Source organism: Butyrivibrio sp. INlla21 (assembly GCF_900116875.1).
GTDB lineage: Bacteria > Bacillota > Clostridia > Lachnospirales > Lachnospiraceae > Butyrivibrio.
The window spans coordinates 57,672-115,342 of sequence record NZ_FPCC01000009.1 but is presented as its reverse complement, the minus strand read 5'-3'; the positions used below and the strand labels follow the sequence as shown (position 1 = coordinate 115,342).

59 protein-coding genes (2 of these 59 cut by a window edge) are annotated in these 57,671 nt (G+C 43.9%); 47 read left to right on the top strand and 12 right to left on the bottom strand.

From position 1 onward, the window contains the following. From BM377_RS07215 to BM377_RS07125, 19 genes are all read left to right on the top strand, one after another. Positions 1-304, top strand: the end of a protein-coding gene (locus tag BM377_RS07215; protein WP_092245954.1) for a tetratricopeptide repeat protein. Its footprint begins 1,055 nt before the window's first position; the window shows 304 of its 1,359 coding nt (coding positions 1,056-1,359); its start codon lies off the left edge, out of view; the stop codon is at positions 302-304. Positions 305-465: 161 nt separating this feature from the next. Beyond that, positions 466-1,698 carry an MBOAT family O-acyltransferase gene (locus BM377_RS07210; protein WP_242948115.1) on the top strand — a complete coding sequence of 411 codons (1,233 nt, stop codon included), beginning with the start codon at positions 466-468 and terminating at the stop codon, positions 1,696-1,698. A gap of 14 nt (positions 1,699-1,712) precedes the next feature. Next, complete coding sequence (locus BM377_RS07205; RefSeq protein WP_092245949.1) at positions 1,713-2,741, top strand: GDSL-type esterase/lipase family protein; 1,029 nt, start codon at positions 1,713-1,715, stop codon at positions 2,739-2,741. Positions 2,742-2,755: 14 nt separating this feature from the next. Next, positions 2,756-2,995, top strand: coding sequence for a hypothetical protein (locus BM377_RS07200; protein WP_177223825.1), 240 nt, complete (start codon positions 2,756-2,758; stop codon positions 2,993-2,995). Between the two features lie 61 nt (positions 2,996-3,056). Further along, on the top strand, positions 3,057-3,434 hold the full coding sequence (locus tag BM377_RS07195) for a RidA family protein (RefSeq protein ID WP_092245946.1): 378 nt from the start codon (positions 3,057-3,059) through the stop codon (positions 3,432-3,434). 12 nt (positions 3,435-3,446) lie between these two features. Then, complete coding sequence (locus BM377_RS07190; RefSeq protein WP_092245943.1) at positions 3,447-4,496, top strand: tetratricopeptide repeat protein; 1,050 nt, start codon at positions 3,447-3,449, stop codon at positions 4,494-4,496. An 8-nt stretch (positions 4,497-4,504) separates the two neighbouring features. Continuing rightward, positions 4,505-5,293: a DUF7402 domain-containing protein gene (locus tag BM377_RS07185; protein WP_092245940.1), complete on the top strand. Its 789-nt coding sequence runs from the start codon at positions 4,505-4,507 to the stop codon at positions 5,291-5,293. Positions 5,294-5,301: 8 nt separating this feature from the next. Beyond that, on the top strand, positions 5,302-7,203 hold the full coding sequence (locus BM377_RS07180) for a heparinase II/III domain-containing protein (RefSeq protein WP_092245934.1): 1,902 nt from the start codon (positions 5,302-5,304) through the stop codon (positions 7,201-7,203). A 57-nt stretch (positions 7,204-7,260) separates the two neighbouring features. Further along, positions 7,261-8,403 carry a glycoside hydrolase family 88 protein gene (locus BM377_RS07175; RefSeq protein ID WP_092245931.1) on the top strand — a complete coding sequence of 381 codons (1,143 nt, stop codon included), beginning with the start codon at positions 7,261-7,263 and terminating at the stop codon, positions 8,401-8,403. Positions 8,404-8,446: 43 nt separating this feature from the next. After that, a complete protein-coding gene (locus BM377_RS07170) occupies positions 8,447-10,510 on the top strand; it encodes a DUF2264 domain-containing protein (RefSeq protein WP_092245928.1) in 2,064 nt (687 codons plus the stop codon). Positions 10,511-10,614: 104 nt separating this feature from the next. Then, complete coding sequence (locus tag BM377_RS07165) at positions 10,615-11,166, top strand: TetR/AcrR family transcriptional regulator (RefSeq protein ID WP_092245925.1); 552 nt, start codon at positions 10,615-10,617, stop codon at positions 11,164-11,166. Next, the gene (locus tag BM377_RS07160) at positions 11,163-12,092 is read left to right on the top strand and encodes a MurR/RpiR family transcriptional regulator (RefSeq protein ID WP_092245923.1); all 930 of its coding nucleotides are present in this window, start codon (positions 11,163-11,165) and stop codon (positions 12,090-12,092) included. The genes BM377_RS07165 and BM377_RS07160 overlap by 4 nt, the downstream gene beginning before the upstream one ends. Continuing rightward, complete coding sequence (locus tag BM377_RS07155; protein WP_092245919.1) at positions 12,092-13,408, top strand: BaiN/RdsA family NAD(P)/FAD-dependent oxidoreductase; 1,317 nt, start codon at positions 12,092-12,094, stop codon at positions 13,406-13,408. Before BM377_RS07160 ends, BM377_RS07155 begins: the two co-directional genes overlap by 1 nt. Before the next feature lie 18 nt (positions 13,409-13,426). Beyond that, positions 13,427-14,086, top strand: coding sequence for a (d)CMP kinase (gene cmk, locus BM377_RS07150; protein WP_092245916.1), 660 nt, complete (start codon positions 13,427-13,429; stop codon positions 14,084-14,086). Positions 14,087-14,120: 34 nt separating this feature from the next. Then, positions 14,121-14,975 (top strand): 4-hydroxy-3-methylbut-2-enyl diphosphate reductase, encoded by an 855-nt coding sequence (gene ispH / locus BM377_RS07145; RefSeq protein ID WP_092245913.1) that lies wholly within the window; start codon positions 14,121-14,123, stop codon positions 14,973-14,975. Then, positions 14,956-16,098 carry a 30S ribosomal protein S1 gene (gene rpsA, locus BM377_RS07140; RefSeq protein ID WP_092245910.1) on the top strand — a complete coding sequence of 381 codons (1,143 nt, stop codon included), beginning with the start codon at positions 14,956-14,958 and terminating at the stop codon, positions 16,096-16,098. The genes ispH and rpsA overlap by 20 nt, the downstream gene beginning before the upstream one ends. 64 nt (positions 16,099-16,162) lie before the next feature. Then, entirely contained in the window at positions 16,163-17,185 is a 1,023-nt protein-coding gene (locus BM377_RS07135) for an acyltransferase family protein (RefSeq protein ID WP_092245907.1), read from the top strand. A gap of 35 nt (positions 17,186-17,220) precedes the next feature. Further along, positions 17,221-18,321, top strand: coding sequence for a PLP-dependent aminotransferase family protein (locus BM377_RS07130; RefSeq protein ID WP_092245904.1), 1,101 nt, complete (start codon positions 17,221-17,223; stop codon positions 18,319-18,321). Between the two features lie 144 nt (positions 18,322-18,465). Then, positions 18,466-19,251, top strand: a complete 786-nt coding sequence (locus BM377_RS07125; protein ID WP_092245901.1) for a CheR family methyltransferase — start codon at positions 18,466-18,468, stop codon at positions 19,249-19,251. Positions 19,252-19,367: 116 nt separating this feature from the next. Here BM377_RS07125 and BM377_RS07120 read toward each other — a convergent pair whose 3' ends face one another. Then, positions 19,368-20,564, bottom strand: a complete 1,197-nt coding sequence (locus BM377_RS07120) for a ribonuclease H-like domain-containing protein (protein ID WP_092245898.1) — start codon at positions 20,562-20,564, stop codon at positions 19,368-19,370. A gap of 177 nt (positions 20,565-20,741) precedes the next feature. On the opposite strand from BM377_RS07120, the gene rsxC reads away from it, so the two are divergent. From rsxC to BM377_RS16325, 7 genes are all read left to right on the top strand, one after another. After that, positions 20,742-22,058, top strand: a complete 1,317-nt coding sequence (gene rsxC / locus BM377_RS07115; RefSeq protein ID WP_092245895.1) for an electron transport complex subunit RsxC — start codon at positions 20,742-20,744, stop codon at positions 22,056-22,058. A gap of 16 nt (positions 22,059-22,074) precedes the next feature. After that, positions 22,075-23,025, top strand: a complete 951-nt coding sequence (locus BM377_RS07110) for an RnfABCDGE type electron transport complex subunit D (protein ID WP_092245892.1) — start codon at positions 22,075-22,077, stop codon at positions 23,023-23,025. Next, entirely contained in the window at positions 23,022-23,630 is a 609-nt protein-coding gene (locus tag BM377_RS07105) for an RnfABCDGE type electron transport complex subunit G (RefSeq protein ID WP_092245889.1), read from the top strand. Before BM377_RS07110 ends, BM377_RS07105 begins: the two co-directional genes overlap by 4 nt. After that, positions 23,630-24,322 (top strand): electron transport complex subunit RsxE, encoded by a 693-nt coding sequence (rsxE, locus tag BM377_RS07100; RefSeq protein WP_242948114.1) that lies wholly within the window; start codon positions 23,630-23,632, stop codon positions 24,320-24,322. Before BM377_RS07105 ends, rsxE begins: the two co-directional genes overlap by 1 nt. 2 nt (positions 24,323-24,324) lie before the next feature. Then, positions 24,325-24,912 carry an electron transport complex subunit RsxA gene (rsxA, locus tag BM377_RS07095; RefSeq protein ID WP_330392959.1) on the top strand — a complete coding sequence of 196 codons (588 nt, stop codon included), beginning with the start codon at positions 24,325-24,327 and terminating at the stop codon, positions 24,910-24,912. A gap of 13 nt (positions 24,913-24,925) precedes the next feature. Then, positions 24,926-25,720, top strand: coding sequence for an RnfABCDGE type electron transport complex subunit B (locus BM377_RS07090; protein WP_092245886.1), 795 nt, complete (start codon positions 24,926-24,928; stop codon positions 25,718-25,720). Between the two features lie 91 nt (positions 25,721-25,811). Continuing rightward, a complete protein-coding gene (locus tag BM377_RS16325; protein WP_158588619.1) occupies positions 25,812-25,973 on the top strand; it encodes a hypothetical protein in 162 nt (53 codons plus the stop codon). A 46-nt stretch (positions 25,974-26,019) separates the two neighbouring features. On the opposite strand, the gene BM377_RS07085 is transcribed toward BM377_RS16325, so the two are convergent. Continuing rightward, the gene (locus BM377_RS07085; RefSeq protein WP_092245883.1) at positions 26,020-27,156 is read right to left on the bottom strand and encodes a DUF4317 domain-containing protein; all 1,137 of its coding nucleotides are present in this window, start codon (positions 27,154-27,156) and stop codon (positions 26,020-26,022) included. Positions 27,157-27,165: 9 nt separating this feature from the next. Next, the gene (gene fliY, locus BM377_RS07080; protein WP_092245880.1) at positions 27,166-27,771 is read right to left on the bottom strand and encodes a flagellar motor switch phosphatase FliY; all 606 of its coding nucleotides are present in this window, start codon (positions 27,769-27,771) and stop codon (positions 27,166-27,168) included. Between the two features lie 272 nt (positions 27,772-28,043). Between fliY and pfkB the strand changes: the two genes are divergently transcribed. From pfkB to BM377_RS06990, 18 genes are all read left to right on the top strand, one after another. Beyond that, positions 28,044-28,949: a 1-phosphofructokinase gene (gene pfkB, locus BM377_RS07075; RefSeq protein ID WP_092245877.1), complete on the top strand. Its 906-nt coding sequence runs from the start codon at positions 28,044-28,046 to the stop codon at positions 28,947-28,949. Between the two features lie 73 nt (positions 28,950-29,022). Then, a complete protein-coding gene (ptsP, locus tag BM377_RS07070) occupies positions 29,023-30,747 on the top strand; it encodes a phosphoenolpyruvate--protein phosphotransferase (protein ID WP_092245874.1) in 1,725 nt (574 codons plus the stop codon). Beyond that, positions 30,698-31,231, top strand: coding sequence for a histidine phosphatase family protein (locus BM377_RS07065; RefSeq protein ID WP_092245871.1), 534 nt, complete (start codon positions 30,698-30,700; stop codon positions 31,229-31,231). The genes ptsP and BM377_RS07065 overlap by 50 nt, the downstream gene beginning before the upstream one ends. Before the next feature lie 269 nt (positions 31,232-31,500). After that, positions 31,501-32,427, top strand: coding sequence for a hypothetical protein (locus BM377_RS07060; protein WP_092245868.1), 927 nt, complete (start codon positions 31,501-31,503; stop codon positions 32,425-32,427). A 23-nt stretch (positions 32,428-32,450) separates the two neighbouring features. Then, positions 32,451-33,653, top strand: a complete 1,203-nt coding sequence (locus BM377_RS07055; protein ID WP_092245865.1) for a dicarboxylate/amino acid:cation symporter — start codon at positions 32,451-32,453, stop codon at positions 33,651-33,653. Between the two features lie 121 nt (positions 33,654-33,774). Further along, positions 33,775-34,326 carry a GNAT family N-acetyltransferase gene (locus tag BM377_RS07050; protein WP_092245861.1) on the top strand — a complete coding sequence of 184 codons (552 nt, stop codon included), beginning with the start codon at positions 33,775-33,777 and terminating at the stop codon, positions 34,324-34,326. Continuing rightward, complete coding sequence (locus BM377_RS07045) at positions 34,326-35,360, top strand: S66 family peptidase (protein WP_092245858.1); 1,035 nt, start codon at positions 34,326-34,328, stop codon at positions 35,358-35,360. The genes BM377_RS07050 and BM377_RS07045 overlap by 1 nt, the downstream gene beginning before the upstream one ends. Before the next feature lie 229 nt (positions 35,361-35,589). Beyond that, complete coding sequence (locus BM377_RS07040; RefSeq protein WP_092245855.1) at positions 35,590-36,579, top strand: helix-turn-helix domain-containing protein; 990 nt, start codon at positions 35,590-35,592, stop codon at positions 36,577-36,579. A gap of 147 nt (positions 36,580-36,726) precedes the next feature. Beyond that, the gene (locus tag BM377_RS07035) at positions 36,727-37,311 is read left to right on the top strand and encodes an ABC transporter ATP-binding protein (RefSeq protein ID WP_092245852.1); all 585 of its coding nucleotides are present in this window, start codon (positions 36,727-36,729) and stop codon (positions 37,309-37,311) included. Positions 37,312-37,712: 401 nt separating this feature from the next. Continuing rightward, positions 37,713-39,179 (top strand): anthranilate synthase component I, encoded by a 1,467-nt coding sequence (gene trpE, locus BM377_RS07030; protein WP_092245848.1) that lies wholly within the window; start codon positions 37,713-37,715, stop codon positions 39,177-39,179. Further along, a complete protein-coding gene (locus BM377_RS07025) occupies positions 39,176-39,745 on the top strand; it encodes an anthranilate synthase component II (protein ID WP_092245845.1) in 570 nt (189 codons plus the stop codon). The genes trpE and BM377_RS07025 overlap by 4 nt, the downstream gene beginning before the upstream one ends. A 4-nt stretch (positions 39,746-39,749) precedes the next feature. After that, on the top strand, positions 39,750-40,766 hold the full coding sequence (gene trpD, locus BM377_RS07020) for an anthranilate phosphoribosyltransferase (RefSeq protein WP_092245841.1): 1,017 nt from the start codon (positions 39,750-39,752) through the stop codon (positions 40,764-40,766). Then, a complete protein-coding gene (gene trpC, locus BM377_RS07015; RefSeq protein ID WP_092245838.1) occupies positions 40,763-41,548 on the top strand; it encodes an indole-3-glycerol phosphate synthase TrpC in 786 nt (261 codons plus the stop codon). The genes trpD and trpC overlap by 4 nt, the downstream gene beginning before the upstream one ends. 15 nt (positions 41,549-41,563) lie before the next feature. Further along, positions 41,564-42,184, top strand: a complete 621-nt coding sequence (locus BM377_RS07010; RefSeq protein WP_330392958.1) for a phosphoribosylanthranilate isomerase — start codon at positions 41,564-41,566, stop codon at positions 42,182-42,184. A 13-nt stretch (positions 42,185-42,197) separates the two neighbouring features. Continuing rightward, a complete protein-coding gene (gene trpB / locus BM377_RS07005) occupies positions 42,198-43,388 on the top strand; it encodes a tryptophan synthase subunit beta (RefSeq protein ID WP_092245835.1) in 1,191 nt (396 codons plus the stop codon). Continuing rightward, positions 43,381-44,148 (top strand): tryptophan synthase subunit alpha, encoded by a 768-nt coding sequence (gene trpA / locus BM377_RS07000; RefSeq protein ID WP_092245832.1) that lies wholly within the window; start codon positions 43,381-43,383, stop codon positions 44,146-44,148. The genes trpB and trpA overlap by 8 nt, the downstream gene beginning before the upstream one ends. Positions 44,149-44,316: 168 nt before the next feature. Continuing rightward, positions 44,317-46,065, top strand: a complete 1,749-nt coding sequence (locus tag BM377_RS06995) for an ABC transporter ATP-binding protein (protein WP_092246012.1) — start codon at positions 44,317-44,319, stop codon at positions 46,063-46,065. 13 nt (positions 46,066-46,078) lie between these two features. Further along, complete coding sequence (locus tag BM377_RS06990; RefSeq protein ID WP_092245830.1) at positions 46,079-48,019, top strand: ABC transporter ATP-binding protein; 1,941 nt, start codon at positions 46,079-46,081, stop codon at positions 48,017-48,019. 133 nt (positions 48,020-48,152) lie between these two features. Here BM377_RS06990 and BM377_RS06985 read toward each other — a convergent pair whose 3' ends face one another. The 9 genes from BM377_RS06985 to BM377_RS06945 all read right to left on the bottom strand — a co-directional run bounded on the left by BM377_RS06985 (position 48,153) and on the right by BM377_RS06945 (position 54,182). Next, positions 48,153-48,515 (bottom strand): response regulator, encoded by a 363-nt coding sequence (locus tag BM377_RS06985; RefSeq protein WP_022764589.1) that lies wholly within the window; start codon positions 48,513-48,515, stop codon positions 48,153-48,155. Positions 48,516-48,694: 179 nt separating this feature from the next. Next, complete coding sequence (locus BM377_RS06980) at positions 48,695-49,099, bottom strand: hypothetical protein (RefSeq protein WP_092245827.1); 405 nt, start codon at positions 49,097-49,099, stop codon at positions 48,695-48,697. Continuing rightward, positions 49,096-49,629, bottom strand: a complete 534-nt coding sequence (locus BM377_RS06975; protein WP_092245824.1) for a hypothetical protein — start codon at positions 49,627-49,629, stop codon at positions 49,096-49,098. The genes BM377_RS06980 and BM377_RS06975 overlap by 4 nt, the downstream gene beginning before the upstream one ends. Positions 49,630-49,632: 3 nt before the next feature. After that, positions 49,633-50,124, bottom strand: a complete 492-nt coding sequence (locus BM377_RS06970; protein WP_092245821.1) for a DUF4860 domain-containing protein — start codon at positions 50,122-50,124, stop codon at positions 49,633-49,635. A gap of 15 nt (positions 50,125-50,139) precedes the next feature. Further along, the gene (locus BM377_RS06965) at positions 50,140-50,484 is read right to left on the bottom strand and encodes a hypothetical protein (RefSeq protein WP_092245818.1); all 345 of its coding nucleotides are present in this window, start codon (positions 50,482-50,484) and stop codon (positions 50,140-50,142) included. Positions 50,485-50,488: 4 nt separating this feature from the next. Then, entirely contained in the window at positions 50,489-51,544 is a 1,056-nt protein-coding gene (locus BM377_RS06960) for a type II secretion system F family protein (protein ID WP_092245815.1), read from the bottom strand. A gap of 26 nt (positions 51,545-51,570) precedes the next feature. Further along, complete coding sequence (locus tag BM377_RS06955; protein WP_092245812.1) at positions 51,571-52,539, bottom strand: transglutaminase family protein; 969 nt, start codon at positions 52,537-52,539, stop codon at positions 51,571-51,573. Beyond that, a complete protein-coding gene (locus BM377_RS06950; protein ID WP_092245808.1) occupies positions 52,536-53,261 on the bottom strand; it encodes a GGDEF domain-containing protein in 726 nt (241 codons plus the stop codon). The genes BM377_RS06955 and BM377_RS06950 overlap by 4 nt, the downstream gene beginning before the upstream one ends. A 99-nt stretch (positions 53,262-53,360) precedes the next feature. After that, complete coding sequence (locus BM377_RS06945) at positions 53,361-54,182, bottom strand: histidinol-phosphatase HisJ family protein (protein ID WP_177223824.1); 822 nt, start codon at positions 54,180-54,182, stop codon at positions 53,361-53,363. A 205-nt stretch (positions 54,183-54,387) separates the two neighbouring features. On the opposite strand from BM377_RS06945, the gene gap reads away from it, so the two are divergent. The 3 genes from gap to tpiA all read left to right on the top strand — a co-directional run. Beyond that, a complete protein-coding gene (gene gap / locus BM377_RS06940) occupies positions 54,388-55,413 on the top strand; it encodes a type I glyceraldehyde-3-phosphate dehydrogenase (protein ID WP_092245802.1) in 1,026 nt (341 codons plus the stop codon). 220 nt (positions 55,414-55,633) lie between these two features. Then, positions 55,634-56,869 (top strand): phosphoglycerate kinase, encoded by a 1,236-nt coding sequence (locus BM377_RS06935; RefSeq protein WP_092245799.1) that lies wholly within the window; start codon positions 55,634-55,636, stop codon positions 56,867-56,869. 116 nt (positions 56,870-56,985) lie between these two features. Next, positions 56,986-57,671, top strand: the 5' portion of a protein-coding gene (tpiA, locus tag BM377_RS06930) for a triose-phosphate isomerase (RefSeq protein WP_092245796.1). It continues 61 nt past the right edge of the window; 686 of the gene's 747 nt are visible here — the first part of the coding sequence; its start codon is at positions 56,986-56,988; its stop codon lies off the right edge, out of view.

Sequence of the window (57,671 nt, the reverse complement as noted above, 5' to 3'; positions counted from 1 at the left end):
GGCGCTTTACGATACACTTATGTCAAAGGTTGGACCACAGCTTGCGACATCTTATTACAACACAGGATATGACGCTTATAAGGCAAAAAAATATGATGAGGCCATTGCCAATCTTTCCAAGGCATATCAGTATGACAATACCAATGTCAATACGCTTTATTATCTGGCCAACTCGTACTACGAAAACAAGGAATATGATAAAGCTAAGGAGAAATACGACGCAGTTATAACGGAGTTTCCTAACACAAAGACTGCATCTGCGGCTGAGACGAAATTGGCTGAGATCAATAATTCCGGCAACTAATAATAGGAAAAAATGGGGAAATGATAAACTTTTCGGATTTAACTTTTATTTTCAGGTTCTTACCTGTATTTGTTATTGCATATTATCTTACTCCCATTACATACAGAACATGGACATTGCTCTTGGGCAGTTTGGTTTTTTATGGAGTGGGAGACATAAGGATGCTTCCGGTGCTTCTGGGAGCTGTTGTTGTCAACTATCTCTTTTCACGTGCTATACGCGGAGGAAATAAAAAGAAGCTTCTTCTCGTATTTATAGTGTGCATCGATGCACTTATGCTCGTGGAATTCAAGATACTCGGACAGGTAATTGACAACAGTCTGATGCCGCTCGGAGTCAGCTTTTTTGTATTCAAGATGATCTCCTTCCAGGCAGATACCTATATGGACAAGATAACAGAAGAGCCGCCGTTTGCGGACGTTGCAGCGTATTTTTGCATGTTCCCGCAGATTGTTTCCGGCCCCATAATGCGCTTTTCCGATTATGTCGAAAACGATCACATCGGTAAAGATGCGTACAAGGCAGAACTTAAGACGATCCTTAGTAATATAGAGGACGGTCTTAGGTTTTTTGTGATTGGTCTTTTTATGAAGGTTATGATCGCGGATCACCTTTCAATGCTCTGGAACGATATCGGAACGATCGGATATGAGAGTTTATCAACTCCTTTGGCATGGATCGGCGCCGCAACTTATTCGATGCAGCTCTACTATGATTTCTGGGGATATTCCCTTATGGCTGCAGGTGTAGGCGTGATGCTGGGATTTCCGTTTGTTGTTAACTTCGATCAGCCATACAGCGCTAAGGGCGTGTCGGATTTTTACAGAAGATGGCATGCGACTTTGGGTTCTTGGTTTAGAGATTATATCTATATTCCGCTCGGAGGCAGCAGGGTTAAGGCTCCGAGGATCATATTAAATCTTTTGATCGTTTGGCTTATCACAGGATTCTGGCATGGAATAACTTTAAATTATATTCTCTGGGGACTCATTCTTTTTGTTATTATAGTAAGTGAGAGATTTATTGTGTTTAAGCTTTTACCCAAATGGCTTGGAGTAATTGTCGGAAGACTTCACGTGTTCGTGCTTATTCCGCTCACCTGGGTGGTGTTTGCAATTCCCGGCTTGAACATGCTCAGAGAGTATTTTTGCAGATTGTTCCCGTTCTTCGGAGAGGGAATTGCCGTCAACGCCGGCGATTATATCAAAAAACTCGGAACGTACGGAGTATTCCTTGGTCTTGGACTTATTCTTTTGATTCCGGGTATTTACGGATTGTTTGAGAAATATAGGAAAAAACCTGTGATCATGGCTATATTGTTCGTGATCTTCTGGATATGCGTATTCAGCTTGTCCAATTCGGCAGGTAATCCTTTTATGTATTTTAAGTTTTGAGGAAAGAGTAAAAAATGAAACTGCTTAAGAATTGCCCGCTGCTCTTTGCAACAGCGGTGGTTTCAGTAATTTTATCGTGTTTGACGTTCGCTCTAAAGGACGAACTGTACGGGGATTACGCGGAAGGCTATGATTCCGCGAAGATGCCTCTTTTTTCCGTTATGATGAAAGGCATGGCGGACGGAGTGTTTCCGTGGGACGGTATTGCCGATATAAGGGCAATCGATGAGAAGTTCCTTGCGGGAAGACAGACGGCGGATGGCACAGAGAAGCCTGTTGATGAGACAATAACCGCCAAAGAACAAGAAACTGAGATAAAACCTGAACCTGAAGTTACAAAAGAACCTGAAAATACGGATGTGTCCGGAAACGATGTCTCGGATAATTCCGATATTTCTGGTAATGATATATCGGGAAATTCGGAAGAAGAAACCTACGAATTTTGTGAGGTCACGGACGATTACTTTGATGATGCGCTTTTTATCGGAGATTCCAGGACAGTCGGTCTTTCCGAGTATGTAGATGCTCTTGATACCAGAGCCACATTTTATTCCAAGGTATCGCTGACTATCTATACCGTGCTTGAAAAGCCTTTCTTAAAGATGGAAGGAAGAAAGGGTAAGATTACCGTTGATGAAGCGCTCTCCGAAAATCAATTCGGAAAGATCTATATCATGCTCGGACTTAATGAGATGGGCACGGGTGACCTTGAGAGATTTGTAAATAAATACGCCGAAGTTATCGCCAGGATAAGAGAGCTTCAGCCCGATGCCATCATATACATCCAGGGAATCATGCATGTTACGGGCGACAAGAGTGATAATGATAAGATATTCAACAACCCCAACATCAACGCGAGAAACGAAGCGCTTTCTCAGCTTGCGAACAATCAAGATATCTTTTACATTGATATGAACGAGTCGGTTGATGACGAGGACGGAAATCTTATAAAAGAACTTTCTTTTGACGATGTGCATCTTAAGGCTTCGGCATATGAGAGATGGCATCAATATCTTTTGCAACATGCGATTGTAAAAGACTGAGCGGGAGTGATAAAATGGCTAGAGAGATGAGTTTTAAGATGGAGCGCCCGGGACTGCTTAAAGAGGGCGATCATGTAACGGTTACGGAGGGGGTGCTTCCAAGTAACTATTACTATACGATAGATCCGTCACTTGCAATGTCCGGTAATTTCCCTTTTCGTGAGCGCATGCTTGAGAGGGAGGGCGTTGTGACCAAGGTCGAAGAGAATGCCAGAGGCTTCTATGTGACTGCGGTTTTCGGTCAGGATAATTAAAGGCTACCCGGCGGGAGCTTTCCCGTATTCATAGGGAGTCGTTTTAAGGAGGGTATATATTATGCAGTACGTAAGTACAGACAAGGCACCGGCAGCGATCGGACCTTATTCACAGGCTATCAAGGCGGGAGATTTTCTTTATGCTTCGGGACAGATTCCGATCAATCCCGCTACAGGAGAGATAGATACAACAACGATCGAGGATCAGACAAACAGAGTATGCCAAAATATCGGTGAGATATTAAAGGCTGCGGGAACAGACTTTGAGCATGTTGTAAAGACTACATGTTTCCTTGCCGAGATGGGCGATTTTGCTGCTTTCAACGGCGTTTATGAGAAGTATTTCACAAGTAAGCCCGCAAGAAGCTGCGTAGCTGTTAAGAAGCTTCCCAAGGACGTTCTTTGTGAAGTTGAGATCATTGCATATCTTGGTAATTAAGTAGAGGCTTAGATGAAGTATAGATTTGTTGCGGGAGCTTTGGCTCTTTCCGTCTTGTTCACAGGCTGCGGCTCTATCACGAACGGACGCAACGTAAACTCAGGTTTTACTCATATCGAGAACTGTGAGTATGCGGATGCGATCGAGAGCTTTCAGGCTGCACTTGAGGGCGGAGAAGACGAATGCCTGGCGAGAAGAGGCCTGGGCATAGCTTATCTTCATAGTTATGAATACGAGCAGGCGGCTGAACAGCTGCTTGCTTCTCTTGCTGCGGATGAAGGAATAGTTGATGACATGGATTTTGACACCAACTATTACCTTGCGGAAGCATATATGAAGCTTGGTGAGTACAACAAATCCAAGGAAATCTATGATGCCATTTTGGCTCTGCGTGAAAAAGATAAAGATGCCCATTTCTTAAGGGGCGTTTGTGAACTTGCTGCCGGCGATCATGACAGCGCATCCGTTGATTTTACAAAAGCTATCAAAATAGACCCCAAGGATTATTCCCTGACAATAAGGATATATAAGGCTCTCGCCGAGTACGGCTATGAGGACGAGGGTAAGTCTATTTTGCAGAAGGCATTTGATGGCGGAAGCAATTACATGAGTAACTACGAGAAGGGACAGGTGTCCTTTTATCTCGGCAACAATGCGGAAGCACAGAGCTTTTTGGAAGCGGCAAGAAGTGAGAGGGATCAGGAAAAAGAGCCTGTGGTACTCCTTCTTGGTGCAACAGGGGAAAAACAGGGTGATTACAATTACGCCGTGAGCGTATATAAGACATATCTGAGCGAGAATCCATCCAGTGCCAAAGTTTATAATCAGCTTGGTATGTGTCAGATAAGACAGGGTGATTACGAAGGTGCGATCTCATCTTTCAAAGAAGGTCTTGATATAGGTGATAAGCCTATGAATCAGGCGCTTATGCTTAATGAGATCACAGCCTATGAGTATATGGGTGAATTTCAGGTTGCGTCGTCGATGATGGCCGAGTATCTCAAGACTTATCCCGAGGACAGCGACGCGGTCAGAGAGAATGTCTTTCTTTCTACGAGGTAAAAAAGAATATGAAGGTATCTGTTTATAATGATTGGGATCATGTTCCAAAAGCAGAGGCAGAAGGGGAAAAAGCTGTCGTTCTTGCTTGGGACGGGGAGTACAGAAAGGGCGATATTATTGAATTTTCAGGTATCGAGCCCGGTAGTTTTTATGTTGTTAAAGTAGATGCCGCAGTCGATGAGGCATTTTGTTTGATTGAGCAGGACACAGTTTTGTTTCCTGTTCCTTTTTATGAGAAAAAAACCAGCTATAACCCGCTTGCTTTTTGCGGTAACAGACATATTGTGACCATCAGAAAAGCAAGGGACTATGAGATCGCAAGCTATAAAAATCTTGCACTTAATCCGTTTGATCAGCATGAATTTGCAGGTGTATATCCGCACGCAAGTGCCAATGTCGAGACAAGGGGAGAGGCTGTTTTCGCGGCAAGAAATGCGATAGACGGTTGTATCGCAACTCTTTCACACGGCGAGTGGCCTTATGAATCCTGGGGGATCAACAGACAGGACGATGCGGAATTTAAGTTGGATTTCGGAAGAGAAGTTTCTTTTGATAAGATAGTTCTTTACACAAGAGCCGATTTCCCGCATGACAACTGGTGGACCAAGGCGACCTTTGAATTTTCGGACGGAAGCAGTGAGACGGTCACGATGGGAAAGAAGGTTCAAGAGCCGCACGAATTTGATATAGCTAGGAAGAATATCAGATGGATAAAGCTTGGAAAACTTGTTAAAGCGGACGATCCGAGTCCTTTTCCCGCACTTGTTCAGATAGAGGTGTACGGAAACGAAGCTTGAGGTGTGTTATGGCTAGGAGTATAGTCAGAGATTATTTGTCTAAAACGTCCGGCTGTAAGGTGTTTGCCGGATATCCCGATATTTCTAAGAGAGATGAGTGGAATGCTCTTCCGCTTGAACTGAAAAGAGAGATCGTAAGAAGAGGCGAAGAGGCTCTTTTAGAGCCTTGGAGCGAACTTTTGGTATCTGATTTTTCGGAGTTTTCAAGATCAGGCAATCGCGTGAGATTTGAAGACAAGTATTTCCCCAGAAGAAGAAAACTAAATAGCCTTGTTATGGCGGAGTGCGTAGAGAATGAAGGACGTTTTGTAGGAGCTGTCCTTGACGGACTGTATCTTATTCTTGAAGAAAGTTCATGGTGTCTTCCTCCGCATAACAGTCATGTCAGAGACGGGCGTAATGACGTTATGCCGAATGTCGTCAGACCCGTTATTGATCTGTTTGACGCTGAGTCGGGGGCAGAAGTTGCATTTTGCGAATATCTTCTCAGACCTGTTTTCGAAAAGATAAGTCCGAATATATCCGAATACGTTAATTACAGGCTTGAAGAGAGGATATTTAAGCCCTATCTTAATGAGCATTTCTGGTGGATGGGAAACGGAAAAGAGCCTATGTGTAACTGGACACCGTGGTGTACCCAGAATGTTCTTATCTGTGCTCTTACAAGAGATGACGGATGTTTTGATGAGGATACGAAAAGAGAATTTATAGAAAAAGCAGCCGCCTCATGCGATTATTTCCTTGATGAATACGGAGATGACGGATGCTGCAGTGAGGGCGCTCAGTATTATTCACATGCTGCGCTTACTCTTTTTGGTTGTCTTGAACTTATCTTGGGTGCTACGGATGAGTCTTTTTCGGAAGTTTATAAAGAAAAGCTTATAAAAAACATGGCAAACTATATCATGAAGATGCATGTTGCCGGGGATACTTATATTAACTTCGCCGATTGCAGCGCCCATCCGGGAAGGCGGGGAGCTAGAGAATTCCTTTTTGGTAAAAGAGTTTTCGATGAGGCGATGACAAGTTTTGCGGCGGAGGATTTTAAAGCTGAGAGCATGTATGCGAGGATGATCCCGGATGAGATAAATCTCTTTTATCATGTTATGCAGGCTTTTGCTTATAAAGAAATGATGGATTATCCGAGTATTGATGTGCGCTGCGAGGATTCTTGGTTTGAGAGTACGGGTCTGATGGTCGCAAGAGACGATGTATATACGCTTGCCGCCAAAGCGGGAAACAACGCAGATAGCCACAATCACAACGATGTCGGATCGTTTACGATATACAAAAACGGAAAGCCTTTTGTAATTGATCTCGGAGTCGGAACTTATACAGAGAAGACTTTTTCTGACAGGCGTTACGAGATATGGACAATGCAGTCCGCGTATCACAATCTTCCTACATTTATTGAAGACGGCGGCGCCGAGATATCGAAAAATGTTGAAGCGGGAATAATGCAAAAGCCGGGAGCTGAATTCGCAGCGAGTGATGTAGTGTGCAACCTAGGCGGGGGCGAGAGCTCTTCCGTGGATATTGCAGGCGCAAGCAATGAGACATGCAGTCTTTCTATGGATATCGCAGGTGCTTATGGGGACGCGAGGATAAGAAGATATCACAGGACTGTGACGCTTAATAAGGGCGAAGGTATCACTGTTAACGACAAGTACGATGGGGACTGCAAGGCGGTGATAGGCATAATGACTTATGAGATGCCTGTTTCGCATGACGGTGTCAAGATCTCGGTGGGCGATGGCTTTGGAGTTATAGAGATCACAGGCGGCAAAGTTAAAACAATAGAGGAATGTCCTATTGACGATGAGCGCCTTTTGATAGCATGGAAGCACAGCGTATACAGGATTTTGATAGAGATGGACGATGCGCATGAGCTGAGTCTTTTATTCAAATAAAGGGGTGGATTTTAATACAATATCTTTTTACAGATAAAAAACGAGAAGGGAAACTATATGAGGAAATTAACAGACAGCGAAAAACAATGGGTCGATGCGACGCTTAAAAAGGTTGCGGATAAGATGGAGGTTGTTACCAAAAGAAGTCTTGATAAGATCCCATATACAACAGATAAATACGGGCGATTTGACGACAAATCGGGTAAGGACATATGCTGGTGGACCAACGGTTTCTGGGGCGGAGAGATGTGGCAGCTTTATAAGCTCACGGGAAATGAGATGTACAAGAAAGAGGCAATAAAAGTCGAGGATAAGCTTGATGAGAATCTCATGAATATTGAGGGGCTCGATCATGACAACGGTTTTAAGTGGCTTCCTACGTCCGTTTGCAGATATAAGCTTTTTAACAACAAGGAATCCTACAACAGAGCAATGCTTGCCGCTACAAACATGGCGGGAAGATTTAATATTGTCGGCAGATTTATCAGGGCGTGGAATAACTGGGACGACGTTGACAGAAGGGGCTTTGCGATAATCGATTGTATGATGAATCTGCCTCTTTTGTACTGGGCGAGCGAAGAGACGACCGATCCCAGATTTGAAATGATCGCAAGAGCGCACGCAGATACTGCAATGAAAGCGTTTGTAAGAGAAGACGGCTCGGTAAATCATATAATCATATTTGATCCGGAAACGGGTGAAATTGTCGGAAAGCCGGGTGGACAGGGCTACGGCGAAGGCTCATCCTGGACAAGGGGTCAGAGCTGGGGAATCTACGGCTTTACGCTCAGCTATAAATATACGGGGGATGAGAAGTACCTTGATACGGCCAAAGCGATCGCTAATTACGTGCTTTCGCAGATACCGGATTCTTATCTTATCCCGATAGATTACAGACAGCCGGATGACATTAAGCTTGAGGATTCGACTGCCGCAGCGATAACGGCTTCGGGGCTTATCGAGCTTTCGCAGGCAACAGGTGACGATGAGCTTTCCGACAGATATTTGGATGCTGCATTTAAGCTGCTTAAAACTCTTGATGAAAAGAGAATAAGCTGGGGAACCGATACGGATAACCTTTTGAATAACTGCGCTGTTGATTATCACGGTGACGGACACGACATGTCGATCATTTACGGCGATTATTATTTTATCGAAGCGATAATGAAGCTTGCCGGAAATGCGCTTGAGATATTTTAAAAGAGAAAGCGCATATGAAGGTTAATGTATTCGGAGGGTGTACATGGTATTTGAACCGAAATATACGGATTTTGAATTAAGCCCTTATACGGGACTTACCAGAAAGAGCTGGATAGAGGCTGCAAAATATCTTCTCGGCGGGATATTCGGAAATATAGAGAGTGCCGATAAGCCTGTAGTGATGCCGCGCTACGAGACGGTCGTAACGTATCCTTCAAAGGATGCGCCCACGTGGAGATTTAAGGCGGAAATCTTCGAGGGACTTACAAGGTCTTTTTTTATCGCAGCGCCGCTTATCTGCGAGGAACCAACACTTTCTTTAAACGGAATAAATATAAGGGATTACTACAAGGACCAGGTTTTACGTGCGGTTACGCCGGAAAATGACAATTACGTCTACAACTATTCCGACATGAAAAAAGAAAACGGCGACGAGTATGCGATATATCAGCAGACTGTTGAGACCGCGGCTTTAGTGATCTGTCTTTTTATCTGCAAAAAAGAGATCTGGGATACCTATACGCAAGATGAAAAAGACAGGATAGCCGCATTTCTTTCAGACTATGCGCACAGCTATACCGTTCCGCAGAACTGGCGCCTTTTTAACATGCTTGATCTTGCTTTTTTATACATGAACGGATATGAGATTGACGAAGACATCATGCGAGATCACGCTCAGAATATCTTGAACTATTACGTCGGAGACGGCTGGTACAGAGACGGGCAGTCTTTTGACTATTATTCATGCTGGGCTTTTAACATGTACACGGCCTTTTGGAACAATTGGTACGGCTATGAAAAAGAACCTTTTATCGCAGAGAAGTTCGAGGAAAACTCCAATAAGCTGATGGAGACTTATCCTGACTTTTTCGACAGGGACGGCTTTACCAATATGTGGGGCAGGAGCGGTATTTACAGAAACGCCGCTACAAGCGCTTTTGACGGCAATCTTATGATGAGAAATTCTAAGGTCGATCCGGGACTTGCAAGAAGGATCTGCTCGGGATCTCTTTTGCAATTTCTTAAAAGAGACGACTTTCTTATAAACGGCGTTCCGACGCTTGGCTTCTACGGCCCGTTTACGCCTCTTGTGCAGAGCTATTCATGCGCAGAGTCACCGTTGTGGCTCGGAAAGGCCTTTCTGTGCCTGCATCTTCCGGGGGATCACCCTTTTTGGACAGCAAAAGAAAATAACGGAACCTGGGATAAGCTTAAAAAGAAGGAGACTAAGGTGACTACGCTTGACGGTCCCGCTCTTTCTTTTGCAAACCACGAAGCAAGTGGAATAACTGAGCTTAGAACAGGTAAGGTTGTAAAAGAAAAAACTGATGAGCACGGAATGTGGAATTATTCCAAGCTTGTTTATAATTCTAAGTTTCCGTGGGAGTGTGCGGTAAGAAGAGATGCCGAATCGCAGCAGTATGTTATCGGATATTACGATAAAAAAACATCTGAGATTGAGGATAAAAATGCCCGGATGTTCAAGGCAAATGCGACCTTCTGGCACGGAGAAAAAGACGGCGTTTTGTACAGGAGACAGTTCTTTGATTATGAATTAAACACTGAAACTCACTGGAATACAGCCATGAATCTTGCGGACTTTGCGGTTCCTTACGGAATCATGCGTGCCGATAAGATACGCATGTACAGAAATCCCATTACCATAACACTTGGTGCATTTGGATTTCCGGATAACGGAACTGAGGTGATAACAAAGAATCAAGGTGATTACAAGGCTGTGATCCTTAAAGGACACGACCATACGGGAAAAGAGAAGCAGCTATGCTTCAGTATCTTTGACGGATGGGATGACATTGAGATCATAAACAGTACGGGAACCAATCCCGACAGCGAGAAGTCGATCGTTTTATGCGCTAAGACCAAGAGAGAAAAGCAGTACGGTTATGAGAAGTATTTTTTGATCTCGCAGGTCATAACCAAGGAAAGCCTTGAAGACTTCAGTGATGACGATATGTTCCCGATTGAGCGGATCACATACACGGATCCTCAAAAAAGCGGCGGTTACGGACCTGTCACAATAGCGCTTAAAAGCGGAGAAAGGAGAGTTGTTGATTTCTACGGAACAGAAGGAAATCTCGTGCTTTGAGCGGCTTTCTTTGTGCATGATAATCCGTTGACAGTGTACATTTGATTTTGTAAAATAATAACGCATGCTTTTATAAAAAGCTAATTATTGTTGGGAGGGTATATATGTCCAGAAAAGCTACGATTACGCAGAAAGAGATCGTGAATGCGGCATTTAAGATTACAAGAAAGGAAGGCTTTGAGCAGATCACATCGAGAAAGCTCGCGGCAGCAGCAGGATGTTCGACACAGCCTATTTTCCGTATTTACGAGAATATGGATGCGCTTAAAAAGGACGTTTATGATAAGGCGGCAGCTTATTACGAGGATTACTACAATGAGTGCGACAAGAGCCACGAGGTACCTTTTGTTGACCTCGGACTTGCTTACATTGGTTTTGCACAGAAGTATCCTCATCTTTTCAGACTTCTTTTCATTTCCGAGCAGGGAGCTGAAGGCAAGACTATGTATGATCTTGTAAACGGCTCTTCGGAGAATGTCGTTAAAGAGATCAACAAGGCTTCAGCCAAGGGAGTTGCCAATGCACAGCAGCTCTTTATGCAGATGTGGATCTTTATTCATGGCGCAGGCTGCATGGCTGTTACAGGTGATTACGATCTTGATACGCAGGCTTCAATTTCCATGCTGGAATCGGCATATAAGGCGTTCAGTCTATGAAATTCGAGAGTGATGTTGATGTAATAACCAGAATAAATGAGTGCTATTCAAGGATGAGTAAGGGCAAAAAGAACATTGCCACTTACATCTGCGATCACTATGAGCAGGCTGTTTTTATGACGGCGGCTGAGCTCGGTAAGATCGTAGGCATGAGTGAATCGACCGTTGTCAGATTTGCCATGAGCCTTGGATATGACGGATATCCTGCATTCCAGAAAGCACTTTCGGTATGGGTTACGGATAAATTCGGTTCTGTTGAGAAGGTGGGCCGTAAGTTCGGTAAGAGCAACGAAGGAGAGATCCTCTCTACAATTCTGCGCTCTGACATAACCAATCTTGAGGATACGATAAACAGTATAGATGTAGCGGCATTTAAAACAGCGGTTGATATTATTTTAAAGGCTAAGACCTTGTATATCGTCGGAATCAGAAGCTGTGAGCCGCTTGCGGACTTCTTGCATTTTTATCTGAACATGATCAGGGGTAACAATGTCCTTATTAAGACAACGAGTGTTACCGAGATGTTTGAGCAGATGATAAGGATAAGCGACAGAGATGCGATCATCGGTATCAGTTTCCCGAGGTATTCCATGAGGACTTTAAAGTGCATGGAATTTGCCAATGACAGAAACGCCAAGGTGATAACGATAACGGATTCCGTGCATTCTCCGATGAATCTGTATTCGTCCTGCAATCTCCTTGCAAAGAGCGAGATGGCCTCTATCGTTGATTCGCTTGTTGCACCTCTTAGCGTTATAAATGCGCTTGTGGTCGCACTTTGCATGAGAAAGCCCAATGAGGTCAAGGCGGATCTTAAGATGCTTGAGGAGACTTGGAATAACTATCAGGTGTACCTCAATGACGAGATTGATTTCGCATCCGACGATCCAATGATGCTTGAACCGCTCAGAAAGAAGAACAATTGATGAAAAGAATTGCAATTATCGGCTGCGGTGCAGCCGGGATGATGGCGGCGCTTGCTGCTGCGAATAGCAGCGTGAGCGTCACTATTTTTGAGAAAAACGAAAAGCCGGGAAAGAAGATCTACATCACGGGAAAGGGTCGCTGTAATGTGACCAACGCCTGTGATCAGACGGATTTTTTTGAGCACGTAAAAAGAAATCCGAGATTCCTTTACAGCGCTTTTTATGACTATGACAATACCGCCGTTATGGACTTTTTTGAAAGTAACGGCTGCAAACTGAAAATAGAGAGAGGCGACAGGGTATTCCCTGTTTCCGATCATTCCTCGGATATCATAAGAACTCTTTTTAACGCCGTAAAAAAGGCGGGAGTAAAGGTTTTGTTTGATACAGAGGTCCTTTCTGTCGAGACAAGCGGCGGAAGCGTAAGTGCCATAACCTATGCGGACAAAGCGGTTTCTTCCAAAAAGGGCGATGCTCCGATAATGCGAGAAGAATTCGACAGCGTTATTGTTTGCACGGGAGGAGTTTCTTATCCTTCGACGGGTTCGACCGGTGACGGATACGAGTTTGCCAAGGCGGCAGGCCACTCGGTAAAAGAGCCGAGACCTTCGCTTGTTCCTTTTGAGACCAAGGAAGACTGGTGCAGAGAACTTCAGGGATTGTCACTTAAAAACGTCGGACTAAAGCTCTTTTTATCCCAAAAAGATGAAGGCAAAAAAGGCGGCGCTGAAGATAATAACAAGAATGCCAAGAAGAAAAAGCCTGTGTATGAGGGCTTTGGCGAGATGCTTTTTACACATTTCGGAGTAAGCGGACCGCTTGTTCTTACCGCAAGCTGCCACTATGAAAAAGACAAAAAGGCGGAGCTTTTACTTGATCTTAAGCCCGCGCTTTCAGAGAAACAGCTTGATACGAGAGTCCTAAGGGACTTTGATGAAGGACTGAACAAACAGTTTAAAAATGTTATCGGATCTCTTTTCCCTTCAAAACTTGTTCCTGTTATGATACGCTTATCCGGGATAGATCCGGAGAGACCGGTTCACGATATAACCAAAGAGGAGAGGCTTGGCTTTGTAAAGCTTATCAAGAATCTTCCCATAACCGTGATAGGAACGAGAAACTTTAATGAGGCTATTATCACCAGAGGCGGTGTGGATGTTAAAGAAATCAATCCGTCCACGATGGAGTCCAAGCTTGTTAAAGGGCTTTTTTTTGCGGGAGAGGTGATAGACGTTGATACGGAGACCGGCGGCTTTAACTTACAGGTTGCATGGTCAACGGGACATCTTGCCGGAACATCTGCCGGAGAAATATGATTTTAGGAGTTAAAAGAAATGAGTAAACAGATTGCGATCGACGGACCTGCGGGAGCGGGAAAAAGTACAATAGCAAGGCGCGTGGCAAAGAACCTTGGATTTATATATGTGGACACGGGAGCAATGTACCGTGCGATGGCTCTTTTTATGATAAAAGAGGGAATCGGAGCGGACGAGACCGAAAAGATCGTTGAGAAATGTAAGGCTGCAGACATCACCATTAAGCATGAGAACGGCGAGCAGATGGTATTTCTTAACGGTGAAAACGTAAACGGACTTATAAGAACCCAGGAAGTCGGAAACATGGCTTCGGCGATCAGTGTCATCGGATACGTTAGGGAAAAGCTTGTTGAGCTTCAGCAGAAACTTGCGGAGACTACAGATGTTGTCATGGACGGAAGAGATATCGGAACCGTTGTCCTTCCGAACGCCGAGTGCAAGGTTTACCTTACTGCAAGCTCTAAGGTAAGGGCGGACAGAAGATTTAAAGAACTTACAGAAAAAGGAATTGAGTGTGATATCGATGTGATCGAAAAAGAGATCATCGAGAGAGATTACAGAGATATGCACAGAGACATATCACCTCTTAAACAGGCTGACGACGCGGTCTTGGTAGATTCATCCGATATGACGATCGACGAGGTGGTAGATAAGATCATTACTCTGTACAAGGGATGATAAATTGCCGCTATATGAGCGGTAGGAGATGATTATGGAAGTTATAGTTGCCGAGCATGCGGGCTTTTGCTTTGGAGTTACCAAGGCAGTTGAGACCGTATACGACCAGATAAATAATAAATCAGGAAAAAATATTTTTACCTACGGTCCCATTATTCACAACGAGACTGTTGTTTCCGACCTTGAAAAAAAGGGGGTTAAGGTCATAGAGTCTGTCGATGAGCTTAAGGGTGTGACGGAAGGAACGATCATTATCCGTTCCCACGGCGTGACTAAAGAGACCTATGAAAAGCTTGCGGAAACAGGGCTTGAGATAATGGATGCCACCTGTCCTTTTGTTAAGCGTATTCACAAGATCGTGGAAGAGGAGAGTGAGAAGGGAAAGAGCATAATTGTAATTGGCTCTGCCAATCATCCGGAGGTCGAGGGAATAGTAAGCTATTCAAAAGGCGAAGTTTACGTGGTCGACTCCCCTGAAAGTGCCGTAAACTTTGAAGGAGACAAGACCAAAGATTACACAATAGTGTCCCAGACTACATTTAACAAGAATAAATTTCAAGAAACCGTTGAAATCTTTAGGAATAACGGTTACAATATTAATATTGTGAATACTATATGCAACGCTACTGAGGTACGCCAGACAGAGGCCGAAGAAATTGCTTCCAGAGCCGATGTAATGATAGTTATTGGTGGCGCGCACAGTTCTAACTCCAGGAAACTGTACGAAATATGCAGCAAGAAGTGTTCCGATACATATTTTATTCAGACACTGGATGACTTGCATTTAGATATAACTAAAGCGGTTAAGCTAGTGGGGATTACCGCCGGGGCATCAACCCCAAAGAACATTATTGAGGAGGTTCAGAATTATGTCAGAAGAAACTTTTGAACAGTTGCTTAACGCATCTTTCAAAACAATTCATACAGGGGAGGTTGTTGAGGGAACTGTTATTGACGTTAAGCCTGACGAGATAATCCTTAACATTGGTTACAAGTCCGATGGTATCTTGACCAAGAACGAATATAGCAACGATAACAGCATTGACCTTACAACTGCAGTAAAGGTTGGCGACACAATGGACGTTAAGGTCCTTAAGACCAACGATGCAGACGGACAGGTTATTCTTTCATACAAGAGACTCGCAATCGACAGAGGCAACAAGAGAATCGAAGAAGCATTCAACAACAAGGAAGTTCTTACGGCCAAGGTTGTTCAGGTTCTCGAGGGTGGTCTTACAGTAGTGGTTGATGAAGTCAGAATCTTCATCCCAGCAAGTCTTGTTTCAGACAGCTATGAGAAAGATCTTTCCAAGTATCAGGATCAGGAGATTCAGTTCGTTGTAACTGAGTACAATCCTAAGAGACGCAGATATATCGGTAACAGAAGAATGCTTGTTACAGCTGAGAAGGCAGAGCAGGCTAAGAAGTTGTTCGATACTATCAAGGTTGGCGATGTCGTTGACGGCGTAGTTAAGAACGTTACTGATTTCGGTGCATTCATCGATCTCGGTGGAGCAGACGGTCTCCTTCATATCTCAGAGATGAGCTGGGGACGCGTTGAGAGCCCTAAGAAAGTATTCAAGATCGGCGATACAGTCAAGGTTCTTGTTAAGAGCATTGACGGAAGCAAGATCGCTCTTTCAAGAAAGTTTGACGACGAGAACCCTTGGAAGGATGCTACTGAGAAATATGCAGTAGGCAACGTAGTTAAGGGTAAAGTTGCAAGAATGACTGACTTCGGTGCTTTCATCGAGCTTGAGGCAGGAATCGATGCACTTCTTCATGTTTCTCAGATCGCTAAAGAGCATGTTGAGAAGCCTTCAGACGTACTTAAGGTAGGTCAGGAAGTAGAAGCTAAGATCGTTGATTTCAACGAGGATGAGAAGAAGATCAGCCTTTCAATCAAGGCTATGTTCGCTCCCGAGAAGGAAGACGAAGCAGCTGAGGAAGAGGGCGACGTTGTATCAGTAGATATCGACAAGGTTATCGCTGAGCAGAACGAAGAGAACTAATAATTTAGAACAGTAGAATTTTTGCACGGGCAGCAAATCTTTTTGCTGCCCGTATTATAATGCTATGAAACAACTTACGAGAACGCGAACTGAATATATTGATATTGCGAGGGGCGCCGTAATAATCCTAATGCTTATAGGACATTCGGGCGCCCCGAAGCTTTTAACGCAGCTTATATATGGTTTCCACATGCCGTTTTTCTTTATACTGTCGGGACTTCTTTATAACAGAAGCAAATGGGAAGAAAAAGGTTTTAAAGAGCTTGTTGTAAGTAAATTCAAGGCTTACCTGATACCTTATTTTATTCTGTGCGGAATAAATATAGGACTTGAGCTTATCTATGATCTTGTTTCGGGCTACAGCTTTGATGAGTTTACGCAGGAAGGCGCAAGAAGCATATTTTGGGCGCTCTATTCCTACAGTACGAAAGCGAGAATGGGCACGAGTGTACCGCTGTGGTTTTTGCCTTGCATCTTTTTAAGTACGATAGTGGTATGGGCTGTTTTTAAGATAAAGAACAGGGCGCTTAAAGTCGCTATGTTTGTGGCTTTTTGGGCAGTAAATATAGCTCTTGATATGATAAAGAGCCCGATACTTCCATGGCACATGGGACTGTCGCTAATCGGTGCGGGCTTTATGTTGGTGGGCTTTTATCTTAAACCTTATTTGGATTATGTGAAGAAGCCGGTTCTTTTTGCAGCTCTTATGCCGGCACTTCTTGCTGCGTTTGTGTTATGCACACTCACAAACGGCAAGGTCGACATCAATTTAAGAGAGTTTGGTAAGTATCCGGCATTGTTTATTTTGGGGAGCATTTCAATGTCGGTCTTTGTACTTCTTTTGTTTAAGAACGTGATCAGGAAAAGCGCGGTCCTTAAGTTCTTCGGCCGCAACACCATAGTGATCATGGGCTTTAACTACACGATAAATTACTATAGCAAGATCTTTTGGCAAAAGAGTGTTCTAAGGGGAATGGTTTCTTATAATTGGATTGTGGTATGCATTCTTGATTTAATCTGCTGCGCAGTCCTGATAAACGCCAAGAAGCGGCTTGATATGTACAGAGCACTGAGCTCCGCTTCATAAAGATTTTAAACGCTTATATAAAAGGAGAAGAGAAAATGAAAAGAGTAAGTTTATTACCTGTACTGGGGCTATGTCTATGCCTAGTCGCGTGCGGAAGTAAAGCATCCGCGCCCAAAACTGCAAATCCGGCAGAGGAGTCTTCGCAAGGAGCCGCCGATTCGTCAACAGCTTCTGAGCGAGCTACTGAAGCGGATTCCAAAGACAGCGAAGCTACGGCTGCAGGCGGCGCGGAGTCAACCACTGATAAGTCTCAAAGTCCATATGATATATGGAGAGATTATATAGACGGAAAAGATAAATCGGAGATTACGCTTGATGAAGAGTCGGAGAAGCTATATTCGGGATTTATAAACGGAGAAGTGGCCTCTGAATTTTCAGAAGACTGCAGTGATTTTTGCGATCAATTTGAGTTATCCTCTGAGCAAAAAAGTTATACGCTACCTGAAATTGAAAGCTTGATACAGATAGATCGAAACAATATCCCGGAGAATGATGAATATCTATGTGAGAACTATCTGGATCTGGGACTAGATGGAAGCTATGAACTTATGGTGGACATATATAATGAAGAAGATCCACATGGATATGGCTTAAGTCTGATAGTAAAGAATTTTGGCGGAAAGCTGAAGATATGCTATATTCAGGACTGTTGGGCCAGACAATCCGCAGTCATAACGTATTCCGGAATGATATATGTATCAGGCTCGGGCGGGGCTATGACTCACGGAGGATTTAACGGATATCTTGATGCTGAAGGAAAGTATCATTTGTGGTATGAGTGGGATGAATCGATATATGAGACAGAATATGATCCTCCCGAAGAGGATGTGACCATTAACGGTATCCGGATCGGCGGAGATGACATAAGGGTGGATGTAGACCGGTATACCTTTTATGACAATAAAAAGTATATAACAGTAGACGTGGAATACCGTTATCCTGAAGACGAACACGGCGAGGATGCCACAGATCTTGAAGATGCGTATAAGAAAGCCTGTGAAGCTTTTGTTGACCCGGATGAGACGCTTTGCACCATAGAAGAAATAGAGGATATCTTAAAGGATTATCGCAAGAAGCTCGGCATCTCCGATGAGGTATATACCTATGGAGATGAACTAAAGCCTGAGGATGACTAAGAGCATTTTCTTTGACAGATGTCACTTTGGGATCAAATATGTTTGAGATGTCGTTTATAATTATTTAATTTTACATATATTCTGCTATATTATAAAATATTATTAGGCTCAAAAATACATAGGCCGATCAGGAGGGTGACATCTATGGTTTACGATTATGAGTGGTTTAAAAAAGCGGTTTATGATCTTACGAAGATTGATCTTAATGCTTACAAAGAAAAGCAGATGAAGAGAAGAATAGATACGCTGATCGGTAAGTACGATGTAAAAGGCTATGACGGTTTTGCGGAGCTGATCAAAAAAGACAGAGAAGCACTTGATGCTTTTGTTTCATATCTGACGATCAATGTATCGGAGTTTTTCAGAAATGCTGATCAGTGGCACCTCATGGATAAAGAGATGGTTCCCGAGCTTATGAGCAAGTTCGGAAAGAACCTTAAGATATGGAGCGCAGCGTGCTCGACGGGCGATGAGCCTTACACGATAGTTATGTTGTTGTCCAAGCATATGCCGCTTAATCAGGTGAGCATTCTTGCTACGGACCTTGACGCCGTTGTTCTTGCGAAAGCAAAAGCGGCTATATATGACAAAAAAGAGGTTGCCGGCGTTCCGGCAGATTTTAAGACCAAGTATTTTACGGAGACGGAAGACGGCAAAATGAAGGTGTCGGATGAGATCAAGTCGAGAGTTACATTTAAACAGGCAGATCTCCTTCGTGATCCCTATCCAAAGGATCTTCACCTTATCGTCTGCAGAAACGTGCTTATATATTTTACAGAGGAAGCCAAGGACGAGGTGTTCAGAAAGTACTATGATTCACTTGCTCCCGGCGGAATCCTCTTTATCGGAAGCACGGAGCAGATAATAAATTATAAAGAAATAGGCTTCGTTCGTAAAAACTCCTTCTATTACGAGAAGCCTAAAGCCTAATAGTTTTCTCCTAACTCTACATCTAAACAGAGCAGCGGCTCGGGTGGCATATTCCCCCGGGCCGCTGTTCTGTGTAAGATCAAGTGGTGCTTGGTTCACTCGATCATTTTTTATGATCATATTTCCAATATCTTAGCCATTACATGAGATGCATATAAGCTCATCGCAAAACGGCTCTTTTTCATGTTTTCACTGAGGTCAAAATAGAAGTTTTTATCCTCATAATCTTTTTTGAAGAAAGGTGAAAAAACAAGATCCCATTCCTTAAGGAACTGACCTTCTTTCTTGGTGTAACAGGTCTCGGGTTTTGCCTTCTCACGGTATGCCTTGTCTACGAATGAAGCGATGGATTTATGGATCGCCATATCTTCTTTTGGAAGATAGAAGTAATCCTTGTAATTGGCATAAAAGTACTTAAGCTCTGTCTCATATAAAGGAAGACGAAGCGTAGCTTCATTTCCGTTTGTCTTTAGATAAAAGCCTTCATAATTGCCTGTCAGAGAGCAAGGCAGAGCCATTGCCATGTTGAGCTTCATGAAGATTTCTTTTCTTGAATGACCGTCCATGTCATCGTATTGATTGGCCTGTACTTTGACAGCTTTGACGGGGAGTTTGTTGCTCCAGTCCGGGCAATATTTTTCATCATCGATATCTTCATCGCATTTAACGGATACCTTGGGAAGATTTCTGAACATGGCGAAATACGTGCTGTACTGCAGCATCGGAAGTATGCCGAACATGCCCTTTACGTCTTCGAAGTTATGCAAAAGAAGCAGCTTAAGCGCTTCCTTATTTTTGCTTTGTTCATAGTTCTTATAAATCGGTATGAGTTTACCGCCGTCGTATTTATCTTCTCTGTTGATACCAAGATAGAGCTCGACTGTTTTTTGTTTACAGTCCATGAGTCCAAGCTGTCTTTTGTATGGACCTATTTTTTTGTAGATATCGATCGAGTCCATGTCTTCGAAAATATTGGGCAAGCCGTGTTTTTCAAGCTTGCTTTTTATATAGGGGATATCGAATCTGTCTCCGTTGTAGTGGAGCACTTTTGAAAAGCCTTTTGAAAACTCCGAAAAAGCTTCCAGGATCTCTTTTTCCTGATTGATGTCTTCTGCGAAAAATTGGCAGATCTGCCAGCTTCCGTCCTTATAATATGAAGCACCTATAAGATAAAGGTCTGAACTTCGAAGTGACAGCCCCGTAGTCTCTATATCAATGAAAAGAATATCCTTATTTGAACATCCCAGAATCTTGGGCAGTGAATGAATTATATGGTCTTCACTAAAGGTCAAAGCTTCGTTTGTCTTGATCATGATAAAAAATCTCACTTTCCGAAATCGCCTACTACCATATTGTATCACATTTCCTCTTAAACTTTTTTTCGATTTCTCAGCATTTTACCGTGAAAATATAGTATAATTAAATTGTTAAATTTTTCACCCGATTATTCTTTTCGGGTACACATCTAAAATATGAAAGAAGGGTAGGAAATGGCAAGAGGTACTTTTAAGGGCGGCATCCATCCTTATGAAGGCAAGGAACTTACTAAGGACAAGCCCATTAAATCAGTGCTACCAAAAGGTGACTTGGTTTATCCGTTGTCTCAGCACATCGGTGCACCGGCCAAGGCAATTGTCGCTGTTGGGGATCACGTTCTTACAGGACAAAAGATTGCGGAAGCCGGCGGTTTTGTTTCGGCACCGATTTACTCGACCGTATCAGGTACGGTTAAGGCTATTGAGAAGCGCAGGCTGGCTACCGGCGCTATGTGCGAGAGTATCATCGTAGAGAACGATGAGAAGTATGAAGAGGTGGAGTTTAAGCCACTCAAACCATACGAGGAGATGACAGCGGAGGACAAGATTGCAGCGGTCAGAGAGGCCGGCGTAGTAGGAATGGGAGGAGCAGGATTCCCTACTGCGGTTAAGTTTTCTCCGAAGGAACCGGACAAGATTGACTATGTTATAGCCAATTGCTCGGAGTGTGAGCCTTATCTTACATCTGACTACAGACGTATGATAGAGGAGCCGGAGCTTCTTTTGGAAGGTCTTAAGATTGCTGTCAGTATTTTCCCAAAAGCCAGAGGTATTCTTGCGATAGAGGACAATAAACCCGACGCGATCGCGAAATTCCAGGAATTAACTAAAGATGAAGAGAAGATAAGCGTTAAGCCCGTCAAGACCAAATATCCTGAGGGCGCTGAGCGTATGCTTATTTATGCGGTTACGGGAAGAGAGATCAACTCTTCGATGCTCCCTGCCGATGCGGGATGTATCGTTGATAACGTTGATACTCTTTGTGCTGTCTGCAGAGCGGTAAAAGAGGGAAGACCTCTCATGGAGAGGATCGTTACCATTACCGGTGATGCGGTTGCCGATCCCAGAAACTATAAAGTAAGAATAGGAACAAATTACAAGGAGCTTCTTGAGGACGCAGGCGGCTTCAAGACTGAGCCTGCCAAGATCATATCAGGCGGTCCCATGATGGGATTTGCACTCTTTGACCTTGATGTTCCCACAACCAAGACGGCTTCAGCTCTTACATGCCTTACCAAGGACGAGGTTTCAGCCCTTGAACCGAGCGCATGTATCAACTGTGCAAGATGTGTGGAGGTATGTCCCGAGAGACTTATCCCCAAGAACCTTGCCGATGCCGTTGAACACAACAACGAAAAGGCATTCCTTGATATGTACGGAATGGAATGCTGTGAATGCGGATGCTGCAGTTATATCTGCCCTGCAAGACGTCAGCTCACTCAGCTGATCAAGGGTATGAGAAAGATTCAGCTGGCTAACAGGAAAAAGTAAGGGAGGGACATTTTTAATGAGTGATATGAAAAGAGTGTCATCCAACCCGCATGTAAGAGCAAACACTACCACGTCCAACATCATGATGTGGGTTGTAATTGCGCTTTTACCGGCAGCAGGCTTTGGTATTTACAATTTCGGGCCGGATGCTCTGATTATTCTTTTGCTGTCCGTGGCTTCTTGTGTTTTATCTGAGTTTATCTATGAGAAAGCCATGCACAAGCGTGTAACTATAGGCGACCTTTCGGCGGTTGTAACAGGACTTCTTCTGGGAATGAACCTGCCTTCAACCGTACCGTTCTGGGTACCGGTACTTGGCGGTGTATTTGCGATAATTTTGGTTAAGCAGCTCTTTGGCGGACTTGGCCAGAACTTCATGAATCCCGCACTCGGCGGAAGATTATTCCTCGTGATATCTTTTCCCGCCCTTATGACCAACTTCGTTACCGATACATACACGGGGGCAACACCGCTTGCTAACCTTAAAGCAGGCGCTGATGTCAATATAATGGATATGCTCATTGGTAGAACGGGCGGAACAATCGGTGAGACCTCAATGCTTTGCATTGCGATCGGTGCGATGATCCTGTTTGCGCTCGGAATTATCGACTATGTTATTCCGTTTACCTACATAATCACATTTGCGATATTTGTAGGGCTCTTCGGAGGATACGGATTTAACTGGGCTTATATTTCAGCGCACCTTGCAGGTGGCGGACTTATGCTCGGTGCTTTCTTTATGGCAACCGACTATGTGACATGTCCGATAACACCCAAGGGAAGATATATTTACGGATTTATCCTTGGAATACTCACAGGCGTGTTCCGTATTTTCGGTTCCAACGCAGAGGGTGTTTCCTATGCGATCGTAATAGGCAACCTTTTGGTTCCTCTTATTGAGAAATTCACGATTCCGAGAGCTTTCGGAATTAAGAAAACTGCAAAGAAGGAGGCGAAGAAAGCATGAATGATGCAAAGAGCATGATCAAAAACGCCTTGGTTCTTTTTGCTATTACTCTTGTTGCGGGAGTTTTGCTTGGACTTGTTTATCAGGTTACCAAGGATCCTATCGCACTTCAGGCTAAGCTTGCGCAGGACAAGGCCAATATGTCGGTATTCGCCGATGCAGCGACTTTTGACGACGTAGAGCTTAATGCTGACGGAGCAGCTTCAGCGGTTTCCGGACTTACAGGTGTTACCATCGAGGATGTAAAAGAAGCTAAGGATGCATCCGGAGCACCTCTTGGATATGTTATAAGAGTTTCATCCAAGGGATATGGAGATTTCATCACATATACGGTCGGAATAAAGAACGACGGAAATGTAAACGGAATTTCCATTATCTCAATTGCCGAGACTCCCGGACTTGGAATGAATGCCGAGAAGGTAATCGTTCCTCAGTTTGAGAACAAGCAGGCACAGCAGTTTAGCGTAGTTAAGAACGGACAGCTCACAAGTCCTTCTTCTCAGATTGAAGCGATCTCGGGCGCTACGATAACTTCAAGAGCGATAACCAACGGAGTTAACGCTTCAATCACATATTTTGAGAATGTTTTGAAAGGAGGACAGTGATGAGTGACAATGTAAAAAAAGGAGCTTTGGGCTTCAAGCAGGATACTCCGGCCGAGAGATTTTTTAACGGCCTCATTGCTGAAAATCCTACTTTAGTACTTATGATCGGTATGTGTCCCACTCTTGCGGTTACTTCATCCGCGATCAACGGACTTGGAATGGGACTTGCAACAACATTTGTTTTGGCATTAAGTAACGCGGTTATCGCAGCACTTCGTAAGACAATCCCCGCTACAGTCAGGATCCCGTCTTTCATAGTTGTTATTGCTTCCTTCGTTACCTTGGTTCAGCTTCTTATGCAGGCTTACGTTCCCGCACTTAACAGCGCACTCGGAGTGTATATCCCTCTTATCGTTGTTAACTGTATCATCTTCGGAAGAGCGGAAGCATATGCAAGTAAGCACGGAATCATACCTTCTTTCTTTGACGGAATAGGAATGGGAATCGGCTTTACCTGTGCTATTACGACAATCGGTCTTGTAAGAGAGTTTATCGGTGCGGGCACAGCATTTGATGTACAGATACTCGGTGAGGGAACTGTTGTACCCGGAGCCGTAGGTGCTTTCCTTTCGGGATATAAGCCCATCAGCATCTTTATACAGCAGGCCGGTGCATTTATCGTTCTTGCATTCCTTATTGCGACGATGAACAAGATCAAAGCAAACGCAGCAAAGAGAAAGGAGGCTGAATAATTATGGCACAACAGATTATGAGCCTTGTGGGACTTATGATATCAGCCTCACTTGTTAATAACGTAGTACTTAGCCAGTTCCTCGGACTGTGTCCTTTCCTTGGAGTTTCCAAGAAGACCGACACCGCTCTCGGAATGGGAGGAGCGTGTGTATTCGTTATCACGCTTGCTTCTTTGGTTTGTAGCATTATTTATAAGTTTATCCTGAATCCTTTGGATCTTTCTTATCTGCAGACAATAGTATTCATCCTTGTTATTGCCATGCTGGTACAGTTTGTTGAGATGGTACTCAAAAAGTATGTTGTTTCACTTTACAGAGCACTTGGTGTGTATCTTCCTCTTATTACCACCAACTGCGCGGTTCTCGGTGTTGCTCTCAACAACGTAACAGACGGCTATTCAATCTTACAGAGTACTGTTTGCGGATTTGCAACAGCTGTAGGTTTCACAATTGCGATAGTTATTTTGGCAGGACTTCGTGAAAAGATGGAGTACAACGACATCCCCGAGTCATTTAAGGGAATGCCAATGGTACTTCTTACTTCCGGACTCATGGCTATTGCATTTACCGGATTCTCGGCTTTGAAGTGAAGGAGATGAACTTATGATTATTGGAATAATCATTGCAACGGCGGTTGTAGCAGGCGTTGGAATTGCTATAGGTATTATCCTCGGTCTTGCAGACATGAAGTTGCATGTTGATGTAGATGAAAAAGAAGCAGCTATTCTGGAAGTTCTTCCGGGAAATAACTGCGGCGGATGCGGATATCCGGGATGTTCGGGATGTGCTTCGGCTATCGCAAAAGGTGAGGCAGCCGTATCACAGTGTCCTGTAGGAGGTGCTCCGGTAGCAGCTGCTATTTCGGCTATTATGGGCGTTGAAGCGGGCGATATGGCTCGTAAGGTTGCTTTTGTACACTGTAACGGTAACTGCGATAACGCTGAGAAGAAATATGATTATGTCGGAGTAAGCGATTGCAGACTTATGTCACAGGCACCCGGAGGCGGAGCAAAGACCTGTTCATATGGATGTCTCGGCGGCGGCTCATGCGTATCCGTATGTCAGTTTGATGCGATCCACATCGTAAACGGTGTTGCCGTAGTGGATAAAGAGAAATGTAAGGCCTGCGGTAAGTGCGCTGATATCTGTCCTAACCACCTTATAGATCTCATACCTTATGATGCACAGGAAGCAGTTGCATGCAAATCACAAGATATGGGAAAAATCGTTAACTCTTATTGCAAAGCGGGATGTATCGCTTGCCATATCTGCGAAAAAAATTGTCCTGCCGGAGCAATAACAGTTGATAACAATGTGGCCTCGATAGACCAGGAAAAATGCGCACATTGCGGCGTTTGCGTGGCAAAGTGTCCAAAGAAGGCAATAGCCTCATTATAAATTTTGGTAAATTTATACTTGCATTAATTATTTTTTATAGTTATTATTGTACCCGTTACTGTTGTTGTTTAACAGACGGAGGTACGATAATATGGGCGAATGGAAAATTGCCTTTGATAGGATAATGGATCAATTATATAATCATCCCGAGGAAATGAGGGAGAGACTTCTCAAGAAGTACAATGACCCCGCTTACGAGATGATCGGTCGTCCCAAGACCGGAATTGAAAAGCTCAAAAGTATGCATGCATAAAATGCAAAAAAGGCTGTCACACCGATTGGTGTGACAGCCTTTTTGATTACCTATTCATAAACGTCCTAACATTGATTCCGTTGACTTCGATATGATCGTCAACTGCGATGACAAGGCACTGCCTGCCGTCGACGATGCGGGATTCTACAAGATCCGTTCTGTCGGGCTTAACCTTGATCACAACGTTGGGAGTCTCGATATCGAACTTCCTTGTGTGTGCGATGTTGCTTGCAAGGAGCGGATAATCCTCGTCGCCGGCGCACTTTACATAAGTTTCGTCGAAGTAGCCGAGTCTTTCATCTGATACACCACTGTCATGAAGAAGCTGCTTCACATCACTCTTTTTAAGCTCCAAAGGCTCCGGATCGTCAACGTGATCGTCAATCATCTCATTTAAATTATCATGAATATTCTTCATGATATCGTAGTCTGCGTCTTCTCCGATCGTATTTTGTACAACTGCATCAAAGATATCTTTTTGTTCGGGAGCGGAGATGGGAGCGCGTCCGCCGAACATCGCTTCGACAAATTCGGGCTGAAGATCCTCGGGCTTCTTGGTGAAGTAGAGCATATTGTGGATGTCGGTATCTCTTTCTATAAATGCGGGGAAAAGAAATCCCTTCACAGGGCCGTCTACTATCCAGTCACGGAATCTTTCCTCAATGACATTTTTTGACTCATTATAACCAAGACCGGCCTTGGAAAGCTTGACGGGGCAGATACTGCAGAGAATGTAGTCATATACCTTCTCGGAAGCATCCTCCATCTCGATACCGTCTGATGTTACGCCGGGAATGTCGTATACGGCGTGAACGAGGATGATATAGTAGTTTTCTCCGTTGATATAATTGGCAATGATCTTGTCGTAGCACTCATCCACAAGCTCGTCGTCCTTGAGCTGGGAGTTACGAAGAGTCAAAAGAAAGTCCTGAGTACCTCCGGGCTGTTCTTGGTCAAGAGGGAACTCAAGACTGATAAGATTTTTACCAAATGTACCTGATAATGTGTGTTGGAAGATGTCCAGATATTTGAACATTTCCTCTTCGGGAATCTGGCCGAAAGCCTTTCTGAAAGTAAATAATTTGTTCTTGTCATGATCAACATAGCAGCCGCAAATGCTGTCGATTGTGCATCTGTCCGGTGTGAACTGCTTCTTGATCTCAAGTGTCTCCTGTTTGTTCATTTGTAACCGTTATTTTCCTTTATTCATGAATTTTTCGCACATATCCAGCGCAAACTGCACGGGATACAGCTGGACCATAACCGAATCGATCAGATCGCCGATTGTCATCCTAAATGCTATTTTAACAAATTTATCGTAAGTAGTATCAAACATTTTTTCAAAAACTTTTATACTGTCCACATCAATCTGATTAACGATGGGAGTACTGATGTCTGTGGGAACTCCGAGCATGGAAGATAAAGATGTGGCGCTGGTGCCCATCATCTGATTCATGGCTTCAGAAGCAGCCGAAAGATGCAGGTCTGTGATATCACCCGCAGTATTGGTGCCGTCTCCGCCCATCATAAGGTCGCACATAACCTTCACATCATGCTCTTTTAGGATAAAGACATTGTTGCCTTCAAGTCCCTTTACATAATGGATCTGGACAAAAATGCACGTATTTTCATAGTCATCAAGAGCTTCGCTTCTTTTGATGACTTTAACGTTAGGAGTAGTTATATCAACCTTCTTGTTTACCATGAGACTTAACGTTGTGGCGGAATTACCCATGCTGATATTGGCTATTTCGCCTATGGTATCAATATGATCACTGCTAAGTAAATTATCTTCCACAGTACACGCCTCCTTCGTTATGTATGATATACGAATTGCCAAATGGCGTAAGTCATTTTCGCGATTCTACAATTATTTTAGTTTATTTTTGGCTCCCTTGTAAAGGTATCTGCACGATATATCCTTAAAGCTTTATTCTTTTTTTAGATAAAAATAATTTGACGTATTGCGCACAATTTTTGGACCTATAACCCTGTCCCCGAGAGAACACTTTACCTTTGCGGATTAACACCTTATTATAGAGTTATGGCTTTTGAAATTTGGAGAACATCATGATATACACAGTTACATTTAACCCCGCGATCGACTACGTGGTCCGCATGGGAAGCGAGCTTTTGCCGGGGATGACCAATCGTACGGACAGCGAAGAGTGCTATTTCGGAGGAAAAGGCATCAATGTATCCTCTGTTCTTAAGAATCTGGGACATGAGAGCTGCGCACTTGGCTTTGTTGCAGGATTTACAGGCGATGCGATAGTAAGGAGCGTTGAAGAAAAAGGCATTAAGGCCGATTTCATCAAGCTTCCGGAAGGTATGTCCAGGATCAACGTCAAGATCAAGGGGACAAAAGAAACTGAGATTAATTCTCAGGGACCGAGTATACCGCCGCAGTCGCTTGAAAAGCTTTATAATAAGATAAAAGAGCTTTCGGACGGCGACATACTGATACTTGCAGGCAGCATACCGTCTTCACTTCCGGATAACGTATATGAAAATATAATGAGCCTTGTGGACGATAAGGGCGCCATGGTTGTTGTCGATGCGACAAAGGATCTTTTGCTCAAAGCGCTTAAACACAAGCCCTTTCTTATAAAACCCAATATCGACGAACTGGGTGAGATCTTCGGGGAAACGCCGAAGAACGATGAAGAGATAGAAAAAAGAGCCAAAGCGCTTAAGGACATGGGCGCAAGAAATGTTCTGGTATCCATGGGAGGAGACGGAGCGCTTCTTGTTACGGAAAAGGGCGATACGCTCAAAAGAACATGTCCCGAGGGCACGGTGAAAAATTCTGTCGGAGCAGGGGACTCTATGGTGGCAGGCTTTATTGCGGGCTTTTTGAATGACGGATACTTCGAAGAAGCTCTTAAAATGGGAATTGCAGCCGGATCGGCCACAGCTTTTTCGGATGACCTGGCAAGCAGAGATATGATAGAGAAAGTATATGGGGAACTGTAACCAAAGACTATATCAAGCACAAGCGGGCTGACCAACCTGGAGCAGAACCCGCATATACGATCGGGGTAACAAAATGTACAACGGAATTGCCGCATCCGGCGGCATCGGAATAGGAAACGTCTGTGTCATCAAAGAGAGCGAGCTTAAATACGACGCAGTCATAGTTAATGATCCTGCAGCCGAGAAAAAGAGGCTTGAGGGAGCTCTTTCAACTCTTAAAAAACTCACAAAAGAAACGGCAGAGTCTGTGAGAAGCCGCATAGGTTCAAGTGAAGCGGATATTCTTGACGGACATGTTCTTATGATGTCCGATCCCGAGCTTATAAAACCCGTTACCAAGAAAATAAAGGAAGGTTTTAGCGCCGAGGCCGCAACGGAGGCTGTTCTTGACGGCTTTATCAAGATGTTCCGAGATATGGACGATGAGCTTATGAGCCAGCGAGCTGCAGATATCAAGGATATCAAGACAGGCCTTTTAAAGACCCTCATAGGTGTTAAGGAAGTTGACGTTGAGAATGTTCCGCAGGGCACCGTCCTTGTGGTAAAAGAGCTGACGCTTTCCGTGACAAGTCGCATAAACAGAGAGAATGTGGTCGGTATAATCACGGAAGAAGGCGGAATCACCTCGCATTCGCTTATTCTTGCAAGGGCGCTTGAAATTCCTGCGGTTCTGTCGGTAAAAGATATTACGTCTATTGCGACGGACAAGGACACCGTGATAGTTGACGGAAATCACGGAAATGTGATCCTCAATCCCGACGATGCGACCTATTATGATTATATTGCCAAGAGAGAAGACTATCTTAAGCGTGAAGAACTTCTTTCGACATACAAGGATAAAAAGACAGTTACCGCGGATGGCATTAAGTGTAAGGTTTTCAGCAATATAGGAACTCCCGACGAAGCTGCGAGAGCCTTTGAACACGGCTCTGAAGGAATCGGACTGTTTAGGTCGGAATTTCTTTTTATGGAAAACAATCACCTTCCTTCCGAAGAGGAGCAGTATAACGCATATAAGGAAGCTGTCACCGCGATGAAGGGAAAGCCGGTAGTTATCAGAACTATGGATATCGGCGGCGACAAAGAGATTCCTTATCTTAATCTGAAAAAAGAGAGCAATCCTTTCCTAGGATTCAGAGGCGTGCGCTACAGCCTGGGTAATAAAGAAAGTTTTAAAACGCAGCTTCGCGCGATCATGAGAGCGGGAGCACATGGAAAGGTCAAGATAATGGTGCCTTTAGTGACCTGTCTTGATGAGCTTAGGGAAGTCAGGGCGCTGGTAAAAGAGACCTCGAAGGAGCTTGATAAAGAGGAAATAGCCCACGATAAAGACGTTGAGGTGGGCTGTATGATAGAGACGCCCTCCGCTGCGCTTATAGCGGATATACTTGCGAAAGAAGCAGACTTTTTTTCCATAGGGACCAATGATCTGATACAATACACGATGAGCGTGGACAGAGGAAACGGCGATGTTTCGTATCTGTATTCCGCGCTGCAGCCTTCGGTGCTCAGAAGTATAAGGAATATCATAGAAAGTGGTAAGAAAGCGGGGATACCCGTCGCTATGTGCGGAGAAGCCGCTTCAGACAGCCTTATTCTGCCGCTTCTTATATCTTTCGGGCTTGAGGAGTTCAGCGTTAATCCTGCGGATGTGCTTAGGACAAGAGCAGCTATCGCCGGATGGAGCAAAAAAGAGGCCGATGAGCTGGCGGAGAAAATACTTAAATTAGATACGGAGAAAGAAGTACATGACGCACTTTTACTTTATAAGACACGGGCAGACGGTCTGGAACGTTGAGAATAAGATCTGCGGAGCAACGGATATAGCGCTCACGGAGCTTGGACACGAGCAGGCAATCGAGACAGGAAAGAAAATACTAGAACAAGGGATCCATGCAGATGAGATCCTTACTTCACCTCTTGTAAGGGCCAAGGACACTGCGGCTCATATATCGGAGGTTACGGGAATCCCGTACAGGATAGAGCAAAGGCTGATCGAGCAGAATTTCGGAAGATATGAGTCGACTCCAAGAGACGGACTTGAATTCCATGAAGCCAAGAAGCACATGGCAAGCAGATTCGGTACAGGCGAATCAATGATGCAGCTCGCACAGCGAATCTACAATCTCCTCGATGATATCAAGAACGATGAAAAGACTTATATTCTTGTGGCGCACAACGGAATCGCAAGGATAGTTGAGTCGTATTTCCGTGAGATGGACAATGAAGAATTTTCATTATTTGGTATAAAAAACTGTGAGATCCGCAGATATGATTTTTGAGAAAAAATATACATTTGTGGCGCTTGAAACCTGAGAATGTGTTCACCGTTTGGACACATTCTCTTTTAATTGTTACGAAAAACCGTCGTTCATAACAAAAACAACGTCGTTCATAACATCGGTATTGAAATAGCTTTTTCATATGGGTTATCATTCGGTTAACACGAAGATCGCGGCTTCGTGCAAACGCTTATAAAAGGAAAGTCTTAAAAGGAAAGAAGGAATTGTAAAAAGGGACAGTATATAGGTAAGTGTAAAGGGGTAAGGATATGAAAGACCTTAAGAATATCATGATCCTGACAGCGGCTGCGCTCAGTGTGATTGCGATGGGGATCGCAACTTATGTTTTTATGAGTAATACGGGGAAAAAATACACTGAGAGCGTTGTATCTTATCCAAAGAACGGAACCGAGAAATCGATTTTTGCTTCAAACGGAAGAGATTCATATCTATGCTGCACCGAAGGAGATAACTATTCGGTCTATTTCACTGACAAAGATAGCTTTGACAAACTTCCTTACGATTGTCCCCAAAATAAAAGAATTATACGCATGGCTGTTGACGATGACGGTAATTGCAGTATGCTGATCTACAGTGCTTCCACGGAGATAGTTGACGGGGCGCCTCTCAGTATGCTGACAGGTGAAACTACTGAGATTGACGTTATAGATAAGACCGGAAAGATGCTCAGTAGAACCGATGTGAGTGCTTTTTTGACCAGTGAAAATGTACCGAGCAGCTTTGAAACGCATGATTCGATCTACTACGCGATGGACTGCGCAGGAAATGCGATAGTCGGCTCTGTTCTTGACGGAATGGGGAACGTAATGTCTTTTGACGTGGACGGAACGGTCACAGCGGTAGATGATGCCAAAGATGAGATAGTTACGGTTGTTTTGGAAGATGAGACCAGTTACCTTAAGAGTATCAGCGACTCGGGCGAGGAACTGTGGAAAGCCGAGCTTCCAAAGAGCGCATGTAAGTACGGAATATGCGATCAGACTGATGGGAAGATTTATCTCTATAACAAAGAACTTGGCGTATATGTTTATGATATAAAGAAGAAAAAGATAATTCGTTTATACGAAAATCCTGAAGTTGCTCTCGGAGCCGGAATAAATGATGATCATATCTGCATTTTATACGACGGTGACGAAGATTACGAGCTTCACTTTATCGTGCCCGATAAGCTATAATAATAGCATAGGAGGGTTACGGTATGAAGAAAAAATTACCACTGGCAATTCAGATCTTTATCGCACTTGTTCTCGGTATTATTGCGGGTCTGCTTTTACAGGGGCACGCTGATTTTGCGGAGAACTATATCAAGCCGTTCGGCACGATATTCCTTAATCTTGTTAAATTTATAGTTGTTCCGATAGTTCTTTTCTCTATCATGTCGGGAGTTATCTCCATGCAGGATATAAGAAAAGTCGGATCGATCGGAATAAAGACGATCATCTACTACTTATGTACGACGGCGGTTGCCATAGTAATAGGTTTGGTCGGAGGAAATGTCTTCAAGGGATTTTTCCCGGTGCTTCAGACCTCGGAGCTTACTTACGAGGCATCGAGCAGTGCACCGATCATGGATACTATCATCAATATTTTTCCTTCTAACTTTATTATGCCGCTTTCCGAGGCAACCATGCTTCAGGTTATCGTAATGGCAATACTTATCGGCTTTGCCATTATTCTTGTCGGCGATGAGGCTGCGCCTGCGGTAAAAGGAATCAATTCATTCAATGCGGTATTCATGAAATGCATGGAGATGATACTTAAGCTTTCGCCTATCGGTGTGTTCTGCCTTATCTGCCCTGTTGTGGCAACAAACGGAAGCGCCGTTCTCGGCTCACTTGCAATGGTGCTCCTTGCAGCATACATCTGCTACTTCCTGCACATGGTCATCGTATATTCAATCGCAGTGAGAACTATGGGCGGAATGAGCCCCGTTAAGTTCTTCAAGGGCCAGCTCCCTGCGATGATCTTTGCATTCTCCAGTGCATCAAGTGTCGGAACGCTTCCCATCAATATGAAGGGCTGTGAAAAGATGGGCGCCGACAAAGAGATCACATCATTTGTGCTTCCTTTGGGAGCAACGATAAATATGGACGGAACAGCTATCTATCAGGGCGTATGCGCTATCTTTATCGCATCTTGTTACGGTGTTCAGCTTACGTTCCCGCAGATGATCACGATAGTACTTACAGCAACTCTTGCATCCATCGGTACAGCCGGCGTTCCCGGCGCAGGTATGGTAATGCTTGCGATGGTGCTTACATCAGTAGGTCTTCCCGTTGACGGTATCGCGCTTGTCGCAGGTATCGACAGGATCTTTGACATGGGAAGAACAGTAGTAAATATCACCGGTGACGCTTCATGCTCGCTCGTTGTCAGCAATTTGGAAAAGAAAAAGGGTTGACATGAAATTGTCTGCCAATTATACTTGGATTTAATATTTTTCAGAAAGAAGATTCGAAATGGCAAAATTCCTCATCAAACTTTACCGGTTTGATGAGGCGTTTTTTTAAGGAGGAGCTATTATGAAGTATGAAGCGGAAGAGATAACACTTAGGGACGGGCGCAAGCTTACAATTAGGAGCGCCGAGGAAAAAGATGCTGAGACGATGCTTGAGTATATCTACAAGATAGCGGAAGAGACGCATTTTATGATCAGATATCCCGAAGAGGTTGATGACGATCTTGAAGATGAGAAGAGGATCATAAACGAAAACCTCAATGACGACGGTTCTGTGTTTCTCACTGTTTTTGACGGAGACAGAGCTGTAGGTAACGTTTGTGTTTATCGAAATAGGAACAATTATAAGCTTAAGCACCGCTGCAATTTCGCGATAGCTCTTTTTCAGGAGTTTTGCGGTGCCGGACTTGGCGGAATTCTTATAGACAGAGCGGTTAAGCAGGCTAGGTCGATGGGCTTTGAACAGATGGAGCTTGGGGCATTTGCGGACAATGAAAGAGCGCTTGCGCTTTATAAAAAGATGGGCTTTAAAGAATACGGAAGACTTACCAAAGCTTTTAAGTTAAAAGACGGAAGATATATCGATGAAGTTTGCATGGTAAAGGAGCTTAATTAATGGTCAAAACAGTAGGAATAGTGAGTCTCTCACGGGGAACCATAGGAGAAGATTTTGTAAAGCATGAAGTTGAGCTTGGAACAAAGCGCCTTGAAGAAATGGGACTAAAAGTGAAGTTCATGCCAAATGCCCTTAAGGGTATAGATTATTTGGAAGCTCACCCCGAAAAGCGCGCGGAGGATCTCATCGCAGCCTACAAAGATCCTGAGGTAGACATGATTCTTTGCGCCATCGGAGGCGATGATACATATCGCCTGTTACCGTATCTTTTCGATAACGATGAGCTTAAGAAAGCGGTAAATGACAAGCTTTTCCTTGGCTTTTCAGATACGACCATCAATCATTTTATGCTGCACAAAGTCGGCGTAGAGAGCTTCTACGGACAGTCGTTTCTTGCTGATATATGCGAGATGGACAAAGATATCTTGCCATATACCAAGAAGTATTTCACAGAGCTTATAACAACCGGAAAGATAAAAGAGATAACGCCAAGCGATGTCTGGTATGAGAGCAGAACTAATTTTGACCTTGATCAGATGGGAACGGCACTTCCCATGCATGAAGATAACGGCTTTGAACTTCTGCAGGGAGAAAGCTCTTTTGACGGAGAGATATTAGGAGGCTGCATCGATTCCATATATGATATTTTCAACGGGGAGCGATATGCGGATATGCCTGTTCTTTGCAGCAAATATGAGCTATTTCCTTCAAAAGAGGATTGGAAGGGAAAGATTCTTTTGCTTGAATCAAGTGAAGAACAGCCTTCACCGGAGAAATATCGCGCCGCTTTGCAGTATCTAAAGGACTATGGAGTCTTCGATGTAATAAGCGGAGTTCTTGTGGGAAAGCCGATGGACAGGAAATATGAGGCTGAATACAAGCAGGTGCTTAAGGAAGTGATAGCAAACGAGAGCCTTCCGATAGTCTGCAACATCAATATCGGACACGCGCTTCCCCGCTGTATAATTCCTTTTGGGGTGGAAGCTGTAGTTGATACATCCGATCGGAAAATGGTAAAATTCACTTGGCAGTGATAACTAAATAAGCAATAGTAACACGCGTTATCAAATGAAAAGAAAACCTGAAAAGCCCGTAGCTATGCGGATGCAACTGCCGGTTGACAAACTTCAAAGCACAGTTTGTAGTGTGCAACCGATCATTTTTGTAAGCTAAGATCATCCAAAAACAAAAAACGCATCGAGCTCGAAAACAAAAATCAGATTCGAGGTCGAAAATCAAAAAACAAAATCGGAGGAAAAGAAAATGATACTTGCGGACAAGATTATCAATGAAAGAAAGAAACTTGGATGGTCACAGGAGGAACTTGCAGATAAGCTTGATGTTTCAAGACAGTCTGTATCAAAATGGGAAAGCATGCAGGCAACACCCGATCTTAATAGAGTACTTAAGATGGCTGAGATCTTCGGCGTATCTACAGATTACTTATTAAAGGATGAGATCGAAGAGATTCCTACAAATGTAATAGTACAGGATACTGTTTCTACCAAAGAGGAACTCAGAAGCGTTAGCATGGAAGAAGCAAATACATACCTTAATCTGGTTGAGAATACTGCACCCAAGACGGCACTCGGTGTTTCATTATGTATAGCATCACCCGTATTTCTTATGCTTCGTTCGGCATTTGAATCTCTTGGAATTATGAATGATGCAGCGTCAACGGTTTTCGCGCTGTCAGCACTTCTTATTATGATAGCGATTGCTGTTTTCATTTTCATTATGACAGGCAAAAAGCTTGATGTTTACAAATATCTTGAAGAGACCAATATTGAAACTGCTTACGGCGTTGACGGAATGGTAAGAGAGAAAAAGAGCAGATTTGAGGGTAAGCACGCTATGCTTGTAGCAATCGGCGTTATCTTATGCATCGTTGCGGTAATTCCCGTATTTGCAACTGCACTCTTTTCCGGTGAACAGAACGAGCACGCTACCACATATGCAGTCGGAGCTCTTTTGGTAATAATCGCAGTCGGCGTCAACATGATCGTAAGAGCCGGAAGCATCATGGATTCTTATAAGAAGCTTCTTCAGGAAGGTGATTACACTCCCGAAGGTAAGAAGGTTTCAAAGACTGTAGGTAAGATTGCAGCAATCTACTGGCCTATAGTTGTAGCAGGTTATCTTGGATGGAGCTTCATCACAATGAGATGGGATACAACATGGATCGTATGGCCCGTTGCAGGAGTGCTTTTCGGCGCAGTGACAGGTATCGTAAGATCATTAAAAAAAGACTGATAGTAATAAGTAATAAAGGAGAATTTCTATGTCCGTTAAATTAAAGCAGCTTTTGGAGATGGCGAAAGTATACCGTATACCTAAGAGCAGAGTCATAAGGTACATATATTTACCGGAGTTATTATCTTTTTTGAAAGGAAGCAGCAGATGATAATCGAGGTAAAAGATATATCGAAAGCATTTAACGGACAGAAAATTCTTGATGATTTCAATATAAATATCGAGGATGAACACAGCTATATATTTACGGGAGAGAGCGGATGCGGAAAGACTACGCTCCTTCGGATCATCCTTGGCTTGGAAACTCCCGATGCAGGCAAAGTAACGCTCCTTGGTGATTACAAATATCCGTATATAAATGCAGGAGTGGTATTTCAGGAAGACAGGCTCTGCGACAGCTTCTCGGCTGTGACCAATTGCGCACTTGTAAGTAAAAAAGTGTTCAAGCAAACGGTCAGAGAAGAGCTGTGTAAGCTTCTTCCGGAGGACAGAGTTGATATCCCGGTAAAAGAGCTGACGCCTGCGGAGAGACGTCTTGTATGCATAGTAAGGGCGTGCTGTATTCCGAGCGACGTACTTATAATGGATGAGCCGTTTGAAGGGCTATCCGGTGATGTGCGTTCCAAAGCAATCTCTTTTGTCAGGGATAAAATGGGATCGGGCTCGCTTGTCATAGCGGCGCGAGATACGACAGGACTTGAGTTTGGCAGGATAGTTACACTTTTGGGTTGACACATCAAAACATAGAGTATAGAATTCTTTTTAAGTAAATAATTATAAACCGTTGAAGCGGAGATAACGGCAATGATGCCAACACAGAGAGCTCGTGATGGTGAGAAGTGAGCATGAAACAAGTTGTCAAATGGACCGCTGAGGGTGGAGGGCAACTGCATTATTATTCACAATATAATGCATAGTATCCTACAACGTGAAGGCATACGTCAGTTGCCGGAGATATGTTGGTATCTCGCTAAGCGCATGGTAACCCATGAAATCAAGGTGGCACCGCGGATTAAGTATATTCGTCCTTGATAGAACTATAGTAGTTCTATCAAGGACTTTTTTGCGTGATAGAGGTGTTCTAATACAAACTCCATCATGCAGATCAACAAAAAACGAAAGGAACCAAACCCATGAACATCACACCTACACTTGAACAAGTCAATGAACTTATGAAAACGCAGAAATACGATGTGATCCCCGTCAGCATGGAAATTTTATCGGACTTCATTACTCCGATTGAGACCATGAGGAAACTTCGGAACGTATCGGAGCACTGCTACATGCTTGAATCAGCGCAGGCGGATGAGACTTGGGGACGCTATACATTCCTTGGTTACGATCCAAAGCTTGAGATAACCTGCAAGGACGGAGAAATGCAGATAGGCGGCAAGACGATACAGACCGATAAGCCGGCAAAGTACTTAAGAGAGATCATGGCGGAGCACAAGAGCCCCAGATTTGACTACCTTCCTCCTTTCACAGGCGGACTCGTCGGATATTTCGCTTTTGATTACTTCGGATACTGCGAACCTACCGCAAAATGTAAGGTAGAGGATTCCGATGCATTCAAGGATATAGACCTGATGCTATTTGACAAAGTAATCGCTTTTGACAACGTAAGACAGAAGATTGTTTTGATCGTAAACATGCAGACAAAGGACGGAGAGAGCGGCTACAACAGAGCGGTTACGGAGCTTAGACAGCTTAAGCTTCTTATAGAAAAAGGTGAAAAGAAAAAGGACGACAACGGAAGACTTACAGGCGATGTGACAGCTCTTTTTTCTGAAAAAGAGTACTGTGAGATGGTCGAAAAAGGAAAGATGCACATCAAGGAAGGCGACATCTTCCAGATAGTTCTTTCAAACAGATTGTCGGCACCCTATGAAGGAAGCTTATTGAATGCCTACCGCATGTTCAGGACAATCAATCCTTCACCTTACATGTTCTACTTCGCGGGAACAGACGTGGAGGTTGCGGGCGCATCACCGGAGACACTCGTTAAGCTTGAGGACGGAATACTTCACACCTTCCCTCTTGCGGGAACAAGACCCAGAGGAAAGACGGAGGAAGAGGACAAGGCGCTCGAGGAAGAGCTTTTACAGGATGAAAAAGAGCTTGCGGAGCACAACATGCTCGTAGACCTAGGAAGAAACGACATCGGAAGAATAAGCGAGTTTGGCTCGGTTGAAGTTGAGAGATTCCACGATATCCTGAGATTTTCTCATGTAATGCACATCGGCTCTACCGTAAGGGGCAAGATCAAGGAAGGAAAAGATGCTTTTGATGCGATAGATGCAATCCTTCCTGCGGGAACTCTTTCGGGAGCACCCAAAATTAAGGCTTGTAAGCTCATAGGAGAGCTTGAGAATAACAAACGAGGAATTTACGGCGGAGCGATCGGATACATCGATTTTGCGGGAAATATGGACACATGCATAGCCATAAGACTTGCCTACAAGAAAAACGGAAGAGTCTTTGTAAGAAGCGGCGCCGGAATCGTTGCTGATTCAGATCCGAAAAAGGAATACGCAGAGTGCCTTAATAAAGCCAAGGCTTCGCTCAAGGCGCTAGAGATGGCACAGGAGGTGGAAGAATGATATTACTTATAGATAATTACGACAGCTTTTCTTATAACCTCTTTCAGTATGTTGGCGAGATCGACCCGGATATCAAAGTTATCCGTAACGACGAGATGACAATAGATGAGATAAGAGCACTTAAGCCCGACAGGATCATCCTTTCACCCGGCCCCGGAAGACCGGAGGATGCGGGAATCATAGTAGAGGTTGCCAAGACTTTGGGAAAAGAGATCCCGACACTCGGCGTGTGCCTCGGTCATCAGGCAATCTGCATGGCGTACGGAGCGGTTATCACCTATGCAAAAGAGCTTATGCACGGCAAACAGTCGACGGTTACATTCGACAGTTCATGCGAGCTTTTCAAGAATTGTCCGAAAGAAGCCAAGGTCGCAAGATATCATTCACTTGCGGCGGATGCAAGCACAATGCCCGATTGTCTTAAGGTCACCGCGGTAACGGACGACGGCGAGATAATGGCGGTAGAGCACAAGGAATATCCCATTTACGGAGTACAGTTTCATCCCGAATCAATAATGACTTTGGATGGTAAAAATATGCTAAGAAGTTTTATTAAAGGAGAATAAGACCATGATCAAAGAAGCAATCGTAAAAATCGTAAACAAAGAAGACCTCACATATGATGAAGCATATGCAGTTATGAATGAGATCATGGGTGGAGAGACAACTCCCACTCAGAACGCGGCTTTCCTTGCAGCTCTTTCAACAAAGAGTGCCAAGGCAGAGACAACAGATGAGATCGCAGGTTGTGCAACCGCTATGAGAGAGCACGCAACCAAAGTTGACACAGGCATGGATGTTTTTGAGATCGTGGGAACAGGCGGAGACAACGCACACAGCTTCAATATTTCCACAACTTCAGCGATCGTTGCGGCAGCAGGCGGAATGAAGGTTGCCAAGCACGGTAACAGAGCAGCTTCATCCAAGTGCGGAACAGCTGATTGCCTCGAGGCACTCGGAGTTAACATCCAGCAGGAGCCCGAGAAGTGTATCGAGCTTTTAAAGGAAGCGGGAATGTGCTTCTTCTTTGCTCAGAAGTATCACACATCAATGAAGTATGTAGGACCTATCAGAAAAGAGCTCGGTTTCAGAACAGTGTTCAACATTTTGGGACCTCTTACAAACCCTTGCTCACCCAAGCTTTTCCTTCTCGGCGTGTACGATGAGTACCTCGTTGAGCCCCTTGCAAGAGTTCTTGTAAGCCTCGGCGTTAAGAGAGGAATGGTCGTATACGGACAGGATAAGCTCGATGAGATCTCAATGAGCTCACCCACAACAGTATGCGAGATCAATGACGGATGGTACAAATCATACGTTATCAAGCCTTCTGATTTCGGACTTGAGATGTGCAAAAAAGAGGATCTTGTCGGCGGAACACCCGAAGAGAACGCAGAGATCACAAAAGACGTCTTAAAGGGCGTTAAAGGACCCAAGCGTGATGCGGTTCTTATGAACGCAGGTGCGGCTCTTTACATCGGCGGAAAGGCTGATTCCATAAAGGCCGGCGTTGAGCTTGCCGCAGAGCTTATTGATTCAGGCAAGGCACTTGAAACACTCGGCAAAATAATTGAGGTAAGTAACAGATGACAATTCTTGATGAGATAGCCGCATACGCCAAGGAACGTGTAAAAGAGGCAGAGAAAAAAGTATCTTTGGAAGAGCTTAAGAAAAAAGCTTATGAGCTTCCGAAGGGAGATTTTTCTTTTGAAAAGAGTCTTAAAAAACCCGGAATCTCTTTTATCTGTGAATGCAAAAAGGCTTCACCTTCAAAGGGCGTCATTGCGGAAGAATTTGATTATCTTAATATAGCAAAAGAGTATGATAAGGCGGGAGCCGATTGCATATCGGTATTAACCGAGCCCAAGTGGTTCCTGGGAAAAGATGAGTATCTTAAGGAAATAGCGGCAAACGTTTCGATTCCCTGCCTTAGAAAAGACTTTACGGTAAGCGAGTACATGATATACGAGGCCAAGCTCCTCGGCGCATCCGCGGTTCTTTTGATCTGTTCCATATTAAATAAGGACCGGATAGAAGAGTATCTTAATATCTGCGATGAACTCGGCCTTTCGGCACTCGTTGAAGCACACGATGAAGAAGAAGTAAAAACAGCGGTTTCTGCGGGGGCAAGAATCATCGGTGTGAACAACAGAAATCTCAAGGACTTTACCGTTGATACGGGAAACAGCGCTAAGCTTAGAAGTATTATCCCAAGTGATGTTATCTTTGTATCGGAGAGCGGTGTTAAGTCTGCGGAAGATGTACAAAAGCTTTCCGAGATTGGCGCGGATGCGGTGCTTGTCGGCGAGACGCTTATGAGGGCGGATGATAAGAAGGAAAAGTTAAAAGAGCTTAAATCGAAGCTGGTTTGACTTTGAGGATTATATATGAAGAAAGATGATCGCATCCCGAAGATAAAGCTGTGCGGGCTTTCGCGCCCGGAGGATATCGAGGCTGCCAATAAATGCATGCCCGACTACATAGGCTTTGTCTTTTGGGAAAAGAGTAAGAGAAAAGTTGATAAGGAAAAGGCGCGTGCGCTTAAGCAAAAGCTTGATCCCGGTATCAAAGCGGTCGGAGTTTTTGTTGATGAGTGTGTTGATGTGATCGCAGATCTTTTGAATGAAGCCATAATAGATATCGCGCAGCTTCACGGAAGCGAGGACGAGAGCTATATCGCAGAGCTTAAGACGAAAACGGACAAACCCGTGATACAGGCTTTTCAGATAAAGGACAGAAGTGATATCATAGCTGCAATGGGCAGCAGTGCAGATATGCTTTTGCTCGATTCCGGACAGGGATGCGGAAGCTCTTTTGACTGGGAACTTCTTAAAGAAGCGGATAGGGAGTTCTTCCTTGCGGGAGGCCTTAATCTATCCAATATAGAAGGAGCGCTTGATGCGATAACACCTTTTGCTGTTGACGTAAGTTCCGGTATAGAGACGGACGGCGTCAAGGACAGCCAAAAGATGCAGGAATTTGTAAATATAGTCAGAAACATGAAATAAGGAAGGAAAAGTCATGACAAATATGAACGGTCGTTTCGGAATACATGGCGGACAGTACATTCCCGAAACACTTATGAACGCGGTGATAGAGCTTGAGAAGGCTTATAACCGGTACAAGAACGATGAGCAGTTTAATAAAGAGCTTCAGACTCTTTTTAACGAATATGCGGGCAGACCTTCAAGACTCTACTACGCCGAGAAGATGACCAAGGACCTCGGAGGAGCCAAGATCTATCTTAAGAGAGAGGATCTTAATCACACTGGTTCGCACAAGATCAATAATGTTCTCGGACAGGCGCTTCTTGCCAAGAAGATGGGTAAGACAAGACTTATCGCCGAGACGGGTGCGGGTCAGCACGGCGTTGCAACTGCTACCGCAGCGGCACTTATGGGAATGGAATGTGTCGTTTTCATGGGAAAAGAGGATACGGAGAGACAGGCTCTTAACGTATACAGAATGAGACTTTTGGGAGCAGAAGTTATCCCCGTTACAAGCGGAACCGCAACACTTAAGGATGCCGTATCGGAAGCGATGAGAGAGTGGACTTCAAGAATAGATGATACGCATTACTGCCTCGGCTCCGTTATGGGACCTCATCCGTTCCCTACTATTGTTCGTGACTTTCAGTCCGTTATCTCCAAGGAGATCAAGGAGCAGATCCTTGAAAAAGAGGGAAGGCTTCCCGATGTTGTCATGGCCTGCGTAGGCGGCGGATCCAACGCTATAGGAACCTTCTACAATTTCATCGAAGACAAAGAGGTAAGACTTATCGGCTGCGAGGCAGCAGGACGCGGAATCGATACATTTGAGACCGCAGCTACGATCAATACAGGTAAGCTTGGTGTGTTCCACGGCATGAAGTCATATTTCTGCCAGGATGAATACGGACAGATTGCACCTGTTTATTCTATTTCCGCGGGACTTGATTATCCCGGAATAGGACCTGAGCATGCCAACCTTCACGATACGGGAAGAGCAGAGTATGTTGCTGTTACCGATGATGAAGCGGTTAACGCTTTTGAATATCTTTCAAAGACTGAGGGAATCATCCCCGCTATCGAGTCGGCTCACGCCGTTGCTCATGCAATGAAGATCGCAGGTACTATGGATAAGGACAAGATCATGGTTATCACGATCTCGGGAAGAGGCGACAAGGACTGCGCTGCGATCGCGCGTTACAGAGGGGAGGACATCCATGAGTAATATAAAGAAAGCATTTGAAAACGGAAAGGCATTTATCGCATTTATAACTTGCGGAGATCCCGACCTTGAGACAACCAAGAAAGCTGTAATAGAGGCTTGCAATAACGGAGCGGATCTTATCGAGCTCGGAATTCCTTTCTCCGATCCCACAGCGGAAGGACCCGTTATTCAGGGTGCCAACGTAAGAGCTCTTGCAGGCGGTGTTACTACAGATAAGATTTTTGACCTGGTGATCGAACTTAGAAAAGAAGTTTCGACTCCCATGGTATTTATGACATACGTTAACGTTGTCTTTTCCTACGGCGCGGAGCGCTTTATAAGTAAGTGCAAGGAGATAGGTATCGACGGACTGATCTTACCCGATCTTCCGTTTGAGGAAAAGGATGAGTTTGAGCCTGTTTGTGAGAAGTACGACGTTGATCTTATCTCACTCATTGCACCTACTTCAGAGAACAGGATAGCTATGATAGCCAAGGAAGCAAAGGGCTTTATCTACATCGTTTCAAGCCTTGGCGTAACCGGAACAAGATCCGAGATCAAGACAGATCTTGAATCCATAGTTAAGGTTGTAAGAGAGAATACTGATGTTCCCTGCGCGATCGGCTTTGGAATATCGACTCCCGAGCAGGCTGCCAAGATGTCAGCCGTTTCGGACGGTGCCATCGTAGGTTCTGCGATAGTAAAGCTTCTTGAAAAGTACGGAAAAGACGCTCCCAAGTATGTGGGCGAGTATGTGCATTCCATGAAAGCAGCCATGTAAGGCAAAATTTGTTTTTATTTTATAAATATGAGACAGACTCCGCGAAAATGCGGAGTCTTTTATCATGGTCTAAAATTATTATAAAGTGAACCGGGGGGGTATTACCTGTGCGGTTGGGGTGTGCTATCATTAAAAATGTAGGTTATATGGATGGGAGATGAAAAGTATATGGTTAAGACTTTGCTTAAAGAACTTAAAGAATACAAGCTGGTATCTGTTTTGACACCGCTTTGCATGATCGGAGAAGTCGCGGCGGAGATGATCATTCCCAAGCTCATGGGCAAGATTGTTGATAACGGAATATACGGTCAGAATATGATGTATATATTCCGCGTGGGAATGATGATGCTTTTGATAGCACTTTTTGGTCTTGCGGCAGGAATCGGCGGAGCATATTACGGTTCGAAGGCATCTACGGGATTGGCCAAGAATCTCAGAAAGGCCATGTTTGATAACATTCAGACCTTTTCTTTTTCCAATATAGACAAGTTTTCTACATCGGGACTGGTAACAAGACTTACGACCGATGTCACCAATATTCAGAACGCATATATGATGCTGCTCAGAATGGCGATGAGAGCGCCTGCAACCGTTATCGGCGCGATGATCATGTCATTTATCATAAGTCCCAAGCTTGCATCGATATATCTTGTTGCGATTGTTATTCTTGCATTTTTCATGGTGATCATTATGAGCAAGGCAACCGTTTATTTCAAAGAAGTCTTTGAAAAGTACGACGGGCTTAACGAGAGCGTTCAGGAGAACGTATCCGCGATAAGAGTTGTCAAAGCGTATGTTCGTGAGGACTATGAAAACGATAAGTTCAAAAAGGCAGCAGGCAATATCTACAACATGTTTGTAAGAGCCGAGATGAACATTATCAAGATGGGTCCCATGATGACAGCTACGGTATATGCATGTATCCTTCTTATCAGCTGGGTGGGCGCACATATGATCACGGGAGGAACGCTTTCAACAGGTGATCTTATGGGCCTTTTGACCTATTGTATGAATATCCTTATGAGCATGATGTTCCTTGCCATCATCTTTGTAATGCTCACAATGGCACAGGCAAGCGGAAATCGTATCGCTGAAGTTATTGAAGAAAAAACTGATATTACAAGCAAAGAGAATGCGGTAAAAGAGGTTGTGGACGGAAGTATCGTCTTTGATCACGTTAATTTTGCTTATACCAAGGATTCCGAAGAACCTGTTTTAAAGGATATCAATCTTGAGATTCATTCGGGTGAAACTATCGGAATCATTGGAGGAACGGGTTCTGCGAAATCTTCGCTTGTTAATCTTATCAGCCGTCTTTACGATGTCACCGAGGGTGCGGTTACAGTCGGCGGAGTTGATGTAAGAGACTACGATCTTGAGACGCTGAGGGACCAGGTATCCGTGGTACTTCAAAAGAACGTTCTTTTCTCCGGAACAATCCTTGAGAACCTCAGATGGGGCGATAAGAACGCGACAAAAGAGGAATGTATAAGAGTCTGCAAGATGGCATGTGCAGATGAGTTTATCGAAAAGATGGAAGATGGCTATGACACCATGATAGAGCAGGGCGGAACCAATGTTTCGGGCGGTCAGAGACAGAGGCTTTGTATCGCAAGAGCGCTTCTTAAAAAGCCCAAGATCCTTATTCTCGATGATTCTACGAGCGCCGTTGATACGGCGACCGATGCCAAGATAAGAAAGGCTTTTGCGGAAGAGATCCCTGGAACGACCAAGCTTATCATCGCTCAGAGAATAGCATCCGTTCAGGACTGTGACAGAATAATCGTCATGGATGACGGACAGGTCAGCGGATTCGGAACGCATAAAGAGCTCCTTGAGAGCAATACCATATACAGAGAAGTCTACGAGTCACAGACGGGCGCAAGCGCCGACGCGGACTTCGATAAGCAGGCTTAAGGAGGGTTTTGTTATGGCAGAAAAGGTTAAAGAGATTAAAGTAGGACCGGGCGGCGGTAACAAGCGCGGAATGCCTGCACCTAAGATAGAAAACCCGGGAGCATTATTGAGCAGGATAATGGGATATGTTTTTAAGTATTATCCCATTCATATGATAACTGTTCTGGTGTGTATTCTTGTGACGGTTTTTTCGAGCATTCAGGGAACCTTTTTTACAAAGAGTCTCATAGATTTATATATTCAGCCTATGTTGGACAGCGGAAGCAATGATTTTACACCGCTTCTTTTGGCTATAGCAAGAGTGGCTGTATTCTATGCTTTTGGCGCTTTGGCGTCATATGTTCAGGCTAGAGTGATGGTATACATCAACCAGGGTACTCTTAAGAGACTTCGTGAGGAGCTTTTTGTTCACATGGAGAGCCTTCCCATAAAGTACTTTGATACACATGCTCACGGCGATATCATGTCAGTCTATACCAACGATATTGATACTCTTCGTCAGATGATAAGCCAGAGTGTTCCTCAGCTTATAAACAGTACCATAACGATAGTGAGCGTTTTGGTATCTATGTTTATCTTAAGTGTACCGCTTACTTTTGTAACACTTTTCATGGTGGCTGTTATGCTGTTTTGTTCAGCAATGGCTACCAAAGCTTCGGGAAAGAACTTTGTGGATCAGCAAAAGAACCTCGGTGCGCTTAACGGCTATATAGAAGAAATGATGACAGGTCAGAAAGTGGTCAAGGTATTTAACCACGAAGCTGAAAATATAGCTAAATTTGATGAACTTAACGAAGCACTCTGTAACAGCGCATTTAAGGCTAACGCTTATTCCGGATCGCTCGGACCTATCAATGCGCAGCTTGGTAATACCAGCTATGTTATCTGTGCTATGGTCGGCGGTGCGATTGCTCTTTCAAACAATATAGCGGTTGGTTTTACGGTCGGAGCGCTTGCGTCCTTCCTTACGTTTAACAGAAATTTCAGTATGCCGATCAACCAGGTCAGCATGCAGTTTAACTCGATCATCATGGCTCTTGCCGGAGCAGATCGTATATTTAAGCTTCTTGATGCGGAGCCTGAGACGGATGACGGATATGTACTTCTTGTTGACTGTGAGGAAAAGAACGGTGAGATCGTTGAAGCCGATCATCACACGGGACACTGGGCTTGGAAGCACTATCATAAGGCTACGAATACGACAACTTATCAGAAAATGGAAGGCGATGTTACTTTTAACGGCGTAGACTTTGGATATACGGATGATAAGATGGTTCTTCATGATATCGTACTTCATGCGACACCGGGACAGAAGATCGCATTTGTCGGATCTACGGGTGCCGGAAAGACTACGATAACCAATCTTATCAACAGATTCTACGATATCCAGGACGGTAAGATCAGATACGATAATATTAATATCAACAAGATCAAAAAAGCGGATCTGAGACGTTCTCTCGGAATTGTTTTACAGGATACACATCTGTTCACGGGAACGGTTGCGGATAACATAAGATTCGGTAAGTTAAATGCGACAGACGAGGAAGTAATTGCAGCAGCTAAGCTTGCCAATGCTCACAGCTTTATTAAAAGACTTCCCGACGGCTATGATACTATGCTTACGGGAGACGGAGCCAATCTTTCTCAAGGTCAGCGCCAGCTCCTTGCTATCGCAAGAGCCGCTATCGCAGATCCTCCGGTTCTTATCCTTGATGAGGCTACATCATCGATCGATACAAGAACAGAGAAGATCGTTCAGGACGGTATGGACAAGCTTATGAAGGGCAGAACAACGTTTGTTATAGCCCACAGACTTTCAACCGTAAGGAACAGTGATTGTATCATAGTTCTAGAGCAGGGCAGAATAGTAGAGCAAGGAACTCACGATGAGCTCATTGCGAAGAAACAAAGGTATTATCAGTTGTATACAGGAATGAAGCCGGAAACGGCGTGATAATAAAAATGAAAAAAGGGAATGCAGGTGCATTCCCTATATTTTTACATAATAAGAGGAAGTTCTGCTCTCGCTTCGCTCGCCAGAACAAAGTAGTACACTAAGCTCGAAAAAACCTCGCTAAGTGATTACTTTAGCCAATAGCTTTCTTTACCGCCTCAAGTACACGGTCTGCCTGGAAAGGCTTAACTATAAAGTCTTTAGCTCCGGCCTGAATGGACTCGATAACCATAGCCTGCTGACCCATAGCAGAGCACATAATGCAAACAGCGTTGGGGTCTGCAGCCTTAATTCCCTTAAGGGCACCGATACCATCAAGCTCAGGCATTGTGATATCAAGAGTTACAAGGTCGGGCTTCAACTCATTATACTTTTCGATAGCGACCTTACCGTTCTCAGCTTCTCCTGCAATCTCATATCCGTTCTTAGAAAGGATGTCTTTGAGCATCATGCGCATGAAAGCGGCGTCATCAGTAATGAGTATTCTTTTTCCCATATTGAACCTCCAATAAGTATTTTTAGTTGCCACAAAAATATAAGCAATTTTATTTTTGAAAAAAAGTAGTTCAGTACATAATCTATTGTACCACATGATTTCGATTATGAGCGTTAAAACGTTATTATAAAAAATTAAAATTTGATAAATTTCACTTTTTTATCGCTTTATGAACTAAATTATTCCGCAACCGGAAGAGTGTAGTCATACTCGGAATCATCGTGGTTTACTATCTGCCATTGAATTATACTACAACTATTGTTTGAATTGAATGTTTTTTTTGAACTATTTGACATTATCGTAATATCGAGTGATTGACTATCGTTTATCGGTATACTTTCTTGGTGTATTTCTTTATCGCCTTCGCAATCATAACCTGAACTTACGGCTGCGACAAAAGCATTTCCTTTGTGACAGGCCTCATAGTAGGAAAGCTGCCTCTTTGCAAGGTCATTACTTAAGTTGTAGTCGGCTCTTGAGTTTACAAGGGTTAGTGTGGCAAAAGAAATAAGGCAAAGAACCGTAAATATTAGCAGTATAGAAGCACTTCCCACGCTGGAAGCACTGCGGCTTTTGCTTTTCATTCCGCCTCCTTTCCCGCGCCGTAATAATCAACAGAGCACGAAAAGATGATGTCTTTTGAATCCTTGGGTATGGAAGAAATAACATCCGAAGTGTTTCTGATATCGATGATCGCTATATCACCTACCATGGCGTCACCTTTAAGTTCGGTGTTATAATCCGTGACATCGCTGTACACGTCGGAAGCTTTTCTTTTGCTTGCGGTAAGGATGGCTTCATATGAAGCATCCGTAGTTGATTCTCCGTAGAGATTCCAGTTCTTGTCAAAAAACAAAATGACGGTATCGGGTGTTGAATATGCGGTCGTGTAGATCTGAGATATCCCGCTGATATCTCCTTTTCCCGCGTAAAAAGCCTCAGCGAGGTTTTGACTCCAAACAGTCGCATGGCTAAGATTCGTTGTCTTTTCCGCAGTTAGATGTGCGGAGGCAAACAGCCTGATGCATACTGCCGCAGCCAGGGAAAAGAAAAACACCGCTATTATAAGTTCCATCAGGAACAAACTTGATCTGGCATTATTTTTCTCGTTCATCGCTCAGGTGTCTGTACTCCTTCTTGTTATCAGAAAATCTTCAACTGTGCCGTCATCCAGCGTTACAAGTACTCTGAAAAAGGCATCATCAATTTCTTTTATGTCAAAAGAGCTGATCTTAAGGATTTTCTGACCTGCCTGCGGATATATCTCTGACAGATCGCTTCTTGCATAAAGCTCCATAAGATAGCCGTCGTGATTATAGATGTAAGTATTGTACAGAACACCGTCTGTTTCATCCTGCATGACAAGTGTATTCTGACCGAATATGTTATCGACGAATACACGTCCTTTTTCATCGGACTGTCTTATCTTTTCGGAAATATAGGCACAGGATATTCTGTGCGAATAGTTTCCGGACATTGCTTCCACGTTCTTTTTGTACACGCCCGCACCGATGATGATAACCGTAACGGCGCAGATGATAAAAAGAAAAAGAAGGCAGATGACAAACAGTGTATCTATTACGTGAGATCTTTTTCCTTCAAGTTCCATCAGATAAAATACCTCTTATTTGTTAACCTTGATAACTGTGACATCGGGATACAGATTGGATGCGACAGGTCTGTAATCCACAAAAAAAGTAGCGTCGTCATACACAAGGCCGTAGTGTTCTTCGATATATGAAAGACTGGGTGGATAGCGACCTTCGATCGCATAGCACTGAACTATATCTCTGGCAATGGCGTTTTCCAGGGATTCCTGCTGCTTCTCAATTGTGCTTTTGCCGGATGCATCAATTGCAAGGAATACAAAAACCGCAACGAGAATAAAGATGATAACGGAAAACCATCTGTAGAAATCACCTGTAATGCCGTATATTAAGCTTTCTTTGAATCTGAATCTATGTGCCATATTTTTAACCTATTGTGGACATGATTCCCATAAGAGGGAGGATGACCGACATGAGGATCATTCCGACGATTATAGAAAGAACGATGACAAGGGTGGGCTCAAGTACCGAGATAAGAGAGTAGATGCGCCTCTGCGTGTCTTTTTCAAATCTCTCCGCGATCTGGGCCATAGCTTTGTCAAGCGAGCCGGATTTAAATCCGACTGCAACCATCTGCGAGTAAAAAGAAGTAAATATACCTGTCTTTTCAACGGCTTCAGGGAAGCTGTCGCCATCAAGAAGAAGTGTTCTGCATTTGTCTATTTTTTCTTTCATGTCAGAACTTTCAACCAGTTTTTTTACAAGATTAAGTCCTTCATAAGTATCTATGCCGCTTGAAAGAGTAAGTACCATACCGCTTGCAAAACGCTCACTTTCAAGCTCCTGTGCAAGGCGCTTGGTGGGGCCGAATGAAGCAATTATTTTTTTGAAATTTCTTTTTCCGTGCTCTGTAAAAGAGAAGTATATAAATCCCACTGCGAGCAGCACCAGGATTGCTATAAGGATAAAAGAGTATCTGTTGAGCGCAAGACCCATATTGAGAAGCGACTGTGAAAAGCCGCTCATGCCTGTTCCGAGCTGAGCAAAAACCTGTTCAAAGATGGGGAGCACTTTGACTATAAGGACTGTTATAACGATCATCATCATGAACACCATGATAAGCGGATAGCTTACGGCGTTTTTGATGTTCTCACGGATCGACTCTTCGCGCTCATAGTAGTCGGAGAGTGATTCCATAACAACGTCCATATTTCCGGATTCTTCGCCAATCGTGACCATGTGTATCACGTAGTCGGGAAAGACTTCGCTCATCCTAAGGGCAACGTGGAATTTCTCGCCGCTCTTTAATATCTGGCTGATCTTACCGAGTATGGCTTTGGAAGCCTTGTCTTTGGAATCTTCCATTAAGATCTCGATTCCGTCGACAGGAGCAATGCCGGCTTTTATGAGCAGAGCCATTTGTCTGCAAAAAACGGATATCTCATAGCTGTTTAGTTTCTTTTGTTTTGAGGTAGCTTTCATAGCCTGTTCCCTTTTCCGTAAGAAAATTAGTAGATGTATTTTACAGAGTAGTTATCACCCTCGTCCAAGAAGGAGCGGAGTTTACTCTTTTTGGTTGTTGAAGCCAAGGTGGGATCCATGAGTGACCAGTCGACGCCGTCAAATTCGATCATTCCGTTGATCCATCCGATATCCGTCACGTATGCGCTGAGCCATGCGTGATAGGTGGTTCCGGCGTAACCGATCTCCATCTTGGTGGGGATGTTCTGGCTTCTGAGCATGGCGGTCATAAGTGCCGCATAGTCCAGGCAGATGCCCTTTTTGTCTGTATAAACCTGATCTATATCGGGTAAATAGCTGCTTTCGACCGATTTTGCTTTATCGTGATCGTAGCTTATGTTTTCTATCACATAGTTGTAGACCTGAGAGATTACCTCAAGGTCGTTGTCACAAGGGTATGCGAGCTGCTCGGCTTCTTTTACTCCAAGAGAATCTTCTGTGAAGGTCACAAACTGATTAGGATAAAGAAATGGCATAAACTCACTGTTTAGTTTAACTTCGATCTGTGTGGAAAAGACAATGGAATATCTTTTTCCTTCGATATTTTCAAATACATTTATCATGTAGCTTCCGTCTCCTGATTGGAGTGGGAAGATCTCATCCGTCGGCTCTTTTGAATTAAGGTTGTATGTGTAGACGACCTCATCCGGTCCCGTGATCTGAAGCTTGACCTTGGGTGAAGTTCCAAGATAGCGCACGGATACATAGCCTTCGGAAGAGTTGGAATAATCAACGCTAGCAAATTCATTATCTTTCGTTGCCGTTCCCGGATGCGACGGAACCAGGCAGACGGGAGTGTTGTCGCGAGTGCCCTTTTCCGTTCCGAGATTACCGTAGCCTTCGGGAACCGTCGATTTATGGAAAAAACCGCAGGCTGACGTGCTTAATATCAAAGCAACGGTAACTGACAACGGCAATATTTTATTTTTGGTAAAGCTCTTTAGTTTGTGCTTCATGAAAGTACCTGAGGAGCGTCCTTTAATTTCTTGTATGCTTTTGAAATAAGCTCGGATATTCTTGTTACCTTTTCGTCTGAGTTAAGAACTCTTGCATATGCGATCTCGATCGGAGAGCCGACGCCGAGCTCGTTGTAGCCGTGGAGTCTCTTGGTCAGATCCATGAGGAACATATCGGCGTTGTTGGAATCGCAATCTTCCATAAGGAGTATGAATTCATTTCCGCCGTTTCTTCCGACGTAGCCGTAGCTTTCACCGACATCTTCAAGAATATAGCAAAACTCTGCAATGAGATCGTTACCCTGAGCATGACCTTTTTTGGAATTAACATTATACAGATCGTTTATTTTCATCAGGATAAAGCCGGCGTTTTCAAGCTTGTCCGAATCATTGAAGGTTTCGAATAAAAGGTCGCAGCTATACCTGTTCGGAAGACCTGTGAGTCTGTCGAGATATGCCATCTTATTGAGCCTTTCGCCTATGGAAGCGGTCCTTTTCAGAATATAGAAATCAATGATAAAAGAGATCGCAAATAGAATAATGGATATCGTAACAAGACCGATAAGCCAGCCGGTCTTTGAAAGAAATTCCTTGTTCTTGTTGACGATATATGCCAGCATCACGGTTATAAGAAGTAACACAAAAAGAGAAACCACTTTATATATAAAGATGGAATTATATATGTTGGTACGTTTACTCTTGGTGTAAAAATCAGCTTTCATGCCAACCTCCCGCTCATAAGAATAAAAGAATATGGTAATGCTGCTTTACTTAAGATTTTACACTATTTTACGTTTATTAGTAACTGCTTTCCGCGCGCGTTAGAGCTTGTGGAATATCGGAGCTCTTTTTTCAAAGGTGCAATATTCGTCGAACCCGCAAGATAGAGCAATTTCTTTTAACACGTCAAAAGAACCTGCGACTCCTTCGGGTTTGTGGGCATCGGAGCCAAGGGTGATGATCTTTCCACCCAGCTCTTTATACCTTTTCAGCACGTCGCGGTGCGGATTGGGATCAGTTGCTCCTTTGAATATCGGCTTTGAATTAAGGTCAAGGCCCTTGTCGTTCTTGATAATATGAAGGAGAATCGCGTCAATCTCCTTATTGTAGCTTTGATAGGAATAATAGGAATTATCACCATCCGGAACATATCGGGTAAGATAATCGAGGTGCCCGAGTACGTCATAGTCGTTGAAAACTTTGAGGTTTTCCAGCGTGAGCTCGAAGTAGTCTTTAAGCATCTTTGCAGGTTCGACGCCATCCCAGAAATCGGGATAATAAGGGTCTTTTCTATTAATAAGATGGATCGATGCGATGACAAAATCGAAGGGCTCTGCCTTAACGAAATCGGAGTTTTTCTTGGCGATGTGAGTCTGCATGCCGACCTCGACACCGTATCCTATGTGGATCCTGTCTTTATATTTTTCTTGGTAAAAAGAGATTTCTTTATGATATGCCTTGGCATCAAGCAAAAAGGCGTTCTTTGGAAGATCGTCGTAGTGAGGATAATCAAGATCAAGGTGATCCGTAAAACATATATCCGTAAGTCCCTTTGACAGAGCGCTCTCTATCATAGATTCCATTGAAGCCGTGCTGTCAGAAGAGTTATGTGTGTGTAGATGGTAATCTGATGTGGGGATCATTGTATCACTCCGTTCTTTATAAAAATGAGATAGGGAAATCATATTTTTTTCTGTGGAATTTCCTCAGGATTATTTTAATATTCTTACTTGATTTATGCTACATTTTTTATTAGAATTAGAGTTGCTGATAAAAAATTATCAATTCTTATGATATTTAATGTAACAGCAATTATATTAATTAAATTCATTTTAGGAGGAACTTAAAATGGCAGTTAAAGTAGCAATCAATGGTTTTGGTCGTATCGGACGTCTTGCTTTCAGACAGATGTTTGAGCATGAGGGAACAGAGATCGTAGCAATCAACGATCTTACAGATCCTAAGATGCTTGCTCATCTTCTTAAGTATGATTCATCACAGGGCAAGTACAAGTACGCTGACAAGGTATCTTTCAGCGAGAACTCAATCACAGTTAACGGCAAAGAGATCACAATTTACAAAGAGGCAGACGCTAAGAACCTTCCTTGGGGACAGATCGGTGTAGACGTAGTTCTTGAGTGCACAGGTTTCTATACATCCAAGGCTAAGGCACAGGCTCATATCGATGCAGGTGCTAAGAAGGTTGTTATTTCTGCTCCTGCAGGAAATGATCTTCCTACAATCGTATATAACGTTAACCACAACACACTTACAGCAGATGACAACATCATCTCAGCTGCATCTTGCACAACAAACTGCCTTGCACCTATGGCTAAGGCTCTTAACGATTATGCACCTATCCAGTCCGGTATCATGGCAACAATCCATGCTTACACAGGTGATCAGATGATCCTTGACGGACCTCAGAGAAAGGGTGACCTTAGAAGAGCACGTGCAGGCGCTGTTAACATCGTTCCTAACTCAACAGGTGCTGCTAAGGCTATCGGCCTTGTTATCCCTGAACTTAACGGCAAGCTCATCGGAGCTGCTCAGAGAGTTCCTGTTCCTACAGGTTCAACAACACTTCTCTTCGCAGTTGTTAAGTCAAGCACAGAGGTAACTAAGGAGTCTATCAACGAGGCTATGAAGAAGGCTTCTGATCCTGAGACATTCGGATACAACGAGGATGAGATCGTTTCATCTGATATCGTTGGAATGACATATGGTTCACTCTTCGATGCTACACAGACAATGGTTAACAAGATCGGTGATGACCTCTATGAAGTTCAGGTTGTTTCATGGTATGACAACGAGAACTCATACACATCACAGATGGTTCGTACAATCAAATACTTTGAGAAATTCGTTAAGTAAGAACCCCGGGAGGTATTCCCGAGCGGTTGGTTCGCACTTAGTTCGATCGAACACGAAGTGTGAGAGTCGAACTTCCTTGTGAAGTGAGGAAGTGTGAGAGTCGAACTTCCTTGTGAAGTGAGGAAGTGCGAGAGCAGAACTTCCTTATGAATTAGGATTACTAAAAAGGGTCCGGTCCGTTTGGACCAGGACCCTTCATTTTTTATAAAGGAGAACAAATATGGGATTAAATAAGAAATCCGTAGATGACATCAACGTAAAGGGCAGACGCGTACTTGTTCGTTGCGATTTCAACGTACCTCTTAAGAACGGTGAGATTACTGACGAGACAAGAATCGTAGCAGCTCTTCCTACAATCAAGAAGCTTATCGCTGACGGAGGAAAGGTTATCCTTTGCTCACACCTTGGAAAGGTTAAGAACGGCCCTAACGAGGGCGAGTCACTTGCACCTGTTGCAAAGAGACTTTCAGAGAAGCTTGGTAAGGAAGTTAAGTTCGTTGCTGATTACAACGTAACAGGCGCTGACGCTACAGCAGCTGTTGAAGCTATGAACGAGGGAGATGTAGTTCTTCTTCAGAATACTCGTTTCAGAGGCAAAGAAGAGACTAAGCCCGAAGAGGCCGGAGATGCTTTTGCAAAAGAGCTTGCCGATCTTGCAGACGATTATGTATGCGATGCTTTCGGTTCAGCTCACAGAGCACACGCTTCAGTTGCAGGCGTAACAAAGTTCATCACAGAGAAGGGTGGCAGCAACGTTGTTGGATACCTTATGCAGAAAGAGATCGATTTCCTCGGAAATGCGGTTGAGAATCCTGTAAGACCTTTCGTAGCTATCCTCGGTGGTGCTAAGGTTGCTGACAAGCTTAACGTTATCAACACACTTCTTGAGAAGTGCGATACACTTATCATCGGTGGCGGTATGGCTTACACATTCCTTAAGGCTAAGGGATATGAGATCGGTAAGTCACTCCTTGATGAGACTAAGATTGATTATTGTAAGGAAATGATGGAGAAGGCTGAGAAGTCAGGTAAGAAGCTCCTTCTTCCTATTGATACAGTTTGCATCGATGATTTCCCGAATCCTATCGACGATCCTTCAATCACAACAACAATTGTTGACGCTGATAAGATCCCTGCTGACAAAGAGGGTGCTGATATCGGACCTAAGACAATCGCTCTTTACTCTGAGGCAGTTAAGTCTGCTAAGACAGTAGTATGGAACGGACCTATGGGTGTATTCGAGAACCCTGTTCTTGCTACAGGTACCAAGGAAGTTGCTAAGGCTCTTTCAGAGACATCAGCTACAACTATCATCGGTGGTGGTGACAGTGCAGCTGCTGTTAACCAGCTTGGCTATGCTGATAAGATGAGCCACATTTCAACAGGTGGCGGAGCTTCACTTGAGTTCCTTGAAGGTAAGAAGCTTCCCGGCGTATATGCTGCAGACGATAAGTAATCACCTAGCGAGGTATTTTCGAGCTTGGTGTACTACTTAGTTCGATCGAGCGCGAAGCGCGAGAGTCGAACTTCCTTATGAAACTGGAAGAATAATATTTTATTGAGGTGAACATAATGGCACGTAGAAGAATTATTGCAGGAAACTGGAAGATGAACAAGACTCCCAGTGAGGCTGTTGCTCTTTGTAATGAGCTTAAAGATCTTGTTAAGAATGACGCTGTAGATGTTGTATATTGTGTACCCGCAATCGACATCGTTTCCGTTGTAGAGGCAGTTAAGGGCACAAACGTACACGTTGGTGCCGAGAACTTCTACATCGTAGACAGCGGTGCATACACAGGAGAGATTTCTGCTCCTATGCTCAAGGATGCAGGTGTTGAGTATATCATCATCGGACATTCAGAGAGAAGAGATATCTTCGGAGAGAACGATATCCTTATCAACCAGAAGGTTAAGAAGGCATTTGCTTCAGGCCTTACACCTATCCTTTGTTGTGGTGAGTCTCTTGCTCTTCGTAAGGCTGATACTTACAAAGAGTGGATTGAGAGACAGATCACTTGGGACCTTGACGGTGTAACAGCTGATCAGGTTAAGAAGCTTGTTATCGCTTACGAGCCTATCTGGGCTATCGGAACAGGCGAGACAGCTACAGCAGATCAGGCTGAAGAGGTTTGTGCACTTATCCGTGCTCTTATCGCTAAGCTCTATGATCAGGCTACAGCTGATGAAGTTCGTATTCAGTACGGCGGATCAATGAACGCAGGAAACGCTGCAGAGCTTCTTTCAAAGCCCAACATCGA

Excerpts from the sequence above, each read along its gene's own strand:
- BM377_RS07210 (WP_242948115.1), top strand. The coding sequence starts at position 466 with ATGCTTCCGGTGCTTCTGGGAGCTGTTGTTGTCAACTATCTCTTTTCA.
- BM377_RS07205 (WP_092245949.1), top strand. The coding sequence starts at position 1,713 with ATGAAACTGCTTAAGAATTGCCCGCTGCTCTTTGCAACAGCGGTGGTT.
- BM377_RS07200 (WP_177223825.1), top strand. The coding sequence starts at position 2,756 with ATGGCTAGAGAGATGAGTTTTAAGATGGAGCGCCCGGGACTGCTTAAA.
- BM377_RS07195 (WP_092245946.1), top strand. The coding sequence starts at position 3,057 with ATGCAGTACGTAAGTACAGACAAGGCACCGGCAGCGATCGGACCTTAT.
- BM377_RS07190 (WP_092245943.1), top strand. The coding sequence starts at position 3,447 with ATGAAGTATAGATTTGTTGCGGGAGCTTTGGCTCTTTCCGTCTTGTTC.
- BM377_RS07185 (WP_092245940.1), top strand. The coding sequence starts at position 4,505 with ATGAAGGTATCTGTTTATAATGATTGGGATCATGTTCCAAAAGCAGAG.
- BM377_RS07180 (WP_092245934.1), top strand. The coding sequence starts at position 5,302 with ATGGCTAGGAGTATAGTCAGAGATTATTTGTCTAAAACGTCCGGCTGT.
- BM377_RS07175 (WP_092245931.1), top strand. The coding sequence starts at position 7,261 with ATGAGGAAATTAACAGACAGCGAAAAACAATGGGTCGATGCGACGCTT.
- BM377_RS07170 (WP_092245928.1), top strand. The coding sequence starts at position 8,447 with ATGGTATTTGAACCGAAATATACGGATTTTGAATTAAGCCCTTATACG.
- BM377_RS07165 (WP_092245925.1), top strand. The coding sequence starts at position 10,615 with ATGTCCAGAAAAGCTACGATTACGCAGAAAGAGATCGTGAATGCGGCA.
- BM377_RS07160 (WP_092245923.1), top strand. The coding sequence starts at position 11,163 with ATGAAATTCGAGAGTGATGTTGATGTAATAACCAGAATAAATGAGTGC.
- BM377_RS07155 (WP_092245919.1), top strand. The coding sequence starts at position 12,092 with ATGAAAAGAATTGCAATTATCGGCTGCGGTGCAGCCGGGATGATGGCG.
- cmk (WP_092245916.1), top strand. The coding sequence starts at position 13,427 with ATGAGTAAACAGATTGCGATCGACGGACCTGCGGGAGCGGGAAAAAGT.
- ispH (WP_092245913.1), top strand. The coding sequence starts at position 14,121 with ATGGAAGTTATAGTTGCCGAGCATGCGGGCTTTTGCTTTGGAGTTACC.
- rpsA (WP_092245910.1), top strand. The coding sequence starts at position 14,956 with ATGTCAGAAGAAACTTTTGAACAGTTGCTTAACGCATCTTTCAAAACA.
- BM377_RS07135 (WP_092245907.1), top strand. The coding sequence starts at position 16,163 with ATGAAACAACTTACGAGAACGCGAACTGAATATATTGATATTGCGAGG.
- BM377_RS07130 (WP_092245904.1), top strand. The coding sequence starts at position 17,221 with ATGAAAAGAGTAAGTTTATTACCTGTACTGGGGCTATGTCTATGCCTA.
- BM377_RS07125 (WP_092245901.1), top strand. The coding sequence starts at position 18,466 with ATGGTTTACGATTATGAGTGGTTTAAAAAAGCGGTTTATGATCTTACG.
- BM377_RS07120 (WP_092245898.1), bottom strand. The coding sequence starts at position 20,564 with ATGATCAAGACAAACGAAGCTTTGACCTTTAGTGAAGACCATATAATT.
- rsxC (WP_092245895.1), top strand. The coding sequence starts at position 20,742 with ATGGCAAGAGGTACTTTTAAGGGCGGCATCCATCCTTATGAAGGCAAG.
- BM377_RS07110 (WP_092245892.1), top strand. The coding sequence starts at position 22,075 with ATGAGTGATATGAAAAGAGTGTCATCCAACCCGCATGTAAGAGCAAAC.
- BM377_RS07105 (WP_092245889.1), top strand. The coding sequence starts at position 23,022 with ATGAATGATGCAAAGAGCATGATCAAAAACGCCTTGGTTCTTTTTGCT.
- rsxE (WP_242948114.1), top strand. The coding sequence starts at position 23,630 with ATGAGTGACAATGTAAAAAAAGGAGCTTTGGGCTTCAAGCAGGATACT.
- rsxA (WP_330392959.1), top strand. The coding sequence starts at position 24,325 with ATGGCACAACAGATTATGAGCCTTGTGGGACTTATGATATCAGCCTCA.
- BM377_RS07090 (WP_092245886.1), top strand. The coding sequence starts at position 24,926 with ATGATTATTGGAATAATCATTGCAACGGCGGTTGTAGCAGGCGTTGGA.
- BM377_RS16325 (WP_158588619.1), top strand. The coding sequence starts at position 25,812 with ATGGGCGAATGGAAAATTGCCTTTGATAGGATAATGGATCAATTATAT.
- BM377_RS07085 (WP_092245883.1), bottom strand. The coding sequence starts at position 27,156 with ATGAACAAACAGGAGACACTTGAGATCAAGAAGCAGTTCACACCGGAC.
- pfkB (WP_092245877.1), top strand. The coding sequence starts at position 28,044 with ATGATATACACAGTTACATTTAACCCCGCGATCGACTACGTGGTCCGC.
- ptsP (WP_092245874.1), top strand. The coding sequence starts at position 29,023 with ATGTACAACGGAATTGCCGCATCCGGCGGCATCGGAATAGGAAACGTC.
- BM377_RS07065 (WP_092245871.1), top strand. The coding sequence starts at position 30,698 with ATGACGCACTTTTACTTTATAAGACACGGGCAGACGGTCTGGAACGTT.
- BM377_RS07060 (WP_092245868.1), top strand. The coding sequence starts at position 31,501 with ATGAAAGACCTTAAGAATATCATGATCCTGACAGCGGCTGCGCTCAGT.
- BM377_RS07055 (WP_092245865.1), top strand. The coding sequence starts at position 32,451 with ATGAAGAAAAAATTACCACTGGCAATTCAGATCTTTATCGCACTTGTT.
- BM377_RS07050 (WP_092245861.1), top strand. The coding sequence starts at position 33,775 with ATGAAGTATGAAGCGGAAGAGATAACACTTAGGGACGGGCGCAAGCTT.
- BM377_RS07045 (WP_092245858.1), top strand. The coding sequence starts at position 34,326 with ATGGTCAAAACAGTAGGAATAGTGAGTCTCTCACGGGGAACCATAGGA.
- BM377_RS07040 (WP_092245855.1), top strand. The coding sequence starts at position 35,590 with ATGATACTTGCGGACAAGATTATCAATGAAAGAAAGAAACTTGGATGG.
- BM377_RS07035 (WP_092245852.1), top strand. The coding sequence starts at position 36,727 with ATGATAATCGAGGTAAAAGATATATCGAAAGCATTTAACGGACAGAAA.
- trpE (WP_092245848.1), top strand. The coding sequence starts at position 37,713 with ATGAACATCACACCTACACTTGAACAAGTCAATGAACTTATGAAAACG.
- BM377_RS07025 (WP_092245845.1), top strand. The coding sequence starts at position 39,176 with ATGATATTACTTATAGATAATTACGACAGCTTTTCTTATAACCTCTTT.
- trpD (WP_092245841.1), top strand. The coding sequence starts at position 39,750 with ATGATCAAAGAAGCAATCGTAAAAATCGTAAACAAAGAAGACCTCACA.
- trpC (WP_092245838.1), top strand. The coding sequence starts at position 40,763 with ATGACAATTCTTGATGAGATAGCCGCATACGCCAAGGAACGTGTAAAA.
- BM377_RS07010 (WP_330392958.1), top strand. The coding sequence starts at position 41,564 with ATGAAGAAAGATGATCGCATCCCGAAGATAAAGCTGTGCGGGCTTTCG.
- trpB (WP_092245835.1), top strand. The coding sequence starts at position 42,198 with ATGACAAATATGAACGGTCGTTTCGGAATACATGGCGGACAGTACATT.
- trpA (WP_092245832.1), top strand. The coding sequence starts at position 43,381 with ATGAGTAATATAAAGAAAGCATTTGAAAACGGAAAGGCATTTATCGCA.
- BM377_RS06995 (WP_092246012.1), top strand. The coding sequence starts at position 44,317 with ATGGTTAAGACTTTGCTTAAAGAACTTAAAGAATACAAGCTGGTATCT.
- BM377_RS06990 (WP_092245830.1), top strand. The coding sequence starts at position 46,079 with ATGGCAGAAAAGGTTAAAGAGATTAAAGTAGGACCGGGCGGCGGTAAC.
- BM377_RS06985 (WP_022764589.1), bottom strand. The coding sequence starts at position 48,515 with ATGGGAAAAAGAATACTCATTACTGATGACGCCGCTTTCATGCGCATG.
- BM377_RS06980 (WP_092245827.1), bottom strand. The coding sequence starts at position 49,099 with ATGAAAAGCAAAAGCCGCAGTGCTTCCAGCGTGGGAAGTGCTTCTATA.
- BM377_RS06975 (WP_092245824.1), bottom strand. The coding sequence starts at position 49,629 with ATGAACGAGAAAAATAATGCCAGATCAAGTTTGTTCCTGATGGAACTT.
- BM377_RS06970 (WP_092245821.1), bottom strand. The coding sequence starts at position 50,124 with ATGGAACTTGAAGGAAAAAGATCTCACGTAATAGATACACTGTTTGTC.
- BM377_RS06965 (WP_092245818.1), bottom strand. The coding sequence starts at position 50,484 with ATGGCACATAGATTCAGATTCAAAGAAAGCTTAATATACGGCATTACA.
- BM377_RS06960 (WP_092245815.1), bottom strand. The coding sequence starts at position 51,544 with ATGAAAGCTACCTCAAAACAAAAGAAACTAAACAGCTATGAGATATCC.
- BM377_RS06955 (WP_092245812.1), bottom strand. The coding sequence starts at position 52,539 with ATGAAGCACAAACTAAAGAGCTTTACCAAAAATAAAATATTGCCGTTG.
- BM377_RS06950 (WP_092245808.1), bottom strand. The coding sequence starts at position 53,261 with ATGAAAGCTGATTTTTACACCAAGAGTAAACGTACCAACATATATAAT.
- BM377_RS06945 (WP_177223824.1), bottom strand. The coding sequence starts at position 54,182 with ATGATCCCCACATCAGATTACCATCTACACACACATAACTCTTCTGAC.
- gap (WP_092245802.1), top strand. The coding sequence starts at position 54,388 with ATGGCAGTTAAAGTAGCAATCAATGGTTTTGGTCGTATCGGACGTCTT.
- BM377_RS06935 (WP_092245799.1), top strand. The coding sequence starts at position 55,634 with ATGGGATTAAATAAGAAATCCGTAGATGACATCAACGTAAAGGGCAGA.